The following is a 57671-nucleotide window of genomic DNA, read 5'->3' as shown; positions in this document are numbered from 1 at the left end:
GACGACGCGGAGCTTGCAGTCGCCGGGCCGATCGTCGCCCTGTTTCACGGGCGCCTCGACGACGTCACCGAGCCGGACGTGCCGCGCACCGGCCTGTCGGCTGCGAACATCGTCATCCACGCTTATCGACGCTGGGGGCCGGACTTCCCGCTGCGGCTGATCGGCGATTTCGCCTGCGCCGTATGGGACGGCGAAACGAAACGCCTGCTGCTGGCGCGCGACACGTTGGGGTTCCAGCCGCTGCATTTTTGGCGTGACGGCAACCAGGTCTTCTTCGCAACCGAGCCTCGGGGCCTTCTGACGCATCCGCAGATCGGGCGGCAGGTCGACGAGCGCTGGGTCGCGCGCTCGCTGGCGCTGCTGCCGTACGAGGATGCGGGGACGCTGTATCGCGGGATCGACCGGGTGATCCCAGGGCATGTCGCCCTGTTCGAGGACGGCAACGCGCGACAATTGCGCTACTGGCGGCCGGAAGAACTGCGTCCCATCCGGCTCGCGCGTAACGAGGACTATGCCGAAGCGATCCGCGCGCTGCTGGACCAGGCCATCCGCTGCCGGATTGCCGGCGCCGTCTCTGTCGGCAGCCATTTGAGCGCGGGCCTCGACAGCTCCAGCGTCGCGGCACTCGCGGCGCGTCAGCTCGGCGAGCGCGGCCTGCGGCTGTCGGCCTTTACTGCGGTTCCAGTCGCGGGCTTCGATGGCAGCGCCTATCGCGACCGCATCTGGGACGAGGGCCCGCTGGCGGCGCGGGTGGCGGAGGCCTACCCCAATATCGATCATGTGCTGGTGCCCAACGAGGGGCCGGCCCTGTTCGACGTCCTCGATCAGATCGGCGATGCCTCCGGCATCCCTGCCGTGAATACGATGAATCAGATCTGGAGCCAGGCGCTCGGCGAGGCAGCCAAACGCCGCGGCGTCACCGTTATGCTGAGCGGCGGCAAAGGCAACATGACGATCAGCTATGACGGCTTCGGCTACCTGACCCGGCTGGCGCGCGAGGGCGACTGGATCGCGCTTGGCGGGCATTTGAGGGCGCTCCACCGCACCGGGACGTCGTGGCCTTCGCTCGGCAACCGGGTGATCGCGCCCTTGCTGCCGCCACGCATGCGCCGATTCCTGCGCCGGCTGTTTGGCCGGCCGGAGCGAGGACTGCGCGACTATTCGGCGTTACGGTTCGATTTCGCCGACCGCTTCGGCGTCCTCGACGAAGCACAAAGTATGGCCGGCAATGTCGGCAATTCGGCCCTGGGGCGGCAGGACGTGCGACTCGCCGTGCTTGGGCGGACCGACGGCGCGATGGTTTGGCGATCCTACAAGCGCAGATACGGCTTTACACAGTGTGATCCCACCGCCGACCGACGCCTGATCGAATTCTGCCTTGCGATTCCAGCCGAGCAATTTCTGCTTCACGGAGAAAACCGCTCGCTGATCCGCCGCGCAATGCAGGGAATTCTGCCCGAAATCGTCAGGCTCGAACGGCGCAAGGGCCTGCAAGCAGCCGATTGGTCGCGTCACATGATCGCGGCCCGGCCGGAGATCGAGGCTGAGATCGAAAGGCTGGAACGAAGCCCCCTGGCCAAGGCCAGCCTCGACCTGCCGCGCCTTCGCCATCTGCTTGAAAACTGGCCCGACGGCGGATGGCACCAGGCCAATGTCGTCTACGACTACCAGCTGGCGCTGGCGAGAGGACTGGCGACGGGTCGCTTCCTCCGCCGCTTCGAGGGCGGCAACGAGTGATCGCCTCTCAGGAAAAATCGATTCCGCCGCTGTCGGGAATGGCTCCGGGTCCATTTTCCGCAGTGTTCGCGTCAGCGATCGTCAGCAAAGGCTTGTGCCAAACCTTGACAGGCCTGGCGGCACTCGAAGCTTCGGCAGCTTCGCTTTCCTGAATGTTTTCCGGCTCTCGCACCGCAGGTCCCTTCCAAGTCCGTTCGCGGTCGCAACTCTATCATGCATCTTGGCCGGCACAACCGATCGCGCGGGCGTCAATCCTCCGGCGGTACGGTCACATCGTCTTGTCCGGGCCGGAACAGGGCAATGGGTCGAAACAACCCGGCCTGCTCACCGCCAACCACGATCCGCCCGCTTGCGAGGCGCAACCAGACATGCGCGTCCAGGCCCTGCTCCGATTTGCGGACGCCGTAGACCAGATCGGCTGCGATGCCTCGCCGCCCCAACAAGCGCTGCGCGGCAATTGCCTGGTCGAAGCAGACCGAGCGCCACGGCACGCGTTTGGACGCGGCCAGAACAGCCCAGCGCACGCGCTTCGACAGCAGGTCCGGATCGCCGACCGCGGCGGAACCTGCAGGACGGGTGAGATCACGCGCGACGCGGTCGAATGGCCGCACCTTCAGGGTGAGAGCAGCGAGCGCAAGTTCGCGCACAGCCTCGGCCAGCAGCGGGAGATCGCGGCGGCGCGCCCAGAGCCTGGAGCGTCGCTCAACTGTCATCGCCCGGCTTCCGCCTGGAAACCAGATTCCCGCGACGAACAAGTTCGAGGAAAAACCCGGAACCGAGCCAGCTCGTCAAAGGCCGCAACGGATCACGAAAAGTCAACTCCCGCATCCGGAACAGCGCCCGGACCATTTTCGGCGCTGTTGGCTTGCAGGATGGTCATGACCGGCTTGTGCCATTCCGCAACCGGCACCTCGACGGTGGGCTCTTGTCCTGTCGCGCTCTCAGGCTCCTGCATCGATCCATCCTTGTAAGTCAAAGCTTCTTCAAAGATATCATCGTCACCGGAAAAATGAAATCGCAAGCCCCTTGCCGCCGATCCGGAAAATCGCGCTCAATCTTCATAGCCGAGATCCCGCATCATGGGGCCATGATCGCGCAGAATACGGTTGGCTTGCGCAGCCGTCAGACGCTGACGCCAGCCGCCGGCGGTTCCTGCGCCGAAGAAGCGGTTCGGCGCCTCCGGCGACGACTCACGAAAGCCTTCGCGAGTCTCGGCGGCCTGCAGCCTGTCGAAACGGCTGGCATCAATTGCCGAGGCCAGCAGGTCCGGCGGCGCGGATTGGCCGAAAGCCCGCGCGATGGCCGTAAATGTCGGCAATGGAGCGGCGAGCAAATCCTCGTAGCGCACGCGCGTGAGATTGAGCCCTGAATCGAGCCAGCTTGCGGTATGAGCAGTCCAGCTGGAGACGAGCTGCGGCAATTGCGGCCTCAGACCCTGCGTGCTGTTGCCGATCGACAATTCGGGTCGCGCCATCCATGCAATCGCCTCGTCGACCGTGACCCCGTAATAGGTCGCGAACGACGGCGCGACGTCGCGGGGATCACGGATGATCAGGACCACGGCCCCTACCGCCTCGCGCGGGAACGGTGGCTCGGCGGCCCCCGGCGCCGGCAGCCACGCATCATGTGTCTTGATCGGAAATGATCGTTTTTGCGGCGGGACCGCCCGATGGGCAAGCGGTCGCAAGCGGCGTTGCTCATCGGGCAGCAAATCGGATGTTTCGACTTCAAGCGCATCGTCGAAGAACGAGCGATCGGAGGCGATCGGCCCCTCCAGCGCATTGATATTGAGCGAGCCATCGCCTCGCATGAGGGCCGTCAACAACGCCCGCACCCAGGTGTTGCCCGATCTCGGATAGGACGCGATCAGGTTCAACCCGCTCATGACGCTACGTGGTCCTCGATACAGCGAAGCAAGGAATCGAGTTCCGAGAAATCGGTCCGGCGACTCAGGCGATAAACGTCGGCGGCGCTCACGATCTGTCCGATGGCTTGGAAGAGCTCGCCTTCCCGTCCCCAGATTGCGGCCGTTCGCTTCCGATAGATTTGATCGTTTAGCCCCGCCACCGCGGCCATCGGAGGCAGCTTCTGGATCTCGGCTTGACCACTGAGAGCGACGTTCTGAGCGCGGAGCAGAAAAACCGCTTTCAACGATACCGGCTCGGTATGAAAGTCGGCGGCTCCGGCGAAGCGCAGGTAATATTTGCGCTGACCGAAGCGGTTCGCCTCCAACCCGTCCGATCCCAGGCCCATGGCCTCCAGGGAGTCCTGCCACAATTTGACGCGCGGGAAAGCCGGTCTCACGACCGGGCCTCCGGCAGCGCCGGTATCGATCACGCAGATATCGTCCGACACCAGCGCGTGGCCGCGCCGTGTCAGGGCGGCTGCCAGCGTGGATTTACCGGCCCCTGACATCCCTGAAATCGCAACCCCCTTGCCGCCGATCCGGATGCACGATGCATGTAGGGGCATGAGGCCGCGGCAATGCACGAGAAGGCCGAGAACGGTGCCAAACAGGAACGTGCGGATATCAGGGGAATCTGCCGCCATTTGCGGATCGACGACGATTTCGTGCGAGCTGCGCAGCCAGTAGCTCGCGACGCCGTCGATGGAAAGCCGAGCCTGCTTCTGCGACGTAACCTGCAACAGCGGCGAGACATCCCGCGCGTCATCGAGCCGGGACGGGATCGCGCCGATTCGGATTGTCAGATCCGCCTCCCGGTCGTCTCCGATCCAGGGCGTCAGTTCGGGAAGCGCCAGGTCGGAGCGAACACGCCAGCCACACAAGAACAGATCGCCGCCCGGAGAAGCCGTCACTCCGCCAGACTCAGCCGACATGGATCAGCCGCTGATCGCGCAAGGACACAAGCAGCTCGAGAACATCGGCTGTAATCTGCTCACGATCGCCGCGGTAATTTGCCGCCATGGCCTGGCAAAGGGCTTCAACGGTCAAAGGCCGCGCCAGGCGCCGCCAGATGTCGCTGCCGATCTCGTCCAGCCCGCAATACACTCCACCCTCGATGCTCATCAGGATGAAGTTGCCGTCAACCTCGGTGGCAAGGTGCTTCTGCGCCCGGGATACTGTATCGGTGAGGCTCAACGTGCTGGGCATACGGGATCGCTGACTTTCACGACATCGACAAAAACTGAGGACCTTTACCGTTTTCGTGCCGTAGATACAAATCTGCTCATTCCGCCCATTGATGGCGATACCAGCAGTTGATGGCAAAGCGGCTGTCCAGAAACGCACCGGACGGGCAGGACACCGGTTGCACCTCATGCGGGACCCATGACGGAAACAGGATGAGTGTATCCGGGCCGGGCGGGAGATCGACGAAACGTCGTTCGCCGTCCGCTGCGGGCGCCATCGCATAGAGCCTCAGATCGCCGCCGCCAAATCCCTTGGGCTGGCGGTGAAAATAATAGACGCCCGTCAAGGCCCGCGCCGAACGGGCGTGAGGGTCGTCCGTCGCGGTATCGATATGCTCCACAAAGAAGGCGCCGTCGCCGTGGGCCACCAGTTCAAGTTCCAACGGAGCAAGATTGACAGCGGAGAGGCCGAGATCCCGAATGGCCCATTCGACGACGCTGAGGAAACGCGCCTCGATCTCCGGACGCAGATCACCAAAGTCCCTGAGCATGCGCGAGAGCCGAATGGTTCCGTTCACCCTGCCCTTGCTGATGCGTGTCGACACAAAATCACTTTCGCGACGGGCCGCATAAGCGAGCAACCGTTCGACCAACGCCTCTCCCATAAACGACTCGACTCGTCTGTATGGCGGCGGCTGCTCCAGAGCCTTTTGAAGCGCGATCAATTGCGACGCTCCCGACTGGTTGATGAGTGCCGCACGTTGTGCTGTACCGCCAGGTTCGCCATTGCAGCCTCGCGCGCGCTCGTGGTTTTCGTCATTCGTCCTGGCCGGAGTTGAACGCCTGTGGTGTCGTCAATATCCACACACCCGCTTGCGTATCAATCCCGATCTGCCAATAGTCGGTTCGCGCGAGGGCAGGAATGTCGAAGAAAACCGGACCTGACGGAGGGCCAGACGCAGGCCAAAAGCCCGGTCTGCTTGCGTCATTGCAGGGCTACGTTGCCGACCGGTCGCGCCGAAGCCGAGCCAGGCTTTTGTTCCAGACCCTCGCTCCACAGGACGATGCCCGCGTGCTGGATCTCGGCGGCGGCCGGGGGTTGCATGCAGCACGTTACTATGGCCGTCTGACAAACGTCTGGATCGGCGATCACAGCCGGCAAAGCCTCGAACGGGCCAATCGGGATTTTGGCTATCGAACGATTTTGCTGGAAGGTACGACCACGCTGCCGCTGGACGACAACGCATTTGACATCATTTTCTGCTCGTCGGTCATCGAACATGTGACCGGACCCAAGCATGAGGCGCTGGCGCTTTTCAAGACCGACGGCGCGCGGTTCGCAGCTGAAGCCTACTCTTATCAAAAGCGGTTTGCGGATGAAATTCGCCGTTGTGCGACCCAGTATTTCGTCCAGACCCCCTATCGCTATTTTCCCATCGAGGTCCACTGCTGGATCCCCCTGGTCAGTCTCCTGCCAACGCATTGGCAATGGCGGGTGATCGACCTTTTCAACAAGTTCTGGCCGAGAAAGCAAATGAGCCCGGACTGGGCCCTGTTGAACGAACGGCAGATGCGCGAGCTTTTTCCCGATGGAGAAATCCACCGCGAAAAATTCCTGATCTTCACGAAATCCCTCATTGCGGTCCGGCGAGGACGCCCAGTTCCCGTCGCCACGACCGAACACGCTCGCAACGCCTCCAGTGGCCCATGATCGCCATGCCTGCCTTTCTGCGCCTGATGGCGACGGTGCCGCGCGGTCGCCTCGTCTTAATTCTCGTCCTGATGGCTCTCAGCGGCATCAGCGAAGGCGTGGGCTTGATTCTGCTCGTTCCCCTACTCGATCTTCTCGGTTCGGCGCCGGAGACCGGCGCGGCGCATGGCTTGAACCGCCTGCTCTCGGCATCGGGTATACCCCTGACGTTGCAGAGCGTCCTGATCCTCTTTGTCGGTGTCGTGATGGCCCGAAACGTAATTCAGTTTGCGCGCGAACGGTTGGCGGCGCGTGTGCAGTTTGAGTTTGTCGACGCGCTGCGCCGCGACTGCCTCGATGCGATTCTCGACGCCGACTGGCGCTGGATCGTCGGGCAGCGGCAGGCGGATCATGCCAGCCTCCTGCTCACGGACATCAACCGTGTCGGTCTCGGCCTCAACGCCGGACTGAGTTTCCTTGCCGGAGCCGCAATTGCGCTTGCCTATCTTTCTACCGCGATCCTGCTGTCATGGAAGATCAGCGCGCTCGCGATCATCAGCGGCGGCAGTATTTTCCTTCTTCTCGCACGTCATCGCCGTGCCGCACTGCACCTCGGCCAGACACTGGGCCAGGCCAGCCGCGCCCTGCACGCGGACGTTCAACAAAGCCTCTCCGGCATCAAGCTCGCCAGGATTCTTGGGGCCGAGCGCCTCCAGGCCGAGGCCATCATTTCCACCAGCAGGAACCTGCGGACCTCGCAATTGGCATTCACCTCCGGCACGAGCTTATCGAGGGCGCTGTTCCAGACGGCAGGCGCGGCGCTCGTGGCCGTCTATATCTATGTCGGGCTGACCATCTGGCAGGTGCCGATGGCGGAAATCCTGACGCTGGTTGTCGTCTTCGCGCGCCTGATCCCGATGTTCGGCAACCTTCAGCAACAATCGTATCTATGGCTGCACGCCCTGCCCGCCTATGCCGAGGCCGAGCGATTGATCGCGGAATGCAAACGGGTCCGACGACCGAGGAGCGGCCGCGACGACCCGGCGCTCCCTCTGCAGCGGGAGATCCGGCTCGACAGCGTGACCCTGTGCCATGATGGGCGCAAGGAAGCCGCGCTGAGCGAGGTCTCGCTCCGGTTCGCGGTCGGAACCACGACAGCGATCGTCGGGCCATCAGGGGCAGGCAAGAGCACGCTGGTGGACCTGCTGGCGGGGCTTCTCGGTCCGGACCGTGGCACAGTGTCGGTGGACGGCGTCGAACTGACCACCGCCTTGCAACCGCGCTGGCGAAGGACGGTCGGCTATGTTCCGCAGGAACTGTTTCTCTTCAACGACACGATTCGTGCCAATCTGCTCTGGGCTCGGCCAACCGCGAGCGACGACGATCTGCGGCACGCGCTGCAACAGGCCGCCGCCGGATTCGTCCTGCAACTTCCCCGGGGCCTCGACACCATGATCGGCGATGCCGGAGCACTTTTGTCCGGGGGCGAACGCCAGCGGATTGCGCTTGCCCGAGCGCTCCTGACGCGACCGGACGTGCTGATCCTCGACGAGGCGACCAGCGCCCTCGATTTCGACAACGAGCGGCAGGTCCAGGCGGCTCTCGACGCCCTCCATGGGCGCATCACGATCTTCATTATCGGTCACAGACTGCTCGACCTCGATCGAGCCGACATGGTGGTGATGCTCCGTGGCGGCCGCGTTATTGCCGCCGGACCATGGAGCAATGTCGTGCGCTCAAGTGTCGCGCCTGGGCCGGACTCCGAATGCGACCCAGGCGGTGCATCGGCGCCGGCATCTGTTGATCCAGGGACCAGATAGCTTCCTGACGGCGAGCTGCCGTTCGAAACTGCCGCCAAGGCCGGACGCCCGCGACCTCCGCCGTAGGACCTGACCTGTGGACAGCGGCTTCGCCTCGTCCCCCTGACGAGGCCTGCATGGCAATTTCCCGGCGACGAGGGTCGCCGGACAGTCCCCGCTATGCTAGCAACGTCAAAATCCACTACGACCTGGCGATATTTGCCACCTTTGCTTCGGATCAGCTGCGCTCACTATGCCCCTTGTGACTTTCATAGTCGGGACGGTACCCGACATCATCAAGTCAATCGATGTTGCGCGAGAGTTGGCGACGAACGGGCTCAGCGTTTCGATCTACGATACGCTTCAGAACAGATCGGACGAATTCGAGCGGCATCGTGATGTCCCGATTATCCGCAGCAGCGTGGTGCGCGCCGAATGTCGTGACGATCTGGACTGGGTGGCCAGCTGTGCAAGCGAGATCGCCGAGCTCTGCGGCGATCTCGTCGTGGTCCAAGGCGATACTTACAGCGCCCTCGCCGGTGCCCACGGCGCCGTCAGGGCCGGCGCGGCGCTCGCTCATATCGAAGCGGGACTCCGCAGCCATGACCCGCTGAGTCCGTTTCCCGAAGAGATGAACCGCGTGTTCATCGATACGCAGAGCGACCTGCTGTTCTGCGCAACCCGGACCGATTTTGACGACCTTTGCGCGACCGCAAGCGTCGTCGACAAGAAGAGCTTCGTCGTCGGCAACACGGTCTGCGACCCGATCTTCCAGCACCGCGACCATCTGGCTTCGGCCGCGACGCGGCCGAACGGCGTTCTCGTCTCACTACACAGGCGCGAGAACTATCGGCATCGCGAGCAGATCATAAAATCACTCTCCAGGCTCATTACGAACTTTCCCGGGACTGAATTTCGTCTGTTGAAGCGCGGTCTGCTGGCGACGAGCGAGGCTGCGGAATTCGGCGCCAATGCCACGATGATCGGTCTGACGGAACATCTGCATTTTCTCGAAATGCTGACCGGGTCCCAGATCGCGATCTGCGATTCCGGTGGAATTCTGGAGGAGGCGGTGACGCTGGGCGTGCCGGTCGTCTGCCTGCGCCGGACGCTCGAGCGCGGTCGGCTGGTCGAGGGCGTCGACTGCATTGATCCGGGTGCGGTGGAAGGTCCACAGCTACCGCTGCTGATCGAACGTCTGCTGTCACCGCAGCTCGGCGGTCGCGGCCCCTTGCGCGAGACTTTTGGCGACGGCCAAAGTGCCAAGCGAATCGCGACACTCATTCTCGACCACCTCGACGCAAGCATCCGTCGCAACGAGGGAGGACACACCGATCCGGATCGCGACCAGAGAGTCCTCGTCCCATTCGCCCGTTCCAAAGCGGCAGAGAGCCCGGGCCCGGTCAAGGACTTTCGGACCGATCAGAGATCCCGACGCTTCACCGCGGTCGCCTCGGGAGCCGATGCGTGCGATTCCTGACGCCGGACGGCCGACGCCATGATCAATGACGGACAGCGCAAGACCGCCAACGAGGACGTCCTGCTCTCGGAGCTGGGGCGATCCGTGCTGCGCTTCTATTTGGACTTCGCAACGCTGCTGGTTCCGCTGGCGTTGCTGGCGGCGCTGACTGCGGCCATCTACGTCCACGCAAAGCCGGTTTACCAGGCCACCGGTCTGCTCGACGCACCGAAACTGTCGCTCGACGAATGGCGCCATCTCGGCCCGCTGCTTCCAGACTCTCGCCTCATCAGCGGGACGTTCGGGCAACTCGGATGGTCCAACAGCGATGGCTCGGAAGCGACGCCGCATGCGGCGGCGGTGCGCAGGCGATTCGAGTCTCGGACCTTCTGGGAAGGCAGCCTTCAGTACCGCAGCGCGTTGCGGCGCGAGGATGTGCGCGAAGCACCCGGCTCCGATCCGAAAGCGTCCACGACACTGGGCATTGATGTCGCGTTGCGAGCCCCCGGCCGCGAGATCGCGACCGAGTTGATGAACGCCATCGCGCGCCATGTCGGTCAAGTCTTGTCCTGGTCGATGCTCGACACATTCCTGCGCGATCGAAGGGACGCCACGGTCAGCCGAAAGGCGGAGCTGGAAGTCATGCTGACGAAGCTGAACTTCGCCGTCACGCAGACGGAGACGCGCATCCTGGACATGCGCCAGATCGTCGACGCGTTCCCTGATCTGAGAGACCTCGGTGGCAGTACCATCGTCTCACCGGAGAACGGCGGCGGCCGATATCTGTCTCCGGCGGCCCAACTCGTCGCGTTCAAATCGACGCTGATAGATCAACGAGGGCAGATCGCGACCGCAGAGCGCGAGCTCGATATCCTTCGTTGGTATGAGCAGTTCTTCGCACGTGCGGCTGCGCCGCCCGATGATGTTCGTTCCGGTTCTCGCCTCGCCGACTGGCTCGACGGCAAACGCAAGGAGTTCTTTTCCAAGCCGGCCGGCGCTGCGGTCCAGGTCGACCAGGAGATCGCGTTCGCCATAGCCGAGGCGCGCACGCGCGGCGATCGGATCGCCTACGGCGCGGCGCCGATCGTCGACCCCTGGCCGGTCACGACCAGGGCGCCGCTGCCGGTGGCGAGCATAGCGTTCGTTGTCGCGATGTTGCTGTTCGGACTGCTTTTGCTGATCTATCGCAGCGCAAGGCAGCTCGATGGTCCCTCCCGGACAGCACCTTGGCTGGCCTCGAAGGATCCACTCTTTGCATGGCTGCCGCCGCGGTTGCGCGGCGTCCTGTTCCGCTACGAGCGGCGGTATCAGGACAAGGCGCGCTAGCGAAGCCGGATGGCCGGCGTTCGGGCCGACGCCATCTCCGCCAGCAAACGGTTCAGGATGCCCTGCAGGCCGAGCTGGGCGCGCCAGCCAAGCAGGGAGTATGCCTTGGCGGGGTCGCCCAATTGACTGGCACGATCGAAGCGGCGGCGGCGCTTCTCGTCGATCTCGATACGAATGGTTCGCCCCAGGCATGTGCCGAGACAATTCACGAGACGCTCCACCGAGTGCTCCTCGCCCGAGCATAGATTGAAGACGTCGAGTGGCTGGGGCCGCGCATCCGCCAGGATCGCAAGCAGTCCGCCGGCCACCTCATCGGCATGCAGGTAGTCGCGGCGCGATTCGAGATTGCCGAGCCTCACGGCATCGGCGCCTGCGTGTTCCAGCTGCGCAAGGACGTCGGGAAGCAGATGCGCATTCGGATCGTCATTGCCGATCGTGTTGAATATCCGCGCGATGCGGCCGGTCGCCGCACTGCGCTCGCACCATAGCCGCAGCTGGCTTTCGTTGGAGAGCTTGGACAGGGCGTAATTGTCCATTGCCTGCGTCGGTGACGTCTCTTCCTGAAGCGGGCCCTCCACCCATCGGTAGACCGCGCCGCTGGACGCCAGAACGACGCGCGCGACCCGGGCTTCGGACGCTGCCATGAGCACGGTTTCCGTTCCCAGCACATTGACGTCGAGGCACCGCCGCCGGTCGATCTCGCAAGTCGGAATATGATGGAGCGCCGCCAGATGCACGATCGCATCCGGTCGAAAATCGCCAATCAACGCCAGCATCTCGCCCTCCTCGCGGATATCGCAGCGGTGCGCGATCGCTGCGCCTGCCGGCATCGGCAGCCCGCTGCTGAGGTCGTCGACGACCGCGACGATATGGCCTTGGCCGGCGAGACGGGACACGAGGCGTCGTCCGATCATGCCGGCGCCGCCCGTCACGCACACCCTCATGATTGCGCCTCCCCTGTGATCCCGGCAGTGCTGTGATCGGCACCGGGCTCGCTTGCCGGGGCACAAAAGACCAAAGCTGCCGCCACCGAGATATGTAGCGAAAACCCGTAGAACGGCAGATAGAAATCAAACAGCCCGAGACCAAACAGGACGACGAGCCACGTCAGCGCCCATCGTCGGCGAGCTTTGCCGGACCTGGCGGAAAGAGCGGGCCAGCCAAGCGTCATGAAAAGCCCGGTCATGGCGATGAACCCCATCATTCCGGTTTCCGAGAGAATTCCAAGGACGAGATTGTGCGCGTGCAGCTCGCCACGCAGGAACCGCCCTCCGGTAAAATCCGGCGTCAGGAACTGAAACACGCCAGGGCCCAGCCCCCACCAGGGCCGCCCGGTCCAGGCATCGAAGGCGCCTTGCCAGATATATGTCCGGCCAAGCGAGAACATGGTGGCGAAACTTTCCCGAGAAGCGCTCGTCAGTTCCTCATAGCGAAACCAGATCGTCGCCGCGATCAGTCCGGCCAATAGCGCCAGCGCGGAAAGGGCGAGCCAACGCTGGCGGCCGCGTCTCGTGACGGCGAACGCCGCCGCCAGCATGAGAAGCGGCACGATAGGATTGCGGGCCTCGGTCAGAATCAATGTGGCCGCCGCGCCGGTCATCGCCGCAGCCAGATCCAACTTGCCGATCGCGCCTTCCGTGCGCAGCTGGCTCGCCATGACGGCCACGACCACCGCGACAGCGCCGAAGGTTGCCGGATGCTCGTAGAGTCCGATGATTCGCGGCATGTATTTTAGTGCATCGGAGCCATGAAACAGGACGCTCAAGCGCGAGATCCAGTCGATGCCGTATCGATTGCCCAGCCCGACGGCGAGCCCGACCCAGAGCGCGATGATCAGCGCGCGGCCGACCGCGCCCCGCAGACGCGGGTAAAGCAGAAGGAAATTGAGGATGCACCAGAGCATCAAGAGCTGGGTCGCGTAGCGAACGGCAAATTTCACCGCAATCGGGCGATGATCGGAGAGCGCGGTCGAGATGACGAGCACGCAGAGGCAGGCCACGATGGCAACGAACGGGGCCCTCAGCCGGCTTGCGATGCCGCGCTCCCTGACGAAGAAAAAGACCGTCGCCCCCAACGCGACGAGACGAAGCGCCGTTGACCCGAGCGACAGCCCCTGCCCCTCCTCGAATGCTGTACCGATCACGACGTGCTGCAGGCAGAACAGCAGGTACAGAAGCGCAAGACCAATGGTCGCGGTGGTTTGCGGCACCATCCCGGATGCGACCTTGGCTCTCGGATCCGGAGCGATGTTCGACAAAGCCATTTCAGAGCTGCCTGGCCTTGGTCGCAGCAATTCGCTTTTCGAACCATGCGCGAGCCAGCAGCGACGCATAGATCGCATTGGTGCGGAGATAGCGCATCGCCAGCCGTCGCGGCTCCAGGCAGAGCCTGAACAGCCATTCCATTCCGATCTTCTGCACCGCGCGTGGTGCGCGCGGGAGCCGGCCCGACACGACGTCGAACGCGCCGCCGACGCCCATCGCAACGGGAACGGTGAGGCGCTCCCAATTGTCCCGCAGGAATATCTCCTTCTTCGGCGAGCTGATACCGATGAAAAGGAACGCCGCGCCTGAGGCATTGATCGCATCGACCACGGCGGCCTCTTCGTGCTCCTCGAAATAGCCGTCGCGCAAACCCGCAATCAGGAGCGAGGGCCATCGCTGGCGCAGCCGCTGCGCCGCCGCGGTGACGACCTCCGGCCGCGCACCAAGGAGGTAGATCGATAGACCGAGCCTGGATGCCTGCGCACAGGCATCCAGCATCAGATCGATCCCCGCATAGCGCTCGCCGTTGAAGCCGAGGGCGGCGAGACCGAGCGCGATCCCCTTGCCGTCGACGTGAACGAGTTCGGCATCGCGGAGCGCCTGAGACAGATCCGGATCGCGGCGCGCGTCCGCGAGCTTGGCGACATTCAATCCCTCGATCCGCATGCGCCGGCCTTGTCCCTGTCCGGCCGACTCGGCGCGACACAGCAGTTCCGCGCTGTCGAGCAGATCGACCGGACAGCCGAGAAACCAAACCCTCTCGTTTAGCGACGCGTCAGGCTCTGCAGCGACCGCCGGCACGATCCCGGACTGGCCGGGTCGACGGTGCACTCCGTAGAGCTCGATGATGAGTGACGTCCGGCGCTCCCATGTGAAGCACTCCCTGGCCCGCTCGGTCACGTCGGAAAGCATGCGTCGCTCCGCGATGTCGTTCACCATCGCGGCCAATGCTTCGACATCTCCCAACGGATAGAGCCCCTCGGTCCAGCCTGCGGCGGCAAGAATCGCCCGATTGGCCGGAATGTCGCTGGCGACCACATTGCAGCCCATCAGCAGCATCTCGATCAGGACCGTCGGGCCGCCTTCGGCCGCAGATGGCAGCACAAAACAATTTGCACCTGCCGCCATCGCGGCGACCTCCGCGTCGGGCACAAAGCCGTGGAACCGAACACGCGCCGCGACACCTGCATGCGCGGCCAGCTTCCGAAGACGATCGCGATCGGGCCCCCGGCCGACGATATGCAGCACCGCCCGCTTCAGCGTCTCCCGGGACAGCGCCAGGATGGCATCGTCGAGACGCTTCACCCGATCGAGCCGCCCGACATACAGCAGGGATGGATCGCCCTCCAGGCGCTGCGGCGGCGCCGCCCGCGACAAGACCGCCGTGTCCAGCACGCAGTTCGGCAGAATGACCGGCGAACTTGCGGCCAGCCCACGGCTCCGCAACTCGTCGATCCAGAACCGCGCAAGCAGAACGACCGCGTGGCTTCCGGTAAGCAGGCGGCGTTCGACGGTGCGGTCCCACAGCCGTTTTGCGGCTTGCTTCAGCGCGCCGTCGTCATCGTAATAGCAGTGCGGCGTATAGACGAGGCGCTTTCCTCGCAGCCGCGCCATCGCCGCCGCAGCTCCGGCGATGGGATTGCGAGAGCCGTGAACATGGACGATATCGGCCCAGCCCACATGATGCCAAAGGCCGCCAAGAGCATCGGACTTCACCTCATAATCCGGCTCTGTCTCCGGAACGAACGCCCCCGGCGCAACGACCCGAACGTCGAAACCAAGCTTTGCGGCGGTGGTGGCCAAGCCGTGAATGTGCCGCGCCACGCCGCCTCCGCCTTGATGCGGAGCGAAGTCGCGATGGACGTGCAGCAGACGGCGGCCTCTCATGCCACCGCCTCGGCACCTGCATCCAAGCGCTCCTGCGCGCGCGACAGCAAGCGCATCGCGCCGCCGGTCAGCAACCAGAGCGAAGCCGACCCTGATACCGACAGCATATGATCGGATGTGACCAGCGTCGTCGCGAACCCGATCATCAACCAGAACGTCGCCAGGGCGAAATGCGCCTGGTGCTCGCGATCGGCCCGCCACAAGCGGACCAGACAGACGGCATAGAAGATCAGCAAGGCGAGTGCGGCCGCCGCTCCGCTTTGGTAGGCGATCGAGAAGATTGCGCCTTCCCCGCCTCCAACACTGATGGCTGAAGCCTGTGCGGCAACCGGCCCCTGCCTGCCGATGCCATAGCCCAAAACAGGGATATGAAAAAAACCGTCGATATTGCGCTGGAAGGCGGCCCAGTGTCCCGGGCTCGATCCATCGGTCTGATTGATCGTTGCGTCCACGACGTCTCGTGTCGCAAGGCCAATGACCAGCACCACGGCCGCGGCCACGATCAACCTCGCCAGCGGATGGCGCCTCGAGGCGCGATTCGTCATGAGATAACCAATCAGGGCGACCGTTCCGGCGAGCATCGCGCCACGGGTGCCGGACATCCAGACGCCAGCGCACAGTCCGAGGAGGATCAGGAGGAAGATCGCTATGCGCGAAGCCGAGAGCCGAGCCGGCGCCGCGGCGACGACCAAAACCCCGGCAACGGCGAGGACCATGCCTTGCGCCAGCGGCGCCGCGAGAAGCCCGGCGGCCCTGCGCGTCTGATCGAGATCGATGAAGAAATTATAAGGCAGGCCGGTATCCGGTTCGCCTCCATAGACCATCCCCTTCACGTCGGCCATGTAAGCGGGAAACTGCATCGTCTGCGTCCAGAACTCGGTGTGATCGATGTCCCATGCCCCGAAAACGGCGCTGAGGCAGGCAATGATCACGAGACAGGCAACCAGGGCATGGATGTCCGCGGGATCCCGGACGCAGTAATAGCCGACGAGAAAGAACAGGATCGGAATCAGAAGCGTGCCGAGCGATCCGACCAGAACGCCGAGTGGAACGCCCCCCTTGGCGCTCATCGCCAATGAAAGGAGAATCAGCAGACCGTAGATCAGAAACGGCAGCAGCAGCGAGCGCGCGATCCGCACCGTCGCCAGGCACAGACATGCGGCGAGAACCACGGTCATGTCGCGGACCAGACGGGCCCAGCCCACCTCCGGCAAGGCTCCGCCCTGATAGGCCCATGCCGCGACGAAATCCCCGAGATGAATCCACACGACAACAACCAGAAGGTAAGCCCGTCTCACGCTCACGCGGTGACCTCCGGCAGCCAGTCGTCACCGTAAGCGAAGGTGCCGTCAAGCCAGGCTTGCTGGGTCCTCAGCAGCGAGGCCCGCTCGGCCGGATCGGCGAGCAATCGCTCGATCAGGTCGCAGAGTTGATTCGGATTGTCGGCCACCACCGCAGGACGGCCCACCGAGAGGGCTGCGTGTGAGGCAGTGACCGGCCAGTTCATCCCGATCACCAGATGCCCCTGTTGAGCCGCCTTGATGAGCGCGGTGGAGCAAAAGCCCACCAGAATCGAGGACGGCCCGGATTCAGCGTCAAACTCGCGATGCGGCGGCGGTCGGCACAGACCGGCGAGCCGTGTCCCCGCAAAGGGATGACCGAGCCTCACCTCCTCCGGATGCAACAAGATCGCAAGCTGGCCGCGTCCGGACATGCGGTCCGCCAGACGTTCGGCCAGTTCGAGGAAATCGCGCGCCAGCGAGCGGCCGAAGACAGGCGTATGGGTCTGCGAGACCAGCGCAACCGCGGAAGACATCACCGCGCCTGATCGCATGGCCGGCGACGGGAACGTACCGAAGCTGATCGCATCGGGCGAGGTGCCCTGAGACACATAGGCCGCGCGGCTGCGGTCGCCCCAAACGACTTGGCGCGGGGCACGCGTCGGAAAGAACTCGTCCGTCGGCAGCCCGTGCTGGATGCAAACGCCCTGCCACCGGCCCGCCCCTGCAGTCAGTGCCGCGACGCAGAACAGCTCGAAGTCGTTGTGCAGAACCAGCACGCCGCCTGGACCAGCCAAGGCCCGCGACCAGGCCCCCTGCCAAAGCCGCAGCCGAAACAGACAACAGCGGACCACGAATGCGCGCTGGTCGGGACGAGTGAAGGATATCCGGAACGCCCGACAGGCATGGAGCCACGCTCTAGGCAGCGGGCGCCGCAGGCCGGAAGCTCCCACGACGACATCGCGAAGCCGTGGATGGACCATCATCCTGTAGTCGATCCCACGCCGTTGGAGATCGTCCATGAAGGGGTGCAGTGCGTCGAGACCGCTGGACCCTGATCGGCTGGCGATCACGACAATGGGCGCGGACACGGACGCCCGCGCCGCGAGAGTCAGGCACAGGATGGCATCGCGGAGAGCAGCCACCATCGCTCGCGCGGCCGGCCATAGTCGCGATGGCCGCTCCCACGTAAAGAAGATCTCGTGGCGGGCGCCGGTGGCTTCCTCGCCATAGCGATCCCGAAGCTCGTCGACGAAGTCGGCAAAGCGCATCTTTCAAGTCCAGCCGATACGGCGCAGCTGCCGCCACTGCCGAAAGCGCTGCAGTTCTCCGACCAGCCCGGGACCGAACATGGCCAGCGCAAGATGCTTTGCGGTGCGTCGCCAGTGCCGCACCGGCGATGCCCGCCAATCGACCGCATCGAGCAGCGCATCGACCGCCGCGACCTCCTCCGGCAGCGCGGCAAGCGCGCGCGGAGCAACGGCGGCAGTCGATGGCTTTTCAACTTCGAGCCAGATGTTCTCCGTAAGAATTCCGCCATCGGGATGGGGACCCGCTTGCACGATCCGAAAGCCCGCCGCGCCGGCCAGCCGTGACAATGTCGGGACCGTGAAATAGCTGAGATGAGCGGGATGGAAGTAACTCGGGGAGAGCAATCCCTGCATGAGGTCCGGCACTTCCACGAAGGCCCGTCCTCCGACTTTCAGCGCGGCGTGGATTTCCCTGAGGGACGCAAGCGGATCGGCCAGATGTTCCACCACGTGGAACGCGACGACGACATCGATGCTGCCCCTGGACGTAGCTTCAATGCTGCGCACGAAATCCACGTTCGCACTTCCCAGCAGTCGCCCCCGGTTGGCGACGTCGGGCTCGATGGCGGAAAGCCGGACTCCCTGCAAAGTCGCCGCGGCTCCGAGGAAGGCACCAAAGCCGGAACCGATTTCGAGCAGATGAGCCCCGGTCGGCAGATGCGGCTCAATTCTCGCAAGCCGAATATCGGCAACCGGCCGATCCCCACGCCAGGCGAAGAAACGTTGTTCGCTGCGCCAAATCGTCTCGGATGGAAACAGCCGTCTGTAATGCTCGCGATAGAACAGGTCGAGACTCTCGGGGGTGAAGTCGGGCGCCAGGTAGACGGCTGCGCAGATGCCGCAGCGGCGCAGCGTCTGGCCGCCACCGACGTACGATTCGCGGCTGACGGTTCGCTGCAGGTCGATCCCTCCGCACGACCGGCACCGGCCGGTATCCATCGCCAGTTCGAGCCGCACGGGGGAGACCAGACGCGATGACGCGCAACGGAAGATCTCAGACATAGACGCTTCGATACCAAAGGGCGACCGACACGGCCAGCCAGAACGTCGTGTGCAGATCGCCGGAGGCCACCTCGCGCCGCAGCCTTGCGATATCGAGATAGGCACCGATACTCTCCGGGATGTCATCAAGCATGTCGCGTATCGGCATGCGGGAGACCAGGAACTGCTCGGCGTGGCCGAAGCCCGTGGTCTTGTTGTGCCACACCACGCGGTCAGGAAGATCGTCCGCAAAGGCCTGCCTCAACAGGACCTTGCCTTGCGTACCCATCAGCTGCTGGACCGGCGTCACCAGCGCACGCTCGACGAGGCGGTAGTCGAGAAAGGGCGAGCGCACTTCTACGCCGAACCGCATCGAATTCCGGTCGGTCATGCGAAGAATTTGGGGAAGACTGGTCGTCAATACGTCGCGACGAAGCCTCTCCCGGATGCCGGAACGCATGTCGTCCTGGAGCGCGGCGAGCCGCCCCCGTGATGCGGCCCATAGTGCGTCCGAGATCAGGCTGACGCTCGGGCGACGCCGCCGCAGGACCTTCGCCAGCGCGGGCAGAGGCAGATCCCAGGCCAACCTGTTGGCAACGAGCGAGGATCCGACGTGGCTCCGAGCCATCAGGCGCAGCGCGGTCGGCAATCGCCCGGCCCGCAGCGCCTCGCGAACGGCAAAGGCCTGATAGCGCGACGGATAACCAGCGAAGGCCTCGTCCGATCCTTCGCCGGAAATCACCACCTTATATCCAGCTTCGCGTACCGCCCGGTACGTGCGGTAGCTGGCCAAGATCGATGGTGTGCTGAATGGCTCTTCCTGGACCCGGACGAGATCGTCAAGCTCATCGGTCTCCGGAAGCGCCCGAACCTTGCGGACACGATGTCGGCCTGCCGCTCCCAGCTCGCGCATCAACTCGGCCGCTGAAGCCGTCTCATCGAAGCGCGCGAACTCTTCGTCAACATAGCCATACGTGAATGCACCGGCGAAGGCGACGCGCGGCCGGCCATCGCAGGCGAGCCCGGTCGCCGTCAGAACCGAGCTATCGAGTCCGCCCGAGAGCAGCGTCACGGTCGGAACGTCGGAGCGAAGCCGCAACGCCGTCGCGTCGCAAACCAACTCACGCACATCCTTCGCCTCGAGCGACGGCGCCTCGCCCGCACCCGGCCAGCGGTGATATGACCAGGCCGTGGTCGCGCCGTCCTGCGCGATGCGCCACACCTGCCCCGGCGTCACGGCATCAATCTCCTGGAAGAACGTCCGAGACGTATGCTCCGACCGGCCGAGCGTCATGAAATCGAAGATGGCGTCCGGGTTCGGCTCGGGATACCCGCGTCGCATAGCTGCGATAGCCCGGATCTCGCTTGCCAGCATCAAGCCGTCTCCGGTCCGATGGATATAGAGCGGCTTCACGCCAAGCCTGTCGCGGCAGACGATCATGTCGCCGGAGGCGCGCTCCCAGATTGCCAGCGCCCACATGCCATTGCAGCGCGCGAACAGCTCGCGGCCCCAGACGCGCCACCCGGCGAGAATGACTTCCGTGTCGCCGTTGCCACGGAAGCAATGGCCCTTCGCCTCCAATTGCTCGCGGAGCTCGAGGAAATTGTAGATCTCGCCGTTGAAGACGATGACGTTGCCGGTCTCGGGGCAGATCATGGGCTGTGCCGCCGCCTGGCTGAGGTCGAGGATCGACAGCCGGCGATGTCCGAAGACCGTCACGGCATCTCTGTCACAGGCGTGCAGGCCTTCGCCATCCGGGCCGCGATGCGCGATCGCATCCAGCCCACGCCTGGCAACGATCATCGGTGCTTCGCGGTGGTGGCCGCGGACTGCGATCAAGCCGCACATCGGTTACCCCGCATCGCAGGGAACGGATGCTTCAGTCTGCGGTCCGGCATCACGACGAAGGCTCCGCCACGATCGCCGACCGGCGGCGAAGCAACGGTCGATCGCAAGCCATGGCAATCACGACACCGACGAGCAGCAACGTGCTGCCGAGCCATGCCAGCTGATTCATGACACCAAGTGCCGCAAACAGCAGTGAACCGCAAAGGGCCCAACCCGACGCTTCCGGCATGATCCCGCAGCTTCTGAAGCAAGCCGCCGCTATCCCGGCCACGCCGATTACACGCGCCCAGAGTACACCATCGGCGGATGATTGAATCGCCGCCAGGAGCTGCAACGCGGAGCTGACGGCAATACCGGTGAGGATGATGCTCGTCAATTGCCTCTCGAGGTGCCGCCCGATCAGCTCCGTCGCCAGCACACTGCCCACGAATGAAATGCATCCGGCCATCAGCGATGGCATCAGCAGGCTTGGATGAAATGCGACGCCGCCATCGGCACGCGCCATCATGGCGAGCCACAGCAGCTGAAATGCCACGGCGACGCCTATCGATATCAGCGCGAGCAGGCGACACGACCACGCGAGGCCCTCTCGCGTGCCCACATGCGGCAACAGCAGCCTGTTGACTTGCAGGAGGACACCGGAGGCACCATTGATGGCATGCCCGAGCAGCAGCATCGCCGGCAGGAAATCCGGCGCGAGCCTCGCGACGAGGAAGGGCGTCAGGCGATCATGCAGCGCGCCGGTCACGCCCATCAGCGACAGCCTCAAGGCTGCGGCAAACATCGCGCTGCCGGCACCGAAGGCCGGAAGCAGCAGACGTGCCCGCCCGCCAAGACACAGCGCCACGACGGGCTGGACCAGAAAGCCGGCACTGACGATCAGACCCGCGCGGGCCGCCGAGCCATCGGCACCGTCGACGGCCCACCAGGCAAGAAGCGCGGCGGGCCAAGGCATCTGCTGTACGATCAGTGACGGAATGCGCCGTCCTTCCGCCAGCAGCACTGACGCGAGGCTGGCGAGGCCAATGAGGCCCGCCGGGACAGTCGCTGCGAGATAGTCGAACCCCTCGCCGCTTCGCCCGTACAGGACGCTCCAGCCGGCGAGAGTGACCGCGAAAAGCGCAACCGTCACCATGAGTCTGTGACCCAGCGCGAGCCGCCATTGCCGTTCCCAGTTCGTCGAGCCGGGCCTCTCGCGCAGAAACAGCGTGCCGTAGCCGAGATCACCGACGAAGGTGACAAGCAGGAAAACGAGGTGCGAGAGCCCAATCCGGCCGTAGCCCTCTGCTCCGAAATGTCGCAGCAGAAGCAGTTGGAACAATAAATTGCAGCACTGGCCTACCGCGTAGATCGCGGCGCAACCGGCAAACTCGCCCGCGCCCCGCAGGGGCGGCAGAAAAACCGGCCGGCGCCCGGCAAGCCTGAGCCGTTCCGCCAGGGACCTCGCCGAGACATCTGACTTGGACGCATGCATCGCATTATAATCCAGCTGTATATTCAAGCCTTTGAACAGACGCATCAAGAAGCAAAATTCGGGCGTATTGCAGCGGCGCATCCTGCCCGCTGACAGAATTCTGCGAACGGGCTGCCTTGCTTGTATCGCGTCCGGCCTTGCCCTATGAACTAACCTTGCGCAAGCGCACTTTCCTGCATGCGGCTTCGTGGAAACGCGGAAAATGTGGCTTTCGACCTTCCTTGGAAGGTTCTTTCGATTTGCGGCTCGTGATGTGGCGTTGATGACCAGGAGATTGCAAAGGCTGGTTGTCGCCGGGAAGGCTGCTGCTGCGGAAACATCCTGCCGCAAAAGCTGTAGGCTGGAGATACGCGCCACGGCGCGAGTTCCTCGAACCTCCGCGGCATGACCCTCGTGACGATCTCGCCCTCCCAACGCGCTGCGTTCGATCTGGTGCTGTCATGCGCACGCGCGCCAAATCGCCCGACGACCGCGCAAGCCGTCGAACAGTCCGCGCGCCGTGTCGAGGACTGGGATCAGGTGCTGCGCGTGGTCCGTCGCCACCGCATTGCCGGCCTGGCGCACCAGGCCCTGGCTGCGAGCGCGGCGCCCATTCCCGATGCCGTGCGCGAGACTCTCGCCCGCCAGGCGGGCGCGATCGCCCGGGCTGGCCTGATGCTGGCGAATGAATCGATCAAGCTGGACGCAGCGTTCCGCGCCGCCGATATCGAGGTCGGCTTTCTCAAAGGACCGGTTCTCTCGATGCAGCTGTACGGCGACATCGGAACACGCCACAGCCGCGACCTCGATTTGTTTGTCGATCCCGCAGACCTCGTCGGTGCGACCCGCGTCCTGCAGCGCCTCGGCTACCACGCGGCGGGCGGCATGGCCGTGGACGGCGTCAGCGACTGGGTTCAGCGCCTCAATCAGTGGGAATTCCGACATGACGAGAAAGGAACGCTGATCGAACTCCATTGGCGGCTTTGCCCCAATGCCGAACTGGCCGGCCCGCTCGCCGCTGCGCTCGTGTGGACGGATGCCGACATCGGCGGCGGTCGAACCATTCGCACGCTGCGTGCCGAACCGCTGGCCGCCTATCTCTGCCTGCATGGCGGGCTTCACGCCTGGAGCCGCCTGAAATGGCTGGCGGACATCGACGTCCTGTTGAGCGCCGACCCGGGCGCGCCGCAGCGCCTGCTCGCATTGGCAGACCATGTCGGCCTGCAGCGACCGGTCGGACAGGCGTTCTGGCTGGCGTCGGAATTGCTGGGTATGCCGCTCGACGCTGTCACGCGGGACGCTCTCGCCAATGACCGTGCGGTGCGCAGGCTCAGCGAGGTTGCGCTCGATACGATCATGACCGGCGGCGGCGCAACCGAACTGGAAGAGACTGCACTTGGGACGACGCGGGTCCGACTGTCCCATTTCTCGCTCGGCCGCGGCTGGCGCCATTGGCGGACGCAGGCCCTCCTCGCGCTCGCGAGCGGCGAAGATCTCAAATTGATCCGGCTGCCCAAACATCTGGCCTTCGTCTATGCCGTGTTGCGGCCGGTGTTCTGGGCCATTCGCAAGGGGACGGCGCCCAGGGGTGGAGGCGCCCGGCCGGCCGCACGTCGAGACGAGCGAGCTGTCCGGTGAAGGTCATTCTCTCTGTCGATGCGATTCGGCAACCGCTGACCGGCGTCGGTCGCTACACGCTCGAGCTTGCCCGCCATCTCGCAGCCATTCCCGAAATCGACATCACCTTCCTGCAAGGCGACGCTCTTCTCGACACACTTCCCGTAGCGGCGTCGGGCCATCCGCTTGTCCCTGTACTACGGGACATGCTCTCCGGATTCAGCCTGCCCACTTCGATCTATCGCCGCTATCAGGGATACCGCCGAACGCGCGCCTTGCGAGGTGAAAACGACGCGCTGCTGCACGGAACCAACTACTACTTGCCTGCCTTTGCCGGGCGGAGCATCGTCACGATCCACGACGTCTCCGTGTTCACGAGCCCGCAATATCATCGGCCGGATCGGGTCCGCTACATGCACAAGGAAGTCGCCCTGTCCCTGCAACGCGCCGAACTCGTCATCACGGTCTCACAGTTCTCGAAAGCCGAGATTACACGCGTCCTGGGGGTCGATGCCGATCGCATCAGGGTGATCCCACTCGGCATCGGCCGGGATTTCCATCCCCGTGAACCAGCCGAGGTCGCCGAAGAGCTGACCGCGTTCGCCCTGCAGCCCGACAACTACTGCCTCTATGTCGGTACCATCGAGCCACGCAAAAACTTGTGGACGCTGCTGGACGCTTTCGAGCAACTGCCTGCACAGCGGCGCCTGCGATATCCGCTGGTCCTCGCCGGCTATCGCGGCTGGGAGAGCGCGGAGCTGCATGCGCGCATTGCAAAGGCGATGCGCGAGGAATGGCTGACCTATCTCGGCTACGTCCCGGAACGGCAGCTTCCGGCGCTGATCGCTGGGGCACGCTTGTTCGTCTATCCGTCGCTCTACGAGGGCTTCGGCCTGCCACCGCTCGAGGCCATGGCCTCCGGCGTTCCCGTGGTCTGCTCGGACGCCGCAGCGCTCATGGAAGCGGTTGGCGATGTCGCGCAGACCGCCCCGGCGCACGACGCCGACGCGCTTGCACGCGCGATTGAACGCGGGCTCGACGACGAGCCTTGGCGTTCCCAGGCGAAAGTGAGCGGCCCGGCCCGTGCAGCCGGATTCCGCTGGGACCGTTGCGCGCAAAGGACGTGCGCGGTGTATCGGGAGCTGGCCGCATGATGACGGCGCGCCTGCCGTGAAGGTCCTGCATTTCTACAAGACCAGTCTCCCCGACACGATCGGAGGTGTCCAGCTCTGCATCGACCAGCTCGCGACAGGCCTCGCTCGTCGCGGTGTCGACGTCGACCTGCTGGCGCTGTCGACAAAACCCGGCGAGCTAAAGCCGCTGGATCGAAACGGTTATCGCATTCACCGGGTCCGCCAGAGCTTCGAGATTGCCTCCACCGGATTCTCGGTGGCCGCCGCGCACCGGTTTCTGCATTTGATGCAAGACGCCGACATCGTGCACTTCCACTATCCGTGGCCTTTCATGGATGTGATCCATTTGCTGCTTTCGCAGGGCAAGCCGAGCGTCGTCACTTATCACTCCGACATCATCCGTCAAAAGCACCTGTTCAAGATCTACAGGCCGCTCGCCGACCGCTTCCTCCGGGAGGTCGATCGCATCGTCGCAACCTCGCCGGATTATCTGCAGACCAGCGCGGTGCTGAAGAGTTATGCGGACAAGGTTCGCGTGATTCCAATCGGAATCGATCCGCAATCCTATCCCTCCCCCAAGCCGCAAGCCGTGCAATCGTGGCGGGAGCGGCTTGGTGAGGGCTTCTTCCTCTTCATCGGCGTGCTCAGATATTACAAGGGCCTCGAGTTCCTGATCGAGGCGGCGAAGCTGACCGGACTTCCGACCGTGATCTTGGGAACCGGGCCGATGGAGCGTCGCCTGCGGCAGCAAGCTCAAGGCGGAACTCCCATCGTCTTTCTCGGTAGTCTGTCCGAAGAGGACAAGGCGGCCGTCCTGTCGCTCTGCGGCGCGCTGGTGCTTCCCTCTCACCTGCGCGCCGAAGCGTTTGGCGTCGCGTTGCTCGAAGGCGGGTTGCACGCGAAGCCCTTGATAACGACGGCGATCGGCACCGGCACGAGCCACATCAACCTCGCCGAAATCACCGGCCTCGTCGTGCCACCTGCCGACTCGCAGGCTCTCGCCGCCGCCATGCGGCGCCTCAAGGACGATCCGCCCCTTGCGGCGGAGATGGGCAAACGTGCTCATGAACGTTGCCGCACGCTGTTCGGAGCGGAGTCGATGGCTGACGCCTATATCGATCTGTACCGCGACGTGCTCGCCGACCGGGCCAAGCAATGATCCAAACCATGATCGACGACGGGTTCAGCCCCCCGTCACGGCGAGCTTTCCGAGCCGCCAGGCCGCTCTGGGGTAACCGTCGGTGAGCCGCCACGGCTGCATCTGATGGCGTATCGCCTGGCGCAACCGAACTACGTCGGGAGGCCGGGGAATGCCGGGATCGGCGGGGCCAGCGCGCGCGAAAACTCTGAGATTGGTCGGGTGAATGCCGTAGAGCTCTCGTTGCAGCGCGTGCACACGGAAGCCATGCCGCGCCAGCAGCGCAGTCAATGTCGCACCCGTAAAATAGCTGCGATGTGACACGTGCGCATATTGAAGTCCGATCTGCGACCAGTCCTCCAGATCAGGGACCTCGATCACGAGCCAGCCATCGCGCGGCAACCAGCCGGCGATCACATCAAGCGTTGCGCCCGGCTGCTCGAGATGTTCCAGGACGTGGAACAGTGTGACCATCAGCGGCTGGAATGGGGCGGCGGCCGGCGACGTGAAATCGCCTGCAAGGATGCGGCCGCGCAGTCCGAGATTGTCTTCGCCATAACGTCGCTGCAGCGGGCCGGGTTCGACGCCCCAATAATTCTTGCTGCCGGCGTCGCGGCAAGCTGCCAGAAAGAAGCCGTGACCGGCGCCGATATCGACGATGTCATCGACCACACCCGTGACGCTGCGAATCGCGTTGACGCGATAACCCGCCGCAAGGCGCGACTGGCCGAGCACCTGAGCTGAAAAGTCTCTCACGCCCATCAGCCGCGGATAGAGATCGGCATAGAAGTGGGTTGCGGTGTCGCCCGCGAGCCCCCGTGCCAGATAGACCGTCCCACAATCCCTGCAAATCGACAGGTCGACGCGCAGGAGATATCGATCGCGGCGCAGCACGCGCAGCGGCTTGCGCGCGTTGCAGACAGGGCAAGGCAGCGGCTGCAGGTGCCTGTCGAGGCGATACAGATCTGGCAGGAGGGAAAAAGCTGACTGACGCATGAACGTAGCGAGTGATGGGCCCGCTACCGACGAGACCCCGCTCAACCGCAGCTCTCGCCCAATACGGTATTCATCTCCTATCAGGTCGGCACGGAAAGCGCCACCGCGCTGAGGTGTGGCAAGACCTAAATCTTTCGCCTGGGTCGACATCTACAACGCCAGAGGCTCTATGGATTCTGCGACCTCGCCGAGCCGTCCAGTATCTCGCAGCTCTGGTTTTCGATTTCGGCCACCCGTCGGCCAAGGGCGGTTTGCATCACGCTCACCGACCGGTTGCGTCTCCGAAGAGTCGTGTCGAACAAGGTGGCGAGGCCGTGAGCGGCAACTGGCTGGGACCAGATAAACCGGCCTGGTCTCTCACAGCGATCCAGCCTTTCCGGCACCGGACAAAAGAAAGCGCGGCGCCCCGTGAGAGCGCCGCGCCAAATCAGTTCGTGACGATGTCCGCTCAGTACCCGCAGGACGCGCAGTTCATCTGCACCGGGGCGTAATAGGAATAGCCGGGCGAGACCATCTCGACTCGCTGGCGCGTGGCATATTGCGGCGGGATATGCTGGTACTGCACGCTCGGCGGCGCGACCATGACGGTCTGCGGCACCATCACGGTGCGGTATTGCGCCGGCGTGCGGTGCGCGACGGTTGCGCCCGGCGACACCATCACGGTCTCGTCGACCGTGCGGTATTGCGGCTGCAAGTATTGCTGCTGGTAGCAGGTCTGGCACGGCGGCGGTGCGTAGCAATTGTAGCAGCCGGCGGAGGCCGCGCCCGTCATGGAAATCGCGGCGACGGCGGTGGAGAAAACGACGGCGAGAGTACGAGACATTATGCGGCGCCCCAGTTGCCCGAAATGGATTTGCGAAGGTGGCCGCATTATACGCCGCAAAATTTGGGGCTGCTGAAGTTCGTCGAGGCATCCTTAATACGAACGGCCGGCTTTCGCCGGCCGTTCAGAACTTGTTGACCATGCGCGATCGCATCGTTCGCAATCACACCAGGCGCACGACGCTCTCAGTTCGAACGACGCTTCACCTCGCGCACCGCACCGCGCGCGGCGCTGGTGGTGAGTGCGGCATAGGCCTGCAGCGCAGTCGAGACGTTGCGCTTGCGGCCCACAGCCTGCCAGGCGGTATCGCCCTTCGCCTCCTCCGCGGCACGGCGGCTGGCGAGCTCCTCGTCGGAGACCTCGAGCGTGATGCTGCGGTTCGGGATGTCGATGGCGATACGGTCGCCGGTCCGCACCAGGCCGATGTTGCCGCCTTCGGCCGCTTCCGGCGACAGATGGCCGATCGACAGGCCCGAGGAGCCGCCGGAGAAGCGACCGTCGGTGACGAGCGCGCAGGCTTTGCCGAGGCCCATCGATTTCAGATAGCTGGTCGGATACAGCATCTCCTGCATGCCCGGGCCGCCGCGCGGGCCCTCGTAGATGATGACCACGACCTCGCCGGCGACGACCTTGCCGCCGAGGATACCTTCCACCGCTGCGTCCTGGCTTTCGAACACCCGCGCCGGGCCGGAAAAGGTCAAGATCGAGGCGTCGACGCCCGCGGTCTTCACGATGCAGCCGTCCTGCGCAAGATTGCCGTAGAGCACGGCGAGGCCGCCGTCCTTGCTGAAGGCGTGCTCGAGATTGCGCACGACGCCCTTCTCGCGATCGGTATCGAGCTCGTCGTAACGGCGCTCCTGGCTGAAGGCGACCTGGGTCGGGATGCCGCCGGGCGAGGCGCGGAAGAAGGTGCGGACCGACTCGCTCTTGGAGCGCTTGATGTCCCAGCGCTCCAGCGACTCCTTCATGGTCGGCGCATGCACGGTCGAGACCGAGGTGTCGATCAGGCCAGCGCGATCGAGCTCGCCGAGAATGCCCATGATGCCGCCGGCACGATGCACGTCCTCGACATGAACATCGGCAACCGACGGCGCGACCTTGCAAAGCACGGGCACGCGGCGCGATAGCCGGTCGATGTCCTGCATGGTGAACTTGACCTCGCCTTCATGCGCGGCCGCCAGCAGATGCAGCACCGTGTTGGTCGAGCCGCCCATCGCGATGTCGAGCGTCATCGCGTTCTCGAACGCCGTGAAGTTCGCGATGTTGCGCGGTAGCACCGAGGCATCGTCCTGCTCGTAAAAGCGGCGGACGATATCGACGATGGTGTGGCCGGCCTCGACGAACAGGCGCTTGCGATCGGCATGGGTGGCGACGACCGTGCCGTTGCCGGGCAGTGCAAGGCCCAGCGCTTCGGTGAGGCAGTTCATGGAGTTGGCGGTGAACATGCCCGAGCAGGAGCCGCAGGTCGGGCACGCCGAGCGCTCGATCACCTTGACGTCCTCGTCGCTGACCTTGCTATCGGCCGCGGCGACCATGGCGTCGATGAGGTCGACGGCCTTGGTCTTGCCGGCCAGCTTGACCTTGCCGGCCTCCATCGGACCGCCCGAGACGAACACGGCGGGGATGTTGAGCCGCAGCGCGGCCATCAGCATGCCGGGCGTGATCTTGTCGCAGTTGGAGATGCAGACCATGCCGTCGGCGCAGTGCGCGTTGACCATGTACTCGACGCTGTCGGCGATCAGCTCGCGCGACGGCAGGCTGTAGAGCATGCCGTCATGGCCCATCGCGATGCCGTCATCGACCGCGATGGTGTTGAACTCCTTGGCGACGCCGCCGGCCTGCTCGATCTCGCGCGCGACCAGCTGGCCGAGGTCCTTGAGATGGACGTGGCCGGGCACGAACTGGGTGAAGGAGTTGACGACCGCGATGATCGGCTTGCCGAAATCGCCGTCCTTCATGCCGGTCGCGCGCCAGAGGCCGCGGGCACCGGCCATGTTGCGGCCGTGGGTGGTGGTGCGGGAGCGATAGGCTGGCATGGCGGTTTCCGTCCTGGTTGGGTCAGCCGGGCGGGGAAATGTGATGCCGCCTCAGGCCTTTGTGGCCGGATAGCGCACGGGATGGGCTGGTGCAACGGGAACTTGGGCTGGAGGCGGCGGGATCGGCCCGTCGCAGGCCTCCCCTGCTCCCGGCGCGTGGGCTGGTCCGTGCCCCGGACGCAGCGCAGCATCTCTTCGACGGTGCGCTGCAGAGCCGGGGCCCAGAACTTGCGCCGGCATGGGTCCCGGTTCTGCAGAGCGGCACTTCGTGCCGCACCGCGCCCGGGACACGAGACCTCCGAGCCCTAATGCACGGTCGGATCGAGCCGGTCCCGCAGCCAGTCGCCGATCACGGAGACCGCCAGCGTGGTCACGACGATGGTGGTCGCCGGTGCCAGCATGATCCAGGGCGCCCGGGTCAGATATTCGCGGCCGTAGCCGACCATATTGCCGAGGCTGGTCATCGGCGGCTGCACGCCGAGGCCGAGGAAGGACAAGCCTGACTCCATCAGGATCACCTCGGGAAAAACCAGCGTGGTCGAGACGATCAGCGTCGAGGCGATGTTGGGCAGGATGTGGCGGAGGTAAATCCGGGGCGGCGTCGCGCCCAACTGGCGGACGGCGGCGGCGTAGCCTTGCGCATTGGCCGAGATGGCAAGGCCGCGGGCGATGCGAGCGTAGCGTTCCCAGCCGAACATGCCCATCAGCCCGATCAGCAGCGGCAGCGAATTGCCGAAGAAGGCGAGCACGGCCAGTGCCATGATCAGGAAGGGCATGCTGGCCTGGAAGTCGGTCAGCATCAGCACAAATTGCTCCACGGCGCCGCGAAAATGCGCGGCGAGGAAGCCGAGCGTGGTGCCGACGATCGCCGAGATCGCAGTCGCACCGAAGGCGATCAGGAGCGAGATGCGGATGGAGACGAGCAGCCGCGACAGCACGTCGCGGCCGAGTTCGTCCGTGCCGAGCCAGTGCGCGACATTGCCGGGCGCCGCGAGGCGATTGCGCAGGTCGAGCTGGGTGTAGCCGTAAGGCGCGATTTTCTCGGCGAAGGCTGCGATCACAAGCATCGCGACGATCCAGGTCACCCCGAGGGCGACCGACACCGGAATCGCCGGGAGACTGATGCGGCGGCGGATGATGGTATCCTTCAGCGTGGCGTCGGTCATGCGTGCGCTCCTTTGGCGCGCAGCCGCGGATCGAGGAAGCCGTAGAGGAAATCGACCACCAGGTTGGAGGTGACCATCGTCATCGCGACGAGCAGCAGAATGCATTGCACGACGGCAAGATCGCGGTTGGCGACGGCGACGACCAGCAGGCGCCCTACTCCCGGCCAGGAGAACACACTCTCGACCACCACGGCGCCCGCGATCAGCGTGCCCACCATGAAGCCGAGAATGGTGACGGTCGGGATGGCCGCATTCGGCAGTGCGTGCGAGGTCACCACCTTGCGCCACGGCACGCCCTTGGCGGACGCCGTGCGGATATAGGGCTGGCCCAAAACCTCCAGCATCGCGCTGCGGGTGAAGCGCGCCAGCACGGCCGCACCACCGAGGCTCAGCGTCACGATCGGCAGGATGGCGTGACGCCAGCTGTCCTGTCCGCCCGACGGCAGCCAGCCAAGCTGCACGGCGAACACGAGCACGAGCAGCAGTGCGAGGACGAAACTCGGCACGGTGAAGCCGGCGACCGCGGTCATCATCACGGCGCGGTCGATGGCCGAGCCCCGATGCAGCGCGGCGTAGATGCCGGCGGGGATACCGAGCACCACCTTGAAGAAGAATGCCGGCAGCGTCAGTGCCAGCGTCGCCGGAATGCGCTCCAGCACCAGCTCGATCGCGGGCCGTCCGTCGCGCATGGAACGGCCGAGCTCGCCCTTGGCGATGGCACCGAAATAGTCGAGATACTGAAACCAGATGGGATCATCGAGGCCCCAGGCCTTGCGGAACGCCGCGAGCACCTCAGGCGGCGCCTCTGGCCCCAGGATCATCAGCGCGGGATCGCCTGACAGCCGCAGCACGACGAAGGCGAAGGTGACGACCAGCACGATCGTCAGCGCGGCGCGGCCGAAGCGAATGGCGAGATAGCGTCCCATCACGCGGCGTCCCGCGTCTCGGCGCCGGTGACGAGATGACAGGCGACCTGCCTGTTACCGCCGACGGTCGACAACGCCGGCACCTCGCGCGCACAGCGCGCGATGGCGCGCGGGCAGCGCGGATGGAAGGCACAGCCTTGTGGGCGCGCGGCCGGATTCGGCGGATCGCCCGCGAGCACGATACGGCCTGCGCTGCGGCGGCCCGGCGCGGGCGAAGCCGAGACCAGCGCCTGCGTATAGGGATGTTCGGGCCGCGCGAACAGATCGTCCGCGCTGCCGATCTCGACGATGCGGCCGAGATACATCACCGCGACGACATTGCTGATCTGCCTGACGACGCGCAGATCGTGGCTGATGAACAGCAGCGTCAGTCCCAGCTGGGCCTGGAGATCGCAGAGCAGGTTCACCACCTGCGCCTGGATCGAGACGTCGAGCGCGCTGACGGGCTCGTCGCAGACCAGGAAATCCGGCTTAGTCGCGAGCGCGCGTGCCAGCACGATACGCTGGCGCTGGCCGCCGGACAGCGCACCCGGATAACGCGCGCCATGCGCGGGCGTGAGCTCGACCGCGCGCAGCAAGTCGCGCACGCGGTCCTCGCGCTCGGCGGGTGTGCCGAGTCCGTGGATGTCCAGAGGTTCGCGGATCTGGGTTGCGACCGGCAAGCGCCGGTCCAGCGCGCCCAGCGGGTCTTGGAAGATCATCTGCATGCGCGCGCGTTGCGTACGCCAGGCTGCTGTAACAGGCGCAGCCATCGACTTGCCGTCGAACCGCACCTCGCCGCTGTCGGGCGGCTCAAGGCCGAGCACGATGCGCCCGGTGGTGGATTTGCCCGAGCCGGATTCGCCGACGAGGCCGAGCGTCTGGCCTTTAGGGATGGTCAGTGACACGCCGTCCACAGCATGCACGGCCGCAGTTCGGCCGAACATACCGGAGCGCATCGAATAACTGCGGGAGATTTCGGTGACCTCGACGAGCGGCGGGCTCATTCGGCGGCGATCCCGAGCAGCGCGCGGCGCGAGGCCTCGGCGCGGATGCAGGCCACGGCGCGCTCGTTCGCAATCGGTGCCAGGGTCGGCGCGGCGAGACCACAGGGATCCGATGCCAGCGCGCAACGCGGTGCGAAGGCGCAGCCATCAGGCATCATCGCGGGATCGGGCACCGTTCCCGGGATGGCGGTAAGACGGCGGCGTGGTCCATCAAGCGGCGGCAATGCACCGATCAGACTTTGCGCATAGGGGTGCACGGGATCGGCGAACAGCTGGTTGCTCGGGGCTTCTTCGACGATGCGACCGGCATACATCACGGCGACGCGGTCGCAGTTCTCGGCGACGACGCCGAGATCGTGGCTGATCAGCACCATCGCCATGCCGAACTCGCAGCGGATCGACGACAACAGCTCCAAAATCTGCGCCTGGATGGTGGCGTCGAGCGCGGTGGTAGGTTCGTCCGCGATCAGAACGTCAGGATTTCCAGCGAGCGCCATCGCGATCATGATGCGCTGGACCTGGCCGCCGGAGAATTCGTGCGGATAGGCCTCCAGCCGCCGGCCAGCGTCAGGAATGCCGACGAGGTCGAGCAGCCGCCGCGCTTCCGCCTTCACGGCGTTGCCCTGGAGATCGCGATGCAGCGCCAAGGATTCGCAGAGCTGCTTGCGGATGGTCAGCACAGGGTTGAGCGCGCTCGCCGGATCCTGGAAGATCATGGCGACCCGCCCACCCCTGACCCGGTCGAGCTGGGCGGCCGGCGCGCCCAGGATCTCGCGTCCGTTGAGCCGCACCGAACCCGTCACCTTGGCGTGCCGCGGCAACAGCCCGAGCGCGGCAAGCCACGTCACCGACTTGCCCGATCCGGACTCGCCGACGAGGCCAAGCGCCTCGCCCTTGCCGAGAGCGAGATCGACGCCGCGCAGGACCGGCACGCCGTTGAAGGCGACGCTGAGGCCCTCGATGTTGACCAGTGGTGCCACGCTCACGCCTCGAAATTGCCGGCGCGGAAATCCATCGCAAAGGCCGGCGATGCCTTCCACTTGATTGACTTCGGCTTGGCTGTGAAGGTCGCGTTCTGGTGCAGCACCGTATAGGCAGGATCCTCGCGCTCGGCGATCTCCAGCATGCGGCGGAACGCCTTCTTGCGCGCGGGCCGGTCGGTCGAGGTCTCCAGGAATTCGGAGAGCTTGTTCAGCTCGACATTGGTCCATTCGCCGATCTGCTGCTGCTGGCCGTTCGGGCCGTGCTGAGCCACCAGCGACGACACCGGATCGTTGAAGGCGGCCGAGTTCGACCAGTCACGCACGGCGCGGGTGGGCGCGCGCTCCATGACCTGCGACCAGTTCTCCTTGGTCTCGATCTGGACGTTGAGGCCGACCGACTTCCACATCTCGACCAGGACCTGCGCGGTCGCGACCTGGTTGGTGTAGTAGTTGTTGAGCAGGCGATAGGGAATCGGATCGCCCTTGTAATTGGCCTGCTTGAGCAGATCCTGCGCGAGCTTGGGATCATAGTCCGGAACGCTCCAGTCGGCGTTGAACATGTCGCCGTAGAATTCCCACTGCAGGCCCTTGGGCACACGAGTGCGGCCGGCCCACAGGCTGTCCACGATCGCCTGGCGATCGATCGCGTGGGTGAAGGCGCGGCGCACCAGGGGATTGGCGAGCTGGGCGTGATTCTTGTCGAACACGGTCAGGCGATGGTTGAGGATGGTGCCGCCCTGCACTTCGAACGCGGAATTCTTCTCGATGCCGGCGATCTGGTCCGGCGGAATGTCGCAGGCGAACTGGTACTCGCCAGACAAAAGGCCGTTGATGCGGCTTGCGACTTCAGGGACTTCGAGGAACCGGATTCGCTTGAGCGGCGGACGGCCGCCCCAATATTCGTCATGTGCTTCAAGCATCAGCGACACGTCGGGCTTGAGCTCGACGACCCTGTAGGGGCCGGTCGTCACGGGCTTGCGAGCCCAGTCGAGATAGCTCGCGGATTCGTCCCAGGCGCGGCGGTTCATGATGTCGGAACCGTAGCGCGACAGCCGGCCCTCGATGGTGACGTCGGGCGTCGCGTTGTAGAAGCGCACGGTGTATTTATCGACGGCATCGACGCGCACGAGGTCCGGCCAGATCCGGCGTGCGACCGCGGGGACATCAGGCGGCAATTCCTTGCCCGGCCGTGGCGTCGGGATCCTCTCGAAGGCCTGGATCGTCGAGCGGCTCTTGGCCTCGGTCTCGCCGAACATGCGCTCGCGGCTGAAGGTGAAGACGACATCCTCGGCGGTCAGCTCGTCGCCATTGTGGAACTTGACGCCCTGGCGCAGCTTCACTTCGACGGTCTGGTCGTCGATGCGGCGCCATTCGGTGGCAAGGCCCGGAACGGCCTCCAGGCTGCCGCGCCAGTTCTTGGAGATCAGGCCTTCCCAGATCGAGGAGAAGAACACGCGCTCGCCGACGTTGGACTGCTCGCGCAGCACGTCGAGCACGTTCGCGTTCGTCACCTTCTGCACGGCGATCGTCACCGACGGACGGCTGTCGCCCTGCGCGATGGCAAAGCGCGGCAGCAGCAGCGTGCCTGCGGCAGCGCCGCCGGTTTTCAGGATGGTGCGACGGGTGAATTTGCTCATGGCGGTAGCCTCGGATAGTGCGGTTATTCGGCGAGACCGAGCGCGGCGAGATGGGCGGCACCGGCGCGGACGTCGTCGTGGTTGCGGAGTTCGAGGATCAGCCGCGGGCTGGAATTCAGCCGTCCCAGAGCGCGGAATACGGCGACCCAGGGAATGTTGCCCTCGCCCGGCGCCCAGTGCCGGTCGGCGAAGCCGTCGGTGTCCTGCAGATGCACATGCGTGAGCATGTCGCCGGCGGTCTCGACGTAATAGTCGACTGGCGGCGCGCCGGTCGAGATGTGGGCGTAGTTGGCATGTCCGGTGTCGAGCGAGACGCGGACCTTGGCGCTTTCGAGCGCCTTGGCGAGCCGCACCCGGTCGCGCGGATCCCTGTCCTCGATGTTCTCGATGACGATCTCGCAGCCGATGGTTTCGGCGCGCGCGATCACTTCGGCGAGCGTCGCCTTGACGCGTTCGACGATATTGGCGCGGTTGTCAGGATAGAGATCGAGATTGTTGTGATCCCAGGTCGTGAACGGCGAATGGATCACCATCTGCGTCGCGCCGAGGAATTCGGCGGCATCGAGGCCCTGGATCAGGCGCTTGGTCACAGCCTGGCGGATCATGGGATCGTGGCTGTCGATCTTGAAGCCCCAGAACGGACCGTGGATGCCGAGCCGGCCGGTATGACCGGAGAGCAACTGTTTGATCTCGCCGGCCGTGCTGCGCCAATCGCCGTCGAGCAGATCGGCGCGGAAGAAATCCTGGATCTCGAGATCGCGCTGCCGGTCGAGAAGCCAGTCGCGATGCGCGGGGATCGATTTGATGGACAATGCTGCGCCCAGCACCGGCTTCGACATGGTTTGCTCCTTGATCGTCAGCGATGACGGGAGCAGCGCTAGACCAGTTCAATGACAGGCCGGTGAAATGCAGGTTCCGCAGCGTGAGGAGATGTGGATATCTCCTGGCGCGCGTCGTTTGAGGTCGGCGCGATCGCGGCGCCGATGCCGAACGGACACATGGCAAGCGGTATCTGTGTCCGTAGTGATCCGGAATGGAGTCCTATCGCGATGTCACGTACATCGCGTGCATCGATCGGCGGCCACTTCCACGGGCATCACCCTCTGATCGCGCTACATGGGGTTGGGGGACCGCATGGGGCGTGGGATTGAAGGCTGGGGCAAGGTGACGAGGTCCGGACTCCTAGGCACTCCGGACCTCGAAGCTTTCTGATATTGAACGCAGCAACGCGCCGTCCGGTTGGGGCATCCGGGCGGCGCGTTGTCGTTTCGGGGCGTCTTTCGATCAGCGCGTCTGCGGTTCGATCGTCACCGTGCAGTCGCCCTGCCCTTGCGTCGCGACCACGATGTTGCCGGCCGGCGCGCCGAGGGCGATCGGTGCGGACGAGCTGCCATCCGGCATCTGAACTGTCACGCTCAGCGAGTCCGTACGCCCGGTCGAACCGACTGTTGTCGGCTCGGCCTCGGCGACATTGCCCGATGCATCGCGGCGCATGATCCGGCAATTCAGGCTATTGCTCGTCGTGCTTCCGGCCGCTGCGACGCTCGACGTGGCGCTGCCGCCCATCTGCGCGCGGGCGCGCGACGGATCGCGCGGCACCTGGCTGACGATGCGATGCGTGCGCGGCTCGACGATGACGACGTCGTCATCGGTCGTAAAATACTCGTAGTCCCGGTATTCCGGCTCGATCGAGATGATCTCTGGCGGCACCCGGTGGAGACGCACGCGCGGCGGGATCGTCTCGCCCACCCGAATCGAAATGTTCAGGTTGCGCTCGGGCTGCGCCAAACGCGCACGGCTCACGGTTTCGGAGATCCGCACCTGCTTCTCGGTGGTCACGCTGGTCTGCTGACCGACTTGCGTGCCGGTCCGAGTGGTCTGATTGACTTGATTGGTCTGCGTGCCGGAAGGCGCGGTTTGGGCGTTGTTGGTGGGCGCCGTGCGGTTCGTGTCCGTCGCGGTGGCCGGCCGGTTGTTCTTTTGCTCGGCCGCATCGCGCGGAGGCTGGTTCTGCTGGCCAGCGGGGCCAGCCTTGGACTTCTCGGACTCGGCGGTTGATTTCTGCGGCGCGGACTTGTCCTGCTTGGTCTCGGCGCTGCTCTTGCCGGTCTCGCGGCCTTGTTTCGTGGTGTCGGCTTCACGGTTGCGATCGCGCGAAGGCTCGCGGGATTCTTGTGCCTGATCCTTCGCCTTCGGTTGGTTGCGCTCGGCAGAACTGGCCGGCTGGCGCTTGTCGTCATTGGCCTCTTGCTTGGCAGCGCCGCCCTTCTCCTCGCGGCCGGCGCCCTGCAACCGTTCTTGGGCCCCCTGCGCGCGCTCTTGAACGCGCTCCTGAGCGGCGCCTCCGCGTTCGGGCGCAGCACCCTTCGCCGGTTCCTCGGTTCGTTTCGGCTCGCTGCGCTCGCCGGGCGCCTGGGCGTAGGCCAATCCGGATGCGAGCATAAGTCCAACGGCAGCGGTCGATAACATCAAGTGTTTACGCATGGTCTCTCTCCTCGACAATTCGCAACAACAGACGCGAACGCTCTGTCGATGCGATTGTTCCTGAGCGGAACGAGGGGCGATCAGGCCGCGCTCACCATCGGGTCCTTCAACGTGAGCCGGGCAGTGAACGTCACGCTGGTCTTGCCGACCAGCGCCATGCCTTCGATCTCGGCGCCCCCGGCGGAATAGTCACCCGAGAAACCGCAGGTGACCTCCCTGCCACCGAACGCCAGCGTTCGGCCGACTGCTTCGGTGTGCTGGTTGACGGTCATGTCGCCGCGCCACTTGCCGTTCCGGAAGGTGTAGCTGCCGGTGTAGTAGAAATAGCTGTCGCCGCCCATGATGCGTCCGTTGCAGAGCACGACGACGCCCCTCGCCTGCCCGCGCTTGCCGTCGCGCATTTCGATGTCGAAGATGTAGAGGCCGTTGACGACCCTGGCCTCCTCCGCTTTCGCCCCATCCCCGGCCGACATCCGATCATCTCCCCAACAATCCGCCCCGATCAGTGCGGCACGTTCCGCTCGAGATCCTCGAGCCAGGCCACCGCGCTCGAATCCGACGGCGCGCGCCAGTCGCCGCGCGGCGACAGCGAGCCGCCCGCCGAGACCTTCGGGCCGTTCGGCATCGCGGAGCGCTTGAACTGGCTGAAGGCGAAGAAGCGGCGCAGGAATACCTCGAGCCAGCTGCGGATCTCGTTGAGATCGTAGGCCTTGCGCCGGTCGTTCGGAAATGCCGGCGGCCACTCGCCCTTGGCGACGTCCTTCCAGGCGTGCTGCGCCATGAAGGCGATCTTTGACGGACGCATGCCGAAACGCAGCGTGTAGAACAGGTTGAAATCCTGCAACTCGTACGGGCCAACGGACGCCTCGGTGCTCTGCGGCCTCTGGCCGGGTTCCACCGGCACCAGCTCGGGCGAGATTTCGGCGACCAGGATCGAGCCAAGCGTGCGGTTGACGTCGCTGCTGAACTGCTTCGATGCGATCACCCAGCGGATCAGATGCTGGATCAGCGTCTTCGGCACGCCGGCATTAACGTTGTAATGTGCCATCTGGTCGCCGACACCATAGGTGCACCAGCCGAGCGCGAGTTCGGAGAGATCGCCGGTGCCGATGACGATGCCGCCGCGATGGTTGGCGAGCCGGAACAGATAATCCGTGCGCAGGCCGGCCTGCACGTTCTCGAAGGTGACGTCGTAAACCTTCTCGCCCCTGCCGAAGGGATGACCGATGTCCTTCAGCATCTGCGTCGCGGTGGTGCGGATGTCGAGCTCCTGCCAGCTCGTCTGCAACGCCTGCATCAGCGCCAATGCATGGGTCTTGCTCTCGCTGCCGGTGGCAAAGCCCGGCATAGTGTAGGCCAGGATGTTCTCACGCGGCAGGCCAAGCAGGTCGACCGCCTTGGCGGCGACGATCAAGGCGTGGGTTGAATCGAGCCCGCCCGAGACACCGATCACGACGCGCTTGGTGCCGGTGGCGCGCATGCGCTGCACGAGGCCGGCGACCTGGATGTTGTAGGCCTCGTAGCAATCCTGCTCGAGCAGGCTTTCGTCGCTCGGCACGAACGGAAAGCGCTCGACCTTGCGCAGGAAGCCGATGTCGGCGGCGGGCGGCTTCAGCGCGAATGTCACCTTACGGAAAAACGCCTCGCGCTGGCGGCGGTTGTCATCGAACGTGCCCATCGCGGCACGTTCCTGCCTGAGCAGGTCGAGATCGACGTCGGCATAAGTGATCTGGCCGCCCTGGCGGAAGCGCTCGCCCTCGGCCAGCAGCACGCCGTTCTCATAGATCGAGGTCTGGCCATCCCAGGCGAGATCCGTGGTCGATTCCCCGGCGCCAGCGGCGGAATAGACGTACGCAGCAAGGCAACGCGCCGATGTCGATTGGCACAGCAACGCGCGCGATCGCGCCCGGCCGATCGTAATCGGGCTGCCCGAGAGATTGACCAGCACGCTGGCGCCCGCAAGCGCGAGCTCGGCAGACGGCGTCACCGGAATCCACATGTCCTCGCAGATCTCGACACCGATGGTGAGACCAGGAACATCGTCGGCGGAGAACAGGAGGTCGACGCCGAACGGCGCGTGCAACCCGCCGAATGCGATCGTCTCTCCGGCCACGCCGGCGCCGGAGGCGAAATGCCGGCCCTCGTAGAATTCGCGGTAGGTCGGCAGGTAAGACTTCGGCACCACGCCAAGAACGTTGCCGCGATGAATGACGACGGCGCAGTTATAGATGCGATGGCCAAAGCGCAGCGGCGCGCCAACGATCAGGACCGGCATCAGTCCCGCGGAAGCCTCGACGAGGCCTACGAGGCCGCGCTCGACCGCATCGAGCAGCGGGTCCTGCTTGACCAGATCCTCGATCGCATAGCCGGACAGGCACAGCTCGGGAAACACGGCGACCGCTACCGACTGCTCATGGCAGGCACCGGCCGCCGCCAACACAGCCTTCGCGTTGGCCGAGGGATCGGCGACATGGGACGTGGTGACGCAAGCCGCCACGCGCGCAAATCCGTGGGCGTAGATCGAGTGGAAAGTCATCGAGCGCAGTACCCTTGATATCTTGGCTGCCGAAGCCGTCAGCTCCGGACCCTATGTAGCCCATCGCCCCCATCCCGTGCAGGCCATCCGCCGTCATGCATAACGGATTTGCGCCGTGGTCTGCTCTGCGCCTTTGGCTCAGGCGCTGCGGGCCCGCATGCCGGACAAATCGCCGCGCAGCCATTCTGCAATCCGCGGCCACGCATGGGCGTGCGTGCGCGCACCCATGAACAGGCCGAGGTGATTGCTCGGCTCGGTCGCCGCCGCAATGAAGGCCGGCGGCGTGCCGAGGAGAGCCGCGGTGGCGAGCGCCTGCGCAGCCGGCACGACCTCGTCGTCGAGCCCGGCCAGCAGGAAGGCCGGCGCCTTGACGTCCTTCGGATCGATCGTGCGGCCAAGCGCAACGAATTTGCTGCTGGCGATCTGGTTCTCCCGGAAAATCCGGTGGACGATCTCCAGATAATATTTGCCCGGCAGATCGAGCGTCTCGGCGTTCCAGCGATCGAAACGCGCGAGCAGCGCCGCGCCCTCCGCGTCCGACAGATCTCTCTGCAACGCCGTTACGATGTCGTCGCGGTTCGGCGCCTTGGACCAGAAACGGAGCATCTCCTCGCCGCGGACATTGCCGCCGCCGCGTGCGACGAGCTGGTCGTAGACCATCTCGGGCGCGTTGCGGGTGAGCCGGCACAACGAGGACCCGATCGACAGGTCCACAGGAGCGCCGACCAGAACGAGCCGCCGCACCTTGGCCGGAAAGCGCGCCGCATAGAGCAATGACAGCCAACCGCCCTGGCACAGGCCGACCAGATCGACCGGCCCGCCGATCTCGTCGATGGCAACGTTGAGGTCGCCGAGATAGCTGTCGATCGAGAAATAGCGCATATCCGGCGTCGCCGACCGCCAATCGGTGATATAGACCCGGTCGATGCCGCCGGTCTGCAGCGACTGCACCACGCTGTGACCGGGGGCAAAATCGGCGATCAATGCCCGATGCAGCGCATAGGGCGCACAGACCAGCGCCGGCTGGCCGGACCGGGTCTGCGAGCAATTGCGAAGGCGCATCGTCGCCAATTCGAGCGCCACGGTGCTCGGGGTCGTCCAGGACAAGGTGCTGTCGTCCTGCTCCGCCGATCCGCGTTCCAGCCACCAGAAACAGCTGTCCATGGCAAGCCGCGCCGCTGCAAACGGCCACAGCAGCGGGTCGTCCGGGACGGGCCCCTTCGCACCGCTCTGTTTGCCGGCCTGGTTCACCATGGCCATCTCACGATCGTCACAGGAAGGCCTCCAGGCTCACGATGGAGATGCCGAGGTCCCGAAAACTCCGATGGGTCGCGGCGACCGAGCGGTCGAGATCGATGCCACGGCAGGCGTCCTCGATGGCGGCGACCTCGAATCCTGCCTTGCGGGCGTCCTCCGCCGAGAAGCGGACGCAGAAATCGAGCGCGAGGCCGGCGACGAACACGGTCTTCAGTTCGCGTTCGCGCAGATATCCAAGCAGGCCGGTCGGCGTCCGCTTGTCGTTCTCGAACAGCGCCGAATAGGAATCGATGCCACGGCGAAAGCCCTTGCGCACCACGAGGTTCGCCCTGCCCACATCGAGATCGCGATGGAACTCCGCGCCCGAGCTACCCTGCACACAATGCGGCGGCCAGAGTACCTGGGTGCCGTAGTCGAGCTCGATGGTCTGGTACGCCTGCTTGCCCGCGTGATTCGGCGCGAACGAGACATGGTCGCGCGGATGCCAGTCCTGGGTCAGCACCACATTGGCGAATTTTTGGGCGATCCGGTTGATGGCGGGGACCACCTTCTCGCCGCCGGGAACGGCGAGCGCGCCGCCGGTGCAGAAATCGTTCTGCACGTCGATCACCAGCAGCACGTCGCGGTCGGAAATCTGCATCGTCAGGCTCATTCGATGTGCCAAGCGGCGGGCGCCGGACAGGTGTCCTCTAGTGTCGGCCTTCCCGGGCGTCTTCGCAACCGCGGACGCCATGCGAGACCCCGCGTGAATTGGTCACCGGACAGCAGTCGGGATGCAACGGTTTGGCCTCGACCGTGTTGACTAGGCATACCCGAGGGCGGATTCTCGCACTGCCCGCAACTGCGCGGCGCGGGTCGAAGACGTGGAGGATAGGGTTGCCGAGCCCCAAGGCGGCGGCAGCCGCAGAGTCATGAATATCCGCAAGACAGGACAGATTCTTCTCGCAGATATCGGCGGCACCAATGCGCGCTTCGCGCTGAGTCAAACCGGGTTGGGCCAGGGCGATCAGGCCGGACCGATTGATTACGTGAAGGTCGCCGACTTCCCGACCGTCCGGGAAGCCATCGCCGACGTGCTGGCGCGTCGGTCAGGCGGCGAGCCGCCGCAAAGAGCCGTGCTGGCCGTGGCGGGCCCCGTCACCAACAACCGCTGCGTCATGACCAACAGCCCCTGGGTCATCGACGGCAACGAGCTGCAGCCGGCTCTCGGCTTCGACAGCGTCCATGTGTTGAACGATTTCGAGGTGGTCGCCTGGTCCCTGCCCGCCTTGCAGCCTGCGGATCTGATCCCGCTCGGCGGAGGCGATGGCCTGCCCGGAGAGCCGCTGCTGGTGGTCGGACCCGGAACCGGCTTTGGCGTCGCCTGCCTGGTCGAGCGCCATGGCGCGCGGCTGGCCGTCGTGACCGAAGCCGGACACGCGACCCTTCCGGCGGAGAACGAGCGCGAGGAACGTGTGATCGCGTGCTTGCGCCGGCGCCTCGGCCACGTCTCCATCGAGCGTGGCGCGCTCTCGGGTTCCGGACTGCAAAACCTCTACGAAGCGCTGGCCGAAGTCGACGGCGCTCAGGTGCCGCATCGCGAGGCTGCCGCCATCACCAAGGCCGCGCTGGAGGGTAGTTGTTCAGTTAGCCGTGCGGCGCTGGAGATGTTTTGCGCCATCCTTGGCTCGGTTGCCGGCAATCTCGCGGTGACGTTCGGCGCGCGGGGCGGTGTCTATGTCGCCGGCGGAATCGTGCCGCGCTTCCCCGAGTTCCTTCTCGCCTCCGCGTTCCGGGCGCGCTTCGAAGCCAAGGGACGCTTCCAGGATTATCTGCGCAATATCCCGACCAGGCTGGTGATCAAGCCGGATGCGAGCTTCGTCGGCCTGAAAATGTTCGCCGACTCCAACCCGAATTGAAGTCTGGGTTGTCCTTCCCGCTCACGGCTCCAGTCATGCACAGCTGATCGCGGCGCACGCGCGGTTCCAAGCATGAACGAGCTTGCCTGCGTGTTTCGGATGGGAAACAATCCTGCCGTGTACGTGGCGTAGTTGCGGGGGCGTGACATGCGTAAGCAGGACTTCGGTTTCGATTATCACCGCTATCACCGGCTGCTGAGCCAGGCGGACGACGAAGGCAAGCGGTTGGCCCTGATCGACCTTCTTATCGAGGAAAAGGCGCGAGACCGGCTCGCCGCCCAACGCGCCTCGGACCGCGCGGCGATGACGGCCCACACCATCGCCACGGTGCTGAAGAACGGCCGCAACTGAGACTTGCAATCCGGCCCGTGGGGCCCGAGAACGCGGGATCCAATTCGGATTCCGTTAAGGATGCCTCGAAATCCGACGTCAAACTTTCTGCTCTAGGGTTCCCTCACCTGATGCAATTCAGGGTCAACAAGGGGGCAATGAACATGAGCATGATGTCGATCGCCGCGATGCCGGCCGTCGTCGAAACGCGTTTCGCCGATTCGTCCTTCAAGACCATTTTGCTGTTCTGCTGCACAGGCCTGGTCGCCTCGTTCGGCCTGATGGCGTCCGGCATCGACCTCAGCGCCGGCCTGATGTGAGACCGCGACAAATTCCGTCGGCAAATGGCCGCCCCTGACGGGCGGCCATATTCGTTGGACTATCTCGGTGAGGCCTCTTCGCGGTCACCAGTGCGGCGACTCCGCCGTCCGGAGTGCGGCGTTTTCGCCGTCGCTCAGTGCGGCGCTTTGCCCGGGGCTCCCGGAAACAAGGAATCGATCATCGCCTTGAGCTGATCCATTGCGATCGGCTTGCGCAGGATCGGCCTGCGCCGGAGCAAGGACGGCAACAATTCCGGACCGTACCCCGTAGCGAACATGAACGGCTTTCCACGCCGTTCGATCAGGTCGGCGACGGCATCGACGTAGACGCCCATCAGATTGATGTCGAGGATGGCCATATCGTATTGCGCTGTCATGGCGAACGCGCTCGCGTCCCGGACATTGTCCGCTTCCGCGACGACGTGGTGGCCGAGTTCCACCACCATGTCGGCCATCATCATCCGGATCAACGCCTCGTCTTCGACCAGGAAAACGGAGAGTCCGTCCGCCATATCAACCCCGCAGTCAGCTTCCAGAGCGCATCATAACTCAATTGCGGAGAAAGATTCACGAATTCGTGGCGATCGCCGTTAATTCACGCGCGTCCGATCCGATACAACTGGATCAATCCAATCCTCGCTCGTGGCTCAGGCGCACCATCTCCTGAATGAAGACCTGCTTCTGCTTGTCATCGAGGCTCGAAAAGAGCGGTTCGGCGGCGTCGGCCACGTTGCGCTGATCAGCGGCGCGATCGATCAGGAACTGCGCCTCGTTGCGCATCTGCTCGATGATGTCGTCGGGTGGATCCCGCTTGGCGCGGGCAACCCGCAAGTTGAGCCGCTCCGCACCATTATGCCCCAGGTAGTGCATTGCGCTCGAGAAGCCGTACCAGTGCTTCTCCTGATCAGCCGTGAGGTTCAGCTGGGTCTTGATACGCTCGATATAGGAATCGCTGTTGGCGACGATCTGTTCCGCGCTCTGCTGCGGCGCGCCGGGCTGGGTGAGGACCGTGACGTCCTTGTTGTCCTTGCCCTGACCAGGTGCGTTCTTGGCCTCCTTGCTGGCCTTGGCGCCCTTGCCCGCTTTGGCGCCCTTTGCCTCCTTGTCCTTGGCCGCGCCCTGCTGCTTGGCATCCTTGCCCGCGTCCTTGCCGGCATCCTTCGGGGCCGGAGCCTGATTGCCATTGTTGCCGACGCCGAGCACGCCGGTGAAGACGCCGACCACGCCGCCGATAGCACCGCCGAGCACACCACCGACCGGACCTGCCGCCTTGTTTCCGGCCGCCGCGCCGTCCTGAACGCCTTTGACCAAGCCTTGAGCATGGGCCACTGCGGCCGCACCGAGCAGCAGCGTAACCACGGCCCCCAGCGCGAGCCATCGCCGCAAGTGAAGCCGCGCTAACGGCGCCGGGTTGATCATTCTCGTCTCCATCGTCGATCTGACTGGCCTGTTCGGGCGAGATCACCCGCCAAGTGCGACTCTATCGTTTCCGCCGCTTCGCGGTCCAGACGCAGCCGAGCGCTGTCCACGCCCGAAAACTCTTTCGCGCGAAGCGGTTATGCAGGCTTATTCGAAACTGCGGCGTAATTGCGCACGGATCGTTCGAGGCCGGCTCATGCGACGTGTGCGTCGCAAAAAACAAGCGATCGCAACTGACGGGCGGCACAGCGCTCCCGCCATCCAGTACACAACGTTAGTTCTAGACGTGAGCCAATCGGCTTTCTCGACAGACGCGATCAATCATGATCTGATCGCGCTACCAATTCGCTGCGGCCTCCATGAATTGCCAAAGGGGCCGACGGCACCAATAAGAAAATCCAACAACAAGAAACTCGGAAAGAAGTCTCAGAGGAAACTCCAACAACAAACACCCAAGGCGAGGAAACGAGATGTCACGCAAGAAACTGACGCGACGTCAATTTGTGGCTGCCACTGCAATGTCCTCCGCGGCGCTGATCGCCGCACCCTATGTCCGGAGCGCCAACGCCGCCGGCAAGCTCTCGATCGGCTTCTGGGACCATTGGGTGCCAGGCGCCAACAAGGCCTCGACCGATCTGGTCAATGAATGGGCCGCCAAGGAGAAGGTAGAAGTCTCCATCGACTACATCCCAAGCCAAGGCAACAAGAACCTGCTGACCATCGCCGCGGAAGCGCAGGCAAAGTCAGGTCATGATATCTTCGCGATGCCGACGTGGTGGGCCCATTCCAATGCCGACCAGTTGGAGAACGTTGCCGACATCATGGGGCCGATCATCGCGGAGAACGGCGAGGTGAACGGCACGGTCAAATATCTGGGCATGTCCGAAAACAAATGGCTCGGCGTTCCCGCTTGCGTCGGCAGCCAGATCAAGGGCCCCTGCTCCCGCATCGATTTGATGAAGAAACACGCCGGCATCGACGTGCAGGCGATGTATCCGGCCGGTTCTGAACCGAAGGCGGATGACTGGACGCTCGAAACATTCCTAAAGGCCGCCGAAGCCTGTCACAAGGCCGGCGTCCCGTTCGGTATCGGCCTCGGCGAAACCACCGACAACGTCGATACGGCGGGCGCGATCTTCCTGTCGTTCGGTGCCCAGCTCGTGGACGCCAAGGGCAATCTCACCGTCAAGACCGATGCGGTTCGTCAGGCGCTCGACTTCTACAAGAAGCTGATCGGCTTCCTGCCGCCCGACGTCGCGGCCTGGGACGATGCCTCCAACAACAAATGGCTGGTCTCCGGCCGCGGTGCGATGATCATGAACCCGCCGAGCGCCTGGGCCGTCGCCAAGCGCGATGCGCCACAGGTTGCGGAGCAATGCTGGACCCACGGATTCCCGAAAGGACCGAAGGGGCGCTTTGCACCCTACCTGCCCTATTTCTGGAGCATCTGGAACTTCTCCAAGAACAAGGAGGCAGCGAAGAGTCTCCTCGTCGCGTTGTCGAAGCCGGCGGCCATCGAAAAGATGGTCAACGCCAGCGGAGGCTACGATCTACCGGCCTATGAGAAGCTGACGACGTTGAAGGTTTGGCAGGAAGAAGGGCCGCCGAAAGGGACGCTCTTTCACTATCCGAACCCCTACAAGCATCAGACGCTGTCGATTGCAGCGTCTCCTGCGCCGCCGAAGATCGCCCAGCAGATCTATGCGCAAGCCACGCTCACCAAGATGTGCCTGCGGTATCATCAGGGCGAAGCGATGGAAAAGACGCTCGCCTGGGCCGAAGGCGAGTGCGAAGGCTTCATGCGGAGCTAAGCCGGGAGGGGCTCGCCGCAACGGCATCAAGCCGTCCGCGGCGAGTCCTCCGTCCCACTCACATGACGAGAGCCGGCAGCTCCGGTTCTCGCACCTTCCAAGAGTCGGGTTGATCGATCAAATCGCGCGAGGAAAATGCATCATGGCGGATGTCGCATTGCAGCCGGACAGTGTCGGCGCAGCGCAACCGGTGCGAAAACGCTCTGGTCTGAAGAAGGCACTCAAACGCAAATCGACCGCGGCGTTTCTGATGACGCTGCCGCTGATCATCCTCATTGCACTTCTGGTGCTTTATCCTGCGTTCTATTCGCTGCATCTGGCGACCCTCAACAAGTCGATGCAGAGATTTGTCGGTCTCGGCAACTTCGAGTTCCTGTTCAAGCGCGACACGTTCTGGCTTGTCGTCAAGCAATCCTGCATCTTCGCCATCACCGCCGTTCTGTTCAAAGCGCTGATCGGGTTCATCGTCGCCCACTTCGTCCATAACATTCCGGCCAAAGGTCAGCGCAAATGGCGCGGCATGCTGCTGGTGCCCTGGGTCATCCCGCCCGCGATGAGCACGCTCGCCTGGCTGTGGCTGTTCGATCCCTCCTACAGCGCGTTCAACTATACGCTGTCGTTTTTCGGGATCGGGCCGATCCCGTGGACGGGCGATGCCGACTGGGCGCGCTTTTCCGTGATCCTGGTCAATGTCTGGTACGGCGCGCCGTTCTTCATGATCATGTATCTGGCTTCCCTGAAATCGGTGCCCGAGCAGCTCTATGAAGCCGCGGCGATCGACGGAGCCAATTGGTGGCAGCGCATCTGGTACGTCACGCTGCCGATGATGCGCAACATCATAGCGATCACGACGCTGTTCTCGCTGATCGTGACCTTCGCCAATTTCGACATCGTGAGAATCCTGACCGCCGGTGGCCCTCTCGACCACACCCATATCTTTGCGACCTGGGCCTTCCGGATCGGCATCGAAGGAAGCGATATTCCGCTTGGCGCAAGCGTCTCCCTGTTCATGGTGCCGATCCTGGCGGTCGCAGCGATATTCATCCTGCGGGACGTCAACAAGCGCGGGAATGAAGCCTGATGAGCTCAGTCACGATAGACAAGGCTGCGCCGACGCGCACCGTGAAGTTGGGAAGCATGAGCCGCGACCGCAAATGGGCGCTGCGATGGTCGTACTTCTTCCTGACGCTGTTTGCGATCTTCTCGCTGCTGCCGCCCATTTACATGCTGATCACCTCTCTCAAGAGCAGCGCGGAAATCTCGGCGGCGACCAATCCATGGTGGGTCTTCCACCCCACCCTCGAGAACTATGTCGGCCTGCTGACGTCAAACCAATTCCTGCGCTTCTTCCTGAATTCCGCGCTGGTTTCGATTTTCGTGGTCACCATCACGATGCTGATCAGCGTGCCCGCGGCATTTGCCCTTGCGCGGATGCGGTTCTGGGGGTCGGCCACGCTGGCGACCGGCGTATTCCTGACCTACCTGATTCCGGACAGCCTGTTGTTCATTCCGCTGTTCAAGGTGTTCGCACAGTTCGGCGACTGGACCGGCATCCAGCTCATCAACCGCTGGTACGTGCTGCTCTTCATCTATCCGACGCTGACGGTCCCGTTCTGCACCTGGATCATGATCGGATACTTCGCATCGATCCCCAAGGAGCTCGACGAGGCCGCGATCATCGATGGGGCGTCCTGGTTCCAGACGCTGACCCGGATCTTCATTCCGGTGGCGCTGCCGGGACTGATCGCCGCGACCATCTTCGCCTTTACCGTGTCCTGGGCGCAATTCCTCTATCCACTCGTGTTCACGACCTCCACGGATCAACTCGTGCTGCCGGTCGGCATCATCACCACGCTGATCAAGGGCGACGTCTTCAACTGGGGTCAGATCATGACCGGCGCGCTGCTCGGCGCGGCGCCGCCGCTCATCATCTACGCCTTCCTGATGGACTATTACATTGCCGGCCTGACCGCCGGTGCGACAAAGGGTTGATGACCAGGAGTTGAAGTTCGATGGCTGACGTTGCTTTGCGGAAAGTGGTTAAGCGTTACGACGACGTCGAAGCCGTGCGCGGCATCGACCTGGATATCGCCGACCACGAGTTCATCGTGTTGGTCGGTCCCTCCGGCTGCGGCAAGTCGACGACGCTGCGGATGATCGCAGGCCTCGAGGACATTACCGACGGCGACATCATGATCGGCGGCGACGTCGTCAACGACGTGCCGCCGAAAGACCGCGACATCGCGATGGTGTTCCAGAACTACGCGCTTTATCCGCACATGACGGTCGCCGAGAACATGTCGTTCGGGCTCCGGCTCAAGCACTACCCCAAGGCCGAGATCAAGTCGCGGGTGACGGAAGCCGCGCGCCTGCTCGACATCACCGATCTGATCGACCGCAAGCCGAAACAGCTCTCCGGCGGCCAGCGCCAGCGCGTCGCGATGGGCCGCGCCATCGTGCGCAATCCGAAGGTCTTTCTGTTCGACGAGCCGCTGTCCAATCTCGACGCCAAGCTGCGCGTGCAGATGCGGATCGAGATCAAGAAGGTGCACCAGAAGGTCCGCACCACCACGGTCTACGTCACCCACGACCAGGTCGAGGCGATGACGCTGGCCGACCGCGTCGTGGTGATGAACAAGGGGCGCATCGAGCAGATCGGCACGCCGAACGAGCTCTACCACAGGCCGGCGACGCGCTTCGTCGCCGGCTTCATCGGCTCGCCCGCGATGAACTTCCTGCCGTGCCGGCTCGAGGATTCCGGCGGCACGCTTCAGATCCGCCTCACCGACCGCATCGCCTTTGCCCTGCCGCCGGCCCGCGCGGCGCGTTACAATTCGCTGCCGCGCACCGACAAGCTGCTGCTCGGCCTCCGGCCCGAGCATCTCACCGAGGCACACGCGCATCTCGGACCGGGCATCGAGACCTTCGACACCGTGCTCGACGTCACCGAGCCGATGGGCATGGAGACGCTGGTCTATTTCGGCCTCGATGGCACGCCGGTCTGTGGCCGCGTCGATCCCAATGCCGGCGCCAAGGACGGGGCACCCATGCGTTTGGCGATGGACCTCAATAACATGCACCTGCTAAACGAGGCGACCGGCGTCGTGTTGTGACGCCGGTCCAAGAAGCTCGCGCAGGCAGGGGACGATGGCGACCAACAAGAAGAAGATTTTCGTTACACAAACTTTGTCGCAAGGGGCACGCGCCCTCCTCACCCAGCGGGACGATATCGAGCTCGTCGAGTTTCCGAACCTGATCTCGGCGAAAGACTTTGAGGCCTTGCTGAAGAGCCATGCGCCGGTCCACGGCGTCGCGCTCGGCGCCACCGCCTTCGGCGAGACCGAACTCGAGGCGTCCAAGGACATGAAGGTCGTCACCCGCATCGGTGTCGGCTACGACGCCGTCGACGTGCCCGCCCTCTCCCGCCGCAAGGTGCCGCTGATGGTCGCGGGCAGCGCCAACTCCCCCTCGGTCGCCGAGCAGGCACTGTTCATGATGCTGACGCTCGCCAAGCGCGCGCAGGAGTTGCACGCCTGCGTCAAGGACGGCAAATGGGCCGACCGGCTCGGCATGCTGCCGTTCGATCTCTATGGCAAGACCGTGCTGATCATCGGCTTCGGCCGCATCGGCACCCGTACCGCCAAGCGGTGCCTGGCGATGGAAATGACCGTGCAGGTCTATGATCCCTACAAGCCGGCCGCCGAGATCAAGGCCGCCGGCTGCGAGCCCGTCGCCGACCTCGATGCCGCGCTGCCTCACGCCGATTTCGTCACCGTCCACTGCCCGAAGACGCCGGAAACGATCGGCCTGTTCGATGCTGACAGGATCGGCCGGATGAAGCCGAAATCCTATCTCATCAATACTGCGCGCGGCGGCATCGTGAAGGAAGCCGCGCTGTACGACGCCCTGGTCTCCGGCAAGCTCGCTGGCGCCGGCATCGACGTGTTCGAGGTGGAGCCGCCGCCGGTCAGCAACGCGCTGTTCGCGCTGCCCAACGTCATCATCGCCCCGCACGTCGCCGGCGTCACCGTCGAGGCGGTGAGCCGCATGAGCGAGCAGACGGCGCGCAATATCCTGAGTGTGCTGGACGGCGATCCGATCCGGCAGAACATCATCAATCAGGACGTGCTCGGCTGACCAGGTCGAAGGCGGGCGGAGAATATGCCGCCTTCGGATGGACAGAATGCGTCCCATTTTGGTGCAGATCGAGCCCCAACTCAGCCTTAATCAAACGCGCGTAATAAGCCCAGCCGCGGCGGCAGTGGGACAGACTGGCCGGCCGCGTCGAGCTGGAGGATGGACCTTGTCAGAGATCGACCCGACCGACCACGCGCTGGCGACCATCGCCAGCATCCTGGAGCGCCCCGAGCCCGTGCTGGTCATTCGCAAGACCGAAACCGAGATCGTGGTGGCCGGAGAGCGCGAGCACGTTGACGCCGACGAGCATCAGGTCGTGGACGAGTATCCGGCGCTCGAAGAACATTCGGCTCTCGACGAGCATCCGGTCGTCGAGGAGCAACCGCTGGTGCCCGAGCACACCGATGCCGACGGCTACAGCAAGGTCGGGCCCGGCCCCATGGTGGCGATCCGCCTGAAATGGGCGGTCCATCGCGGCGATGACGGCCAGTATTACGTCCACGAGACCATCGGCGAACAATCCGTGCCCGTGGTCAGCGGCCCCATGACGAGCGAGGCCGCGGTGCATTTCGTCGACGTCCAGGAGGACGAGGCGAACAGGCGCTTCGAGGAGCTGCGCAGCGAGATCGCCGGCCGCAGCTCGCTCGCCGATTACGAGCGCAAGGGCGAAGCCTGAGGCCGCAGTCTCAGTGGACCTCTCCCCGAGAGGGAGAGGTGTACACCGGGTCCGCCGACTACTTCCTTCCCAGATAATCCTTCTTCACGAGCTCGACGCCTGCGTGCCGCAGCAGGTCGTAGGCGGTCGTGACGTGAAAGAAGAACTGCGGGACACTGAAGGTCAGCAGCAGCGCTCGCCCGGTGAAGGGCAGCTCGGTCCCGTTCTTCAGCCTGAAGAAGACATTTTGTTCCGCCGCCGCGTCGATCTCCGCGCGCGGCAGGCTCTCGATGAACTCGATCGAGGTTGCGATCCGCGCCTGCAGACCGGCCATGTCGTGCTCCAGCGCCGGCAGCGCCACCGGCTCGCGATCTGCCAGCAAAGCCGGGGCGATCACCGCATGCCGGCAGGCCTCGCCGACCTGCTGCGCCAGATCGTACATGTTCGGAGCCAGCCGCATACCGAGCAGGATAGCCGGATTGAACTTGCGGGTCTCCGCATAAGCCACGCCCTTGTCGAGGAGCCCTGACAGGTTGCGCAAATGCGGGGCGAAGAGGCCGACAGAGGCCTCGTACATCGAGATCGTCACGTCGAAATTCCCTTCAATTCCATCTCGCCAGCGTCTGGCATCTGGTTTAAATCCACCCTCAAGAGCTGCACAATGACAGCTCGCGCAGGGGTGGAGAAGAGATGACCGTTCGAATGGCTGTTCGAATCCTGGCGGCTTTGGCCGTGGCGTTGCTGGCAGATTTTTCGGCTCACGCGCAGCAGGCGCCATCGCGCCTCGACGAGATCGTCAAGCGCGGCACCCTGCGGGTCGGCATGACCGGCGACTACAAGCCCTTCACCTATCTGGACAAGGCGACACAAAAATTCACCGGTTTCGACGTCGACATGGCCGAAGCCCTCGGCAAGGCGCTCGGGGTCAAGGTCGAGTTCGTGCCCACGGCCTGGCCGAAGCTGATGACGGATTTCGAGGCCGACCAGTTCGACATCGCCATGGGCGGCGTCTCGGTCACGCTCGACCGGCAGAAGAAAGGCTTCTTCACGACGCCGATCATGCGCGAGGGCAAGACGCCGATCGCCCGCTGCGCCGACGTCGGCAAGTACCAGAACATCGCGGACATCGACAAGAAGGGCACTCGCGTGATCGTCAATCCCGGCGGCACCAACGAACGCTTTGCGCGCGCCAACATCAGGGAAGCCGAGATCACGGTCTTCTCCGACAACACCGTGATCTTCGACGAGATCGCCAAGGGCAACGCCGATCTGATGATGACGGACGCATCCGAGACGCGCTACCAGCAGAAGCAGCATGCCGGCGTACTCTGCGCGGTGCATCCCGAAAAGCCGTTCGACTTCTCCGAGAAGGCCTATTGGCTCCAGCGCGACATGGCGCTGAAGGCCTTCGTCGACCAGTGGCTGCACATTTCCATGGAAGACGGCAGCTACAGGAAGATCTACGCCGCCTGGTTCGACTAAGCGTTTTTCGCGCGAAATCGGCGCCGGTTCGCGCCAGGCAGAGCAGGTGACCTCAGACGCCGGAATGCGGCTCCGATCACGCCGGAACGGCGCTTCAGGCCGCGTCTTCCTGTCGCTAGTCCCCGTCAAACTTTGGACCGGCCCCGGGGTTTATTGAACCGGAAACCGCAGGACCGCGACTCATACGGACGACAGTGATCTAGATCACTTTTTGCGATCGAGCCGGCGCGTAAGCGTCGGTGCGGGGACCACCTGTTCAGGAGATGGAAATGAGGAAGCTGTTGGCCACGGCCGCATTCCTTTTGGCGAGCACCGCTGCGCAGGCGCAGTACACCTTCGAATATGGCGGGCGCACCATCCGCATCGACCCGGACCGCGGCACCGTGCAGATCCCCGGCGTGTACGACAACACCGGCCAGGGCAAGGCCAAGAAAGCCAAGAAGAACGAGACCATTCCGGGCCAGCAGGCACCGCAGCAAGCCACGGTCGAGCCGCAAACGCCGGCTGCGCCTGCGGCCCCCGCCCCGACGACCACCGCGCCGGCCGCTGCCATACCGGTGCCCGCCCCGGCGGCCGCAGCACCGCCGCCGGCTCCTCCGCCAGCCGCGACCGCCAGCAATGCGCCGGCCGAGACGGCCGTCTTGCCGCCGCCCGCGCCCCCTCCGGCCCCTGCGCCGGTCGAGCAGCAGGCAGCACCCGCCGCGCCTCCGCCGGCGCCGGCCGTGGCAACCGCGCCTCCGGCTGTGGCTCCGCCTCCGCCGCCCGCGCCGGCTCCTCCCCCCGTTCAGGCCGCCGCCGTCGCGCCGCCGGCGCCTGCAGCCGCAGCCACGCGTGATCTCACTTCGCCGCTCGGCATCTGGCTCACCGAGGAGAAGGAAGGCAAGGTCCGCATCGAGCAATGCGGCAACAACCTTTGCGGCTATTCGGTCGACAGCAAATCGGATCAGAACGGCGAGCAGGTCCTGATCAACATGAAGCCCGGCAAGGACCAGAAATGGTCCGGTCGCATCCTCGATCCGAATTCGGGCTCGACCTACGATTCGACGATCGCGATGAAGGGCACCGATCGCCTGCGCGTGCAGGGCTGCGCCTTCGGCGGCATGTTCTGCGGCGGCCAGACCTGGACGCGGGTGAATTGAGTTTGGGCCAGTCGTCTTGACCGAGGCAAGGGGGCCCGTGATCCGGGCCCCTCGCTTTTGGTCGCGGCATCATCGTGACGTGCGCAACCTCACACAGCCCCGTCGCCGCGTGACAGCCCTCACATCGCCGGTTCCGCACGCGTGCCACGATCCCCGCATGATCAACCACAGGGGCGTGTCATGAACGGCTTTCGCAAGGGTCTCTTCGCCACCATTGTCGCCATCGCTTTCCCGCTGACCCAAGCAGGCGCGGCAACCTCCACTTTCGACGGTGCATGGAATGTCCGGATCTCGTCATCGAGCGAGACTTGCGGCAACGGTGCAACGGTCTCGATCGGCATCAGCAACGGCCAGATCGCCTCGAGCAACGCCGCGGTGTCGGCGTCGGGCCGCGTGGCGGATGCGGGCAGCATCAACGTCACCTTGAGCACCGGCATCAAGCGTGCCGTCGGCTTCGGCCGGCTCAGCGGCACCTCAGGCTCCGGCACCTGGCGCGGTGCGCTGTGCACGGGCACGTGGACGGCGGAGAGGATGTAGGGTTTTCGTGTCCCGGACGCGCTGCAACGCGAAGCGTTGCTGCGCAGAGCCGGGACCCAGTACTTTTTTGGCCGCATGCTCTGGGTCCCGGATCGGCGACGCATCGCCTTGGGGCGATGCGTCTTGCCCGGGCCACGAGGCTAGCCGACCGCCGCCCCGTAGTCCGCGTCGCTCACCGGCTCGAGCCAGGTCGAGTAGACGCCGTCGAGCGCCTCCTGCATGGCGATGTGGCACATGCCGTTGGTCGGCGATGCGCCGTGCCAGTGCAGCTCGCCCGGCGGGATCCAGACGGTGTCGCCGGGACGGATTTCCCTGACCGGGCCGCCCTTGGTCTGGACCCGGCCGACGCCGGAGATGACGTAGAGCGTCTGCCCGAGCGGATGGTGATGCCAATTGGTGCGTGCGCCCGGCTCGAACGCGACGCGCGAGCAGTTCAGCCGTGCTGGCGCGGGCGCCATGATCACGGGGTCCTGCCACACGGTGCCGGTGAAGTTTTCCTTGGGCGCGCGGCGGGTCGGCCGCGTGCCTGCAACAGTGATCTCCATGGGTGTCCTCGCTTCCGTTACTTCTTGCTGGCGGCGTAACGCGCCTTGGTCTCGGCGTTCATGGGATAGAGGCCCGGCAGCACAGCGCCGTTGTTCACCTCGTTGACGATCCAGGCTTCCATGCGTTCCTGCTCGACGCCCTCGTTGAGCACGTGGTCGAGCATCGCCTGCGGGATCAGCACGCACCCGTCCTGGTCCGCGACCACGATGTCGTTCGGAAAAACGGCGACCCCGCCGCAGCCGATCGGCTCACCCCAGCCGACGAAGGTCAGGCCGGCCACGGAGGGCGGCGCGGCATAGCCGTCGCACCACACCGGAAGATTGGTGCCGAGCACGCCCTCGACGTCACGCACGACGCCGTCGGTGACGAGCGCGGTGACGCCGCGCTTCATCATGCGGGCGCAGAGGATGTCGCCGAAGATGCCGGCATCGGTGATGCCCATGGCATCGACCACGGCAATGCAGCCCTCCGGCATCGCCTCGATCGCGGTGCGGGTCGAGATCGGCGACGACCAGGATTCCGGCGTCGCCAGATCCTCGCGCGCCGGCACGAAGCGCAGCGTGAAGGCCGGCCCCACCAGACGCGGCAGGCCCGGGCGCAGCGGCCGCGCGCCCCGCATCCACACATTGCGCAGGCCCTTCTTGAGCAGGACCGTGGTGATGGTGGCGGTGGTGATGCCGGCGAGGATCTTGCGGGCTTCGGGGGACAGCGACATGGACGGCAACGAGCTCCGGGGTGCGGGAAACAACGCGCGCATCTTGCGAGCCGCAGCCCTTGCGTCAAGGGCCATCGACGCAGGGCCGCTGGGCTGTTATGCGACGCGATAACAAGGCTTTATCGCCTTCCCCTGCATTAATTTATTGGACTTGCGGGCGCATTTACGCGAAGCAGGGTTGAGGCGGAACTCAAGGTCGAGCGCCGCGCATTTCCTCAAGGCCCGATTCGACAGCTCATGGCCGCGACGCTCCCCCCGCCCCGCCTTCTGCCCAGTGGCGACAGCGCCGTCACGGTCGAGTTCAGCCGCACCATCGACGACGATGCCAACCAGCGCGTGCTGGCGCTGGACAAGGCGCTTGCAGCAAGCCCCATCGATGGCATCACCGAGACTGTGCCGACCTATCGCTCGCTGCTGGTGCATTACGATCCCGGCAAGATCGGTTTCGATGCGCTTGGCGAGAAGCTGCTGCCGATCGCGATTCAGCCGCCGCCGCCGGTGACCAAGGCGCGCCGCTGGCGCATTCCCGTCGCCTATGGCGGCGAGCATGGCATCGACCTCGAGGATGTCGCCAAGGCGCTCAACACCACCCCGGACGACATCGTCGCCCGGCATGCGGGCGGCGACTACAAGGTGGCCATGATCGGATTCACGCCGGGCTGGTCCTATCTCAGCGGCCTCGACAAATCCCTGCACATGTCGCGCCGGCAGTCGCCGCGGCTGCTGACGCCCGCCGGCACGATCTCGGTCGGCGGCGTTCAGGCCGGGATCCAGTGCCTGGCCGCCCCGAGCGGCTGGCATCTGCTCGGCCGCACGCCCGTGCGAACCTATCAGCTCCA

Annotated in this window: 54 protein-coding genes (1 of these 54 cut by a window edge); 21 read left to right on the top strand and 33 right to left on the bottom strand. The window is 64.6% G+C overall.

Annotated features, from left to right (window positions below):
- Positions 1–78 precede the first annotated feature (78 nt).
- Entirely contained in the window at positions 79–1737 is a 1659-nt protein-coding gene (locus C7G42_RS19915; RefSeq protein ID WP_158537613.1) for an asparagine synthetase B family protein, read from the top strand.
- 248 nt (positions 1738–1985) lie between these two features.
- Here the strand turns inward: C7G42_RS19915 and C7G42_RS19910 are convergent, their stop codons facing one another.
- From C7G42_RS19910 to C7G42_RS19885, 6 genes are all read right to left on the bottom strand, one after another.
- Positions 1986–2450 carry a lasso peptide biosynthesis B2 protein gene (locus C7G42_RS19910; protein ID WP_106950662.1) on the bottom strand — a complete coding sequence of 155 codons (465 nt, stop codon included), beginning with the start codon at positions 2448–2450 and terminating at the stop codon, positions 1986–1988.
- Positions 2451–2542: 92 nt separating this feature from the next.
- Positions 2543–2758 carry a hypothetical protein gene (locus tag C7G42_RS19905; protein WP_106950661.1) on the bottom strand — a complete coding sequence of 72 codons (216 nt, stop codon included), beginning with the start codon at positions 2756–2758 and terminating at the stop codon, positions 2543–2545.
- Between the two features lie 30 nt (positions 2759–2788).
- Complete coding sequence (locus C7G42_RS19900) at positions 2789–3613, bottom strand: sulfotransferase domain-containing protein (RefSeq protein WP_158537612.1); 825 nt, start codon at positions 3611–3613, stop codon at positions 2789–2791.
- Between the two features lie 5 nt (positions 3614–3618).
- Entirely contained in the window at positions 3619–4554 is a 936-nt protein-coding gene (locus tag C7G42_RS19895; protein ID WP_158537610.1) for an HPr kinase/phosphorylase, read from the bottom strand.
- A gap of 10 nt (positions 4555–4564) precedes the next feature.
- Positions 4565–4849: a PqqD family protein gene (locus C7G42_RS19890; protein ID WP_106950658.1), complete on the bottom strand. Its 285-nt coding sequence runs from the start codon at positions 4847–4849 to the stop codon at positions 4565–4567.
- A gap of 76 nt (positions 4850–4925) precedes the next feature.
- Complete coding sequence (locus C7G42_RS19885; RefSeq protein ID WP_147250268.1) at positions 4926–5552, bottom strand: 2OG-Fe(II) oxygenase; 627 nt, start codon at positions 5550–5552, stop codon at positions 4926–4928.
- A 197-nt stretch (positions 5553–5749) separates the two neighbouring features.
- Here C7G42_RS19885 and C7G42_RS19880 point away from each other — a divergent pair, with 197 nt between their 5' ends.
- The 4 genes from C7G42_RS19880 to C7G42_RS19865 all read left to right on the top strand — a co-directional run bounded on the left by C7G42_RS19880 (position 5750) and on the right by C7G42_RS19865 (position 11101).
- Positions 5750–6538: a class I SAM-dependent methyltransferase gene (locus C7G42_RS19880; RefSeq protein ID WP_106950656.1), complete on the top strand. Its 789-nt coding sequence runs from the start codon at positions 5750–5752 to the stop codon at positions 6536–6538.
- Entirely contained in the window at positions 6535–8337 is a 1803-nt protein-coding gene (locus C7G42_RS19875; RefSeq protein WP_106950655.1) for an ABC transporter ATP-binding protein, read from the top strand. Before C7G42_RS19880 ends, C7G42_RS19875 begins: the two co-directional genes overlap by 4 nt.
- Positions 8338–8638: 301 nt before the next feature.
- Positions 8639–9796: a UDP-N-acetylglucosamine 2-epimerase gene (locus C7G42_RS19870; RefSeq protein ID WP_158537608.1), complete on the top strand. Its 1158-nt coding sequence runs from the start codon at positions 8639–8641 to the stop codon at positions 9794–9796.
- A gap of 84 nt (positions 9797–9880) precedes the next feature.
- Positions 9881–11101, top strand: a complete 1221-nt coding sequence (locus C7G42_RS19865; RefSeq protein WP_147250267.1) for a hypothetical protein — start codon at positions 9881–9883, stop codon at positions 11099–11101.
- On the opposite strand, the gene C7G42_RS19860 is transcribed toward C7G42_RS19865, so the two are convergent.
- From C7G42_RS19860 to C7G42_RS19825, 8 genes are read right to left on the bottom strand one after another with little or no spacing between them, the layout of a single operon-like run.
- Positions 11098–12045, bottom strand: coding sequence for an NAD-dependent epimerase/dehydratase family protein (locus C7G42_RS19860; protein WP_106950652.1), 948 nt, complete (start codon positions 12043–12045; stop codon positions 11098–11100). The two genes, C7G42_RS19865 and C7G42_RS19860, sit on opposite strands and share 4 nt — an antisense overlap.
- Positions 12042–13364 carry an O-antigen ligase family protein gene (locus C7G42_RS19855; protein WP_158537606.1) on the bottom strand — a complete coding sequence of 441 codons (1323 nt, stop codon included), beginning with the start codon at positions 13362–13364 and terminating at the stop codon, positions 12042–12044. The genes C7G42_RS19860 and C7G42_RS19855 overlap by 4 nt, the downstream gene beginning before the upstream one ends.
- A 1-nt stretch (position 13365) precedes the next feature.
- A complete protein-coding gene (locus C7G42_RS35355; RefSeq protein ID WP_199581013.1) occupies positions 13366–15252 on the bottom strand; it encodes a WecB/TagA/CpsF family glycosyltransferase in 1887 nt (628 codons plus the stop codon).
- On the bottom strand, positions 15249–16556 hold the full coding sequence (locus tag C7G42_RS19845) for an O-antigen ligase family protein (RefSeq protein WP_147250266.1): 1308 nt from the start codon (positions 16554–16556) through the stop codon (positions 15249–15251). The genes C7G42_RS35355 and C7G42_RS19845 overlap by 4 nt, the downstream gene beginning before the upstream one ends.
- The gene (locus C7G42_RS34830) at positions 16553–17803 is read right to left on the bottom strand and encodes a hypothetical protein (RefSeq protein WP_147250265.1); all 1251 of its coding nucleotides are present in this window, start codon (positions 17801–17803) and stop codon (positions 16553–16555) included. Before C7G42_RS34830 ends, C7G42_RS19845 begins: the two co-directional genes overlap by 4 nt.
- A 3-nt stretch (positions 17804–17806) precedes the next feature.
- The gene (locus C7G42_RS19835) at positions 17807–18844 is read right to left on the bottom strand and encodes a class I SAM-dependent methyltransferase (protein WP_199581012.1); all 1038 of its coding nucleotides are present in this window, start codon (positions 18842–18844) and stop codon (positions 17807–17809) included.
- Complete coding sequence (gene asnB, locus C7G42_RS19830) at positions 18837–20672, bottom strand: asparagine synthase (glutamine-hydrolyzing) (protein ID WP_106950648.1); 1836 nt, start codon at positions 20670–20672, stop codon at positions 18837–18839. Before asnB ends, C7G42_RS19835 begins: the two co-directional genes overlap by 8 nt.
- Before the next feature lie 49 nt (positions 20673–20721).
- The gene (locus C7G42_RS19825; protein ID WP_147250264.1) at positions 20722–22194 is read right to left on the bottom strand and encodes a hypothetical protein; all 1473 of its coding nucleotides are present in this window, start codon (positions 22192–22194) and stop codon (positions 20722–20724) included.
- A gap of 336 nt (positions 22195–22530) precedes the next feature.
- Here C7G42_RS19825 and C7G42_RS19820 point away from each other — a divergent pair, with 336 nt between their 5' ends.
- Genes C7G42_RS19820 through C7G42_RS19810 form a run of 3 tightly spaced genes read left to right on the top strand, consistent with a single transcriptional unit; the run spans position 22531 to position 26034 of the window.
- The gene (locus tag C7G42_RS19820; protein ID WP_106950646.1) at positions 22531–23763 is read left to right on the top strand and encodes a nucleotidyltransferase domain-containing protein; all 1233 of its coding nucleotides are present in this window, start codon (positions 22531–22533) and stop codon (positions 23761–23763) included.
- Complete coding sequence (locus tag C7G42_RS19815; protein ID WP_106950645.1) at positions 23760–24896, top strand: glycosyltransferase family 4 protein; 1137 nt, start codon at positions 23760–23762, stop codon at positions 24894–24896. The genes C7G42_RS19820 and C7G42_RS19815 overlap by 4 nt, the downstream gene beginning before the upstream one ends.
- Positions 24897–24912: 16 nt before the next feature.
- On the top strand, positions 24913–26034 hold the full coding sequence (locus C7G42_RS19810) for a glycosyltransferase (protein ID WP_106950644.1): 1122 nt from the start codon (positions 24913–24915) through the stop codon (positions 26032–26034).
- Positions 26035–26058: 24 nt separating this feature from the next.
- Here the strand turns inward: C7G42_RS19810 and C7G42_RS19805 are convergent, their stop codons facing one another.
- From C7G42_RS19805 to pncA, 14 genes are all read right to left on the bottom strand, one after another.
- Complete coding sequence (locus tag C7G42_RS19805) at positions 26059–27159, bottom strand: class I SAM-dependent methyltransferase (RefSeq protein ID WP_106950643.1); 1101 nt, start codon at positions 27157–27159, stop codon at positions 26059–26061.
- A gap of 298 nt (positions 27160–27457) precedes the next feature.
- The gene (locus tag C7G42_RS19800; protein WP_106951062.1) at positions 27458–27781 is read right to left on the bottom strand and encodes a hypothetical protein; all 324 of its coding nucleotides are present in this window, start codon (positions 27779–27781) and stop codon (positions 27458–27460) included.
- 236 nt (positions 27782–28017) lie between these two features.
- On the bottom strand, positions 28018–29868 hold the full coding sequence (gene ilvD / locus C7G42_RS19795; RefSeq protein ID WP_106950642.1) for a dihydroxy-acid dehydratase: 1851 nt from the start codon (positions 29866–29868) through the stop codon (positions 28018–28020).
- Between the two features lie 305 nt (positions 29869–30173).
- Positions 30174–31034 carry an ABC transporter permease gene (locus C7G42_RS19790; RefSeq protein ID WP_106950641.1) on the bottom strand — a complete coding sequence of 287 codons (861 nt, stop codon included), beginning with the start codon at positions 31032–31034 and terminating at the stop codon, positions 30174–30176.
- Positions 31031–31960: an ABC transporter permease gene (locus tag C7G42_RS19785; RefSeq protein ID WP_162308548.1), complete on the bottom strand. Its 930-nt coding sequence runs from the start codon at positions 31958–31960 to the stop codon at positions 31031–31033. Before C7G42_RS19785 ends, C7G42_RS19790 begins: the two co-directional genes overlap by 4 nt.
- Complete coding sequence (locus C7G42_RS19780) at positions 31960–32946, bottom strand: ABC transporter ATP-binding protein (RefSeq protein WP_106950640.1); 987 nt, start codon at positions 32944–32946, stop codon at positions 31960–31962. The genes C7G42_RS19785 and C7G42_RS19780 overlap by 1 nt, the downstream gene beginning before the upstream one ends.
- Positions 32943–33926, bottom strand: a complete 984-nt coding sequence (locus tag C7G42_RS19775; RefSeq protein WP_106950639.1) for an ABC transporter ATP-binding protein — start codon at positions 33924–33926, stop codon at positions 32943–32945. Before C7G42_RS19775 ends, C7G42_RS19780 begins: the two co-directional genes overlap by 4 nt.
- Before the next feature lie 2 nt (positions 33927–33928).
- Positions 33929–35566, bottom strand: a complete 1638-nt coding sequence (locus C7G42_RS19770) for an ABC transporter substrate-binding protein (RefSeq protein WP_106950638.1) — start codon at positions 35564–35566, stop codon at positions 33929–33931.
- A 23-nt stretch (positions 35567–35589) separates the two neighbouring features.
- Positions 35590–36405: a sugar phosphate isomerase/epimerase family protein gene (locus tag C7G42_RS19765; protein WP_106950637.1), complete on the bottom strand. Its 816-nt coding sequence runs from the start codon at positions 36403–36405 to the stop codon at positions 35590–35592.
- A gap of 445 nt (positions 36406–36850) precedes the next feature.
- Complete coding sequence (locus C7G42_RS19760) at positions 36851–37993, bottom strand: DUF1236 domain-containing protein (RefSeq protein ID WP_245427838.1); 1143 nt, start codon at positions 37991–37993, stop codon at positions 36851–36853.
- A gap of 137 nt (positions 37994–38130) precedes the next feature.
- Positions 38131–38523, bottom strand: coding sequence for a GrlR family regulatory protein (locus C7G42_RS19755; protein ID WP_199581010.1), 393 nt, complete (start codon positions 38521–38523; stop codon positions 38131–38133).
- Between the two features lie 29 nt (positions 38524–38552).
- The gene (locus tag C7G42_RS19750; RefSeq protein WP_106950635.1) at positions 38553–40586 is read right to left on the bottom strand and encodes an NAD(+) synthase; all 2034 of its coding nucleotides are present in this window, start codon (positions 40584–40586) and stop codon (positions 38553–38555) included.
- 138 nt (positions 40587–40724) lie between these two features.
- Entirely contained in the window at positions 40725–41840 is a 1116-nt protein-coding gene (locus C7G42_RS19745; RefSeq protein ID WP_106951060.1) for an alpha/beta fold hydrolase, read from the bottom strand.
- Between the two features lie 16 nt (positions 41841–41856).
- Complete coding sequence (gene pncA / locus C7G42_RS19740) at positions 41857–42495, bottom strand: bifunctional nicotinamidase/pyrazinamidase (protein WP_106950634.1); 639 nt, start codon at positions 42493–42495, stop codon at positions 41857–41859.
- A 259-nt stretch (positions 42496–42754) separates the two neighbouring features.
- On the opposite strand from pncA, the gene glk reads away from it, so the two are divergent.
- The 3 genes from glk (at position 42755) to C7G42_RS35350 (ending at position 44391) form a co-directional block, all read left to right on the top strand.
- On the top strand, positions 42755–43741 hold the full coding sequence (gene glk, locus C7G42_RS19735; protein WP_106950633.1) for a glucokinase: 987 nt from the start codon (positions 42755–42757) through the stop codon (positions 43739–43741).
- A 147-nt stretch (positions 43742–43888) separates the two neighbouring features.
- Positions 43889–44092, top strand: a complete 204-nt coding sequence (locus C7G42_RS19730) for a hypothetical protein (RefSeq protein ID WP_106950632.1) — start codon at positions 43889–43891, stop codon at positions 44090–44092.
- A 143-nt stretch (positions 44093–44235) separates the two neighbouring features.
- Complete coding sequence (locus tag C7G42_RS35350; protein WP_199581009.1) at positions 44236–44391, top strand: hypothetical protein; 156 nt, start codon at positions 44236–44238, stop codon at positions 44389–44391.
- Between the two features lie 134 nt (positions 44392–44525).
- Here C7G42_RS35350 and C7G42_RS19725 read toward each other — a convergent pair whose 3' ends face one another.
- Positions 44526–44903, bottom strand: coding sequence for a response regulator (locus tag C7G42_RS19725; RefSeq protein ID WP_106950631.1), 378 nt, complete (start codon positions 44901–44903; stop codon positions 44526–44528).
- 112 nt (positions 44904–45015) lie between these two features.
- Entirely contained in the window at positions 45016–45810 is a 795-nt protein-coding gene (locus C7G42_RS19720) for a Spy/CpxP family protein refolding chaperone (RefSeq protein ID WP_106950630.1), read from the bottom strand.
- Between the two features lie 470 nt (positions 45811–46280).
- Between C7G42_RS19720 and C7G42_RS19715 the strand changes: the two genes are divergently transcribed.
- From C7G42_RS19715 to C7G42_RS35345, 6 genes are all read left to right on the top strand, one after another.
- Complete coding sequence (locus C7G42_RS19715; RefSeq protein WP_106950629.1) at positions 46281–47621, top strand: ABC transporter substrate-binding protein; 1341 nt, start codon at positions 46281–46283, stop codon at positions 47619–47621.
- Positions 47622–47763: 142 nt separating this feature from the next.
- Complete coding sequence (locus C7G42_RS19710; RefSeq protein WP_106950628.1) at positions 47764–48702, top strand: carbohydrate ABC transporter permease; 939 nt, start codon at positions 47764–47766, stop codon at positions 48700–48702.
- Positions 48702–49613, top strand: coding sequence for a carbohydrate ABC transporter permease (locus C7G42_RS19705; RefSeq protein WP_106950627.1), 912 nt, complete (start codon positions 48702–48704; stop codon positions 49611–49613). Before C7G42_RS19710 ends, C7G42_RS19705 begins: the two co-directional genes overlap by 1 nt.
- Before the next feature lie 20 nt (positions 49614–49633).
- Positions 49634–50734 (top strand): ABC transporter ATP-binding protein, encoded by a 1101-nt coding sequence (locus tag C7G42_RS19700; protein ID WP_106950626.1) that lies wholly within the window; start codon positions 49634–49636, stop codon positions 50732–50734.
- Between the two features lie 34 nt (positions 50735–50768).
- Complete coding sequence (locus C7G42_RS19695) at positions 50769–51758, top strand: hydroxyacid dehydrogenase (RefSeq protein WP_106950625.1); 990 nt, start codon at positions 50769–50771, stop codon at positions 51756–51758.
- A 166-nt stretch (positions 51759–51924) separates the two neighbouring features.
- Positions 51925–52434, top strand: a complete 510-nt coding sequence (locus C7G42_RS35345) for a hypothetical protein (RefSeq protein WP_199581008.1) — start codon at positions 51925–51927, stop codon at positions 52432–52434.
- Between the two features lie 58 nt (positions 52435–52492).
- Here C7G42_RS35345 and C7G42_RS19685 read toward each other — a convergent pair whose 3' ends face one another.
- A complete protein-coding gene (locus tag C7G42_RS19685) occupies positions 52493–52990 on the bottom strand; it encodes a DUF1993 domain-containing protein (RefSeq protein ID WP_106951058.1) in 498 nt (165 codons plus the stop codon).
- 125 nt (positions 52991–53115) lie between these two features.
- Here C7G42_RS19685 and C7G42_RS19680 point away from each other — a divergent pair, with 125 nt between their 5' ends.
- The 3 genes from C7G42_RS19680 (at position 53116) to C7G42_RS19670 (ending at position 55571) form a co-directional block, all read left to right on the top strand.
- The gene (locus C7G42_RS19680) at positions 53116–53895 is read left to right on the top strand and encodes a transporter substrate-binding domain-containing protein (RefSeq protein WP_106950624.1); all 780 of its coding nucleotides are present in this window, start codon (positions 53116–53118) and stop codon (positions 53893–53895) included.
- A 269-nt stretch (positions 53896–54164) separates the two neighbouring features.
- Positions 54165–55034, top strand: a complete 870-nt coding sequence (locus tag C7G42_RS19675; protein ID WP_106951057.1) for a DUF2147 domain-containing protein — start codon at positions 54165–54167, stop codon at positions 55032–55034.
- A 180-nt stretch (positions 55035–55214) separates the two neighbouring features.
- The gene (locus C7G42_RS19670; RefSeq protein WP_106950623.1) at positions 55215–55571 is read left to right on the top strand and encodes a hypothetical protein; all 357 of its coding nucleotides are present in this window, start codon (positions 55215–55217) and stop codon (positions 55569–55571) included.
- Positions 55572–55711: 140 nt separating this feature from the next.
- Here the strand turns inward: C7G42_RS19670 and C7G42_RS19665 are convergent, their stop codons facing one another.
- Together C7G42_RS19665 and C7G42_RS19660 are read right to left on the bottom strand one after the other, a co-directional pair.
- Positions 55712–56116: a (R)-mandelonitrile lyase gene (locus C7G42_RS19665; RefSeq protein WP_106950622.1), complete on the bottom strand. Its 405-nt coding sequence runs from the start codon at positions 56114–56116 to the stop codon at positions 55712–55714.
- Positions 56117–56133: 17 nt separating this feature from the next.
- Complete coding sequence (locus C7G42_RS19660) at positions 56134–56832, bottom strand: ribonuclease activity regulator RraA (RefSeq protein WP_028144577.1); 699 nt, start codon at positions 56830–56832, stop codon at positions 56134–56136.
- A 237-nt stretch (positions 56833–57069) separates the two neighbouring features.
- Between C7G42_RS19660 and pxpB the strand changes: the two genes are divergently transcribed.
- Positions 57070–57671, top strand: the 5' portion of a protein-coding gene (gene pxpB / locus C7G42_RS19655) for a 5-oxoprolinase subunit PxpB (RefSeq protein ID WP_106950621.1). Its footprint extends 130 nt past the window's final position; 602 of the gene's 732 nt are visible here — the first part of the coding sequence; its start codon is at positions 57070–57072; its stop codon lies off the right edge, out of view.

The organism is Bradyrhizobium sp. MOS003 (assembly GCF_003020125.1).
Lineage (GTDB): Bacteria > Pseudomonadota > Alphaproteobacteria > Rhizobiales > Xanthobacteraceae > Bradyrhizobium.
Note: the sequence above shows the minus strand (reverse complement) of the source record. Positions and strands in the feature narration are given on the sequence as shown.

Coding starts and splice junctions, on each gene's coding strand:
- C7G42_RS19910 (WP_106950662.1), bottom strand. CDS start 2,450: ATGACAGTTGAGCGACGCTCCAGGCTCTGGGCGCGCCGCCGCGATCTC.
- C7G42_RS19890 (WP_106950658.1), bottom strand. CDS start 4,849: ATGCCCAGCACGTTGAGCCTCACCGATACAGTATCCCGGGCGCAGAAG.
- C7G42_RS19880 (WP_106950656.1), top strand. CDS start 5,750: ATGTCGAAGAAAACCGGACCTGACGGAGGGCCAGACGCAGGCCAAAAG.
- C7G42_RS19875 (WP_106950655.1), top strand. CDS start 6,535: ATGATCGCCATGCCTGCCTTTCTGCGCCTGATGGCGACGGTGCCGCGC.
- C7G42_RS19860 (WP_106950652.1), bottom strand. CDS start 12,045: ATGAGGGTGTGCGTGACGGGCGGCGCCGGCATGATCGGACGACGCCTC.
- C7G42_RS19855 (WP_158537606.1), bottom strand. CDS start 13,364: ATGGCTTTGTCGAACATCGCTCCGGATCCGAGAGCCAAGGTCGCATCC.
- C7G42_RS35355 (WP_199581013.1), bottom strand. CDS start 15,252: ATGAGAGGCCGCCGTCTGCTGCACGTCCATCGCGACTTCGCTCCGCAT.
- C7G42_RS34830 (WP_147250265.1), bottom strand. CDS start 17,803: ATGCGCTTTGCCGACTTCGTCGACGAGCTTCGGGATCGCTATGGCGAG.
- C7G42_RS19835 (WP_199581012.1), bottom strand. CDS start 18,844: ATGTCTGAGATCTTCCGTTGCGCGTCATCGCGTCTGGTCTCCCCCGTG.
- asnB (WP_106950648.1), bottom strand. CDS start 20,672: ATGTGCGGCTTGATCGCAGTCCGCGGCCACCACCGCGAAGCACCGATG.
- C7G42_RS19820 (WP_106950646.1), top strand. CDS start 22,531: ATGACCCTCGTGACGATCTCGCCCTCCCAACGCGCTGCGTTCGATCTG.
- C7G42_RS19805 (WP_106950643.1), bottom strand. CDS start 27,159: ATGTCGACCCAGGCGAAAGATTTAGGTCTTGCCACACCTCAGCGCGGT.
- C7G42_RS19800 (WP_106951062.1), bottom strand. CDS start 27,781: ATGACGGGCGCGGCCTCCGCCGGCTGCTACAATTGCTACGCACCGCCG.
- ilvD (WP_106950642.1), bottom strand. CDS start 29,868: ATGCCAGCCTATCGCTCCCGCACCACCACCCACGGCCGCAACATGGCC.
- C7G42_RS19790 (WP_106950641.1), bottom strand. CDS start 31,034: ATGACCGACGCCACGCTGAAGGATACCATCATCCGCCGCCGCATCAGT.
- C7G42_RS19785 (WP_162308548.1), bottom strand. CDS start 31,960: ATGGGACGCTATCTCGCCATTCGCTTCGGCCGCGCCGCGCTGACGATC.
- C7G42_RS19780 (WP_106950640.1), bottom strand. CDS start 32,946: ATGAGCCCGCCGCTCGTCGAGGTCACCGAAATCTCCCGCAGTTATTCG.
- C7G42_RS19770 (WP_106950638.1), bottom strand. CDS start 35,566: ATGAGCAAATTCACCCGTCGCACCATCCTGAAAACCGGCGGCGCTGCC.
- C7G42_RS19765 (WP_106950637.1), bottom strand. CDS start 36,405: ATGTCGAAGCCGGTGCTGGGCGCAGCATTGTCCATCAAATCGATCCCC.
- C7G42_RS19755 (WP_199581010.1), bottom strand. CDS start 38,523: ATGTCGGCCGGGGATGGGGCGAAAGCGGAGGAGGCCAGGGTCGTCAAC.
- C7G42_RS19750 (WP_106950635.1), bottom strand. CDS start 40,586: ATGACTTTCCACTCGATCTACGCCCACGGATTTGCGCGCGTGGCGGCT.
- C7G42_RS19745 (WP_106951060.1), bottom strand. CDS start 41,840: ATGGTGAACCAGGCCGGCAAACAGAGCGGTGCGAAGGGGCCCGTCCCG.
- pncA (WP_106950634.1), bottom strand. CDS start 42,495: ATGAGCCTGACGATGCAGATTTCCGACCGCGACGTGCTGCTGGTGATC.
- glk (WP_106950633.1), top strand. CDS start 42,755: ATGAATATCCGCAAGACAGGACAGATTCTTCTCGCAGATATCGGCGGC.
- C7G42_RS19730 (WP_106950632.1), top strand. CDS start 43,889: ATGCGTAAGCAGGACTTCGGTTTCGATTATCACCGCTATCACCGGCTG.
- C7G42_RS35350 (WP_199581009.1), top strand. CDS start 44,236: ATGAGCATGATGTCGATCGCCGCGATGCCGGCCGTCGTCGAAACGCGT.
- C7G42_RS19725 (WP_106950631.1), bottom strand. CDS start 44,903: ATGGCGGACGGACTCTCCGTTTTCCTGGTCGAAGACGAGGCGTTGATC.
- C7G42_RS19720 (WP_106950630.1), bottom strand. CDS start 45,810: ATGATCAACCCGGCGCCGTTAGCGCGGCTTCACTTGCGGCGATGGCTC.
- C7G42_RS19715 (WP_106950629.1), top strand. CDS start 46,281: ATGTCACGCAAGAAACTGACGCGACGTCAATTTGTGGCTGCCACTGCA.
- C7G42_RS19710 (WP_106950628.1), top strand. CDS start 47,764: ATGGCGGATGTCGCATTGCAGCCGGACAGTGTCGGCGCAGCGCAACCG.
- C7G42_RS19705 (WP_106950627.1), top strand. CDS start 48,702: ATGAGCTCAGTCACGATAGACAAGGCTGCGCCGACGCGCACCGTGAAG.
- C7G42_RS19700 (WP_106950626.1), top strand. CDS start 49,634: ATGGCTGACGTTGCTTTGCGGAAAGTGGTTAAGCGTTACGACGACGTC.
- C7G42_RS19695 (WP_106950625.1), top strand. CDS start 50,769: ATGGCGACCAACAAGAAGAAGATTTTCGTTACACAAACTTTGTCGCAA.
- C7G42_RS19685 (WP_106951058.1), bottom strand. CDS start 52,990: ATGTACGAGGCCTCTGTCGGCCTCTTCGCCCCGCATTTGCGCAACCTG.
- C7G42_RS19680 (WP_106950624.1), top strand. CDS start 53,116: ATGGCTGTTCGAATCCTGGCGGCTTTGGCCGTGGCGTTGCTGGCAGAT.
- C7G42_RS19675 (WP_106951057.1), top strand. CDS start 54,165: ATGAGGAAGCTGTTGGCCACGGCCGCATTCCTTTTGGCGAGCACCGCT.
- C7G42_RS19670 (WP_106950623.1), top strand. CDS start 55,215: ATGAACGGCTTTCGCAAGGGTCTCTTCGCCACCATTGTCGCCATCGCT.
- C7G42_RS19665 (WP_106950622.1), bottom strand. CDS start 56,116: ATGGAGATCACTGTTGCAGGCACGCGGCCGACCCGCCGCGCGCCCAAG.
- C7G42_RS19660 (WP_028144577.1), bottom strand. CDS start 56,832: ATGTCGCTGTCCCCCGAAGCCCGCAAGATCCTCGCCGGCATCACCACC.